At 44.7% G+C, this 57,671-nt stretch carries 48 protein-coding genes, 1 tRNA gene and 1 other annotated feature (1 of these 50 running past the window's edge); of the genes, 15 read left to right on the top strand and 34 right to left on the bottom strand.

Annotation, left to right across the window (positions count from 1 at the left end; translation table 11 throughout):
- Nucleotides 1-294, bottom strand: partial view of a sigma-54-dependent Fis family transcriptional regulator gene (locus tag Q4592_RS19820; RefSeq protein ID WP_303516414.1) — the start only. The gene continues 1,476 nt to the left of window position 1, outside the view; only the first 294 of its 1,770 coding nucleotides appear in the window; the start codon lies at nt 292-294; the stop codon falls past the left edge of the window.
- 251 nt (nt 295-545) lie between these two features.
- Between Q4592_RS19820 and Q4592_RS19815 the strand changes: the two genes are divergently transcribed.
- A complete protein-coding gene (locus Q4592_RS19815; protein WP_303516412.1) occupies nt 546-2,066 on the top strand; it encodes an aldehyde dehydrogenase family protein in 1,521 nt (506 codons plus the stop codon).
- A gap of 78 nt (nt 2,067-2,144) precedes the next feature.
- Here Q4592_RS19815 and Q4592_RS19810 read toward each other — a convergent pair whose 3' ends face one another.
- Nucleotides 2,145-2,867 carry an SDR family oxidoreductase gene (locus tag Q4592_RS19810; RefSeq protein WP_303516410.1) on the bottom strand — a complete coding sequence of 241 codons (723 nt, stop codon included), beginning with the start codon at nt 2,865-2,867 and terminating at the stop codon, nt 2,145-2,147.
- Nucleotides 2,868-3,003: 136 nt separating this feature from the next.
- On the opposite strand from Q4592_RS19810, the gene Q4592_RS19805 reads away from it, so the two are divergent.
- Nucleotides 3,004-3,846 (top strand): LysR family transcriptional regulator, encoded by an 843-nt coding sequence (locus Q4592_RS19805; RefSeq protein ID WP_303516409.1) that lies wholly within the window; start codon nt 3,004-3,006, stop codon nt 3,844-3,846.
- 7 nt (nt 3,847-3,853) lie between these two features.
- On the opposite strand, the gene Q4592_RS19800 is transcribed toward Q4592_RS19805, so the two are convergent.
- A complete protein-coding gene (locus tag Q4592_RS19800) occupies nt 3,854-6,268 on the bottom strand; it encodes a glycoside hydrolase family 2 protein (RefSeq protein WP_303516407.1) in 2,415 nt (804 codons plus the stop codon).
- A gap of 474 nt (nt 6,269-6,742) precedes the next feature.
- Here Q4592_RS19800 and Q4592_RS19795 point away from each other — a divergent pair, with 474 nt between their 5' ends.
- The 3 genes from Q4592_RS19795 (at nt 6,743) to Q4592_RS19785 (ending at nt 8,118) form a co-directional block, all read left to right on the top strand.
- A complete protein-coding gene (locus Q4592_RS19795) occupies nt 6,743-7,315 on the top strand; it encodes a hypothetical protein (RefSeq protein WP_303516405.1) in 573 nt (190 codons plus the stop codon).
- A 53-nt stretch (nt 7,316-7,368) separates the two neighbouring features.
- On the top strand, nt 7,369-7,665 hold the full coding sequence (locus tag Q4592_RS19790; protein WP_303516404.1) for a hypothetical protein: 297 nt from the start codon (nt 7,369-7,371) through the stop codon (nt 7,663-7,665).
- A 111-nt stretch (nt 7,666-7,776) separates the two neighbouring features.
- Nucleotides 7,777-8,118 (top strand): hypothetical protein, encoded by a 342-nt coding sequence (locus Q4592_RS19785; protein WP_303516402.1) that lies wholly within the window; start codon nt 7,777-7,779, stop codon nt 8,116-8,118.
- A gap of 65 nt (nt 8,119-8,183) precedes the next feature.
- On the opposite strand, the gene Q4592_RS19780 is transcribed toward Q4592_RS19785, so the two are convergent.
- The 6 genes from Q4592_RS19780 to Q4592_RS19755 all read right to left on the bottom strand — a co-directional run bounded on the left by Q4592_RS19780 (nt 8,184) and on the right by Q4592_RS19755 (nt 14,343).
- Nucleotides 8,184-8,711, bottom strand: a complete 528-nt coding sequence (locus Q4592_RS19780; RefSeq protein ID WP_303516400.1) for a histidine phosphatase family protein — start codon at nt 8,709-8,711, stop codon at nt 8,184-8,186.
- Nucleotides 8,712-8,778: 67 nt separating this feature from the next.
- Nucleotides 8,779-10,032: a glutamate-5-semialdehyde dehydrogenase gene (locus tag Q4592_RS19775; protein ID WP_303516398.1), complete on the bottom strand. Its 1,254-nt coding sequence runs from the start codon at nt 10,030-10,032 to the stop codon at nt 8,779-8,781.
- 9 nt (nt 10,033-10,041) lie between these two features.
- Entirely contained in the window at nt 10,042-11,151 is a 1,110-nt protein-coding gene (gene proB, locus Q4592_RS19770) for a glutamate 5-kinase (RefSeq protein ID WP_303516396.1), read from the bottom strand.
- A gap of 106 nt (nt 11,152-11,257) precedes the next feature.
- A complete protein-coding gene (crl, locus tag Q4592_RS19765) occupies nt 11,258-11,692 on the bottom strand; it encodes a sigma factor-binding protein Crl (protein WP_303516395.1) in 435 nt (144 codons plus the stop codon).
- Between the two features lie 34 nt (nt 11,693-11,726).
- Nucleotides 11,727-12,956: an alpha/beta hydrolase gene (locus tag Q4592_RS19760; RefSeq protein ID WP_303516393.1), complete on the bottom strand. Its 1,230-nt coding sequence runs from the start codon at nt 12,954-12,956 to the stop codon at nt 11,727-11,729.
- A gap of 97 nt (nt 12,957-13,053) precedes the next feature.
- Nucleotides 13,054-14,343 carry an NCS2 family permease gene (locus tag Q4592_RS19755; RefSeq protein ID WP_137671563.1) on the bottom strand — a complete coding sequence of 430 codons (1,290 nt, stop codon included), beginning with the start codon at nt 14,341-14,343 and terminating at the stop codon, nt 13,054-13,056.
- Between the two features lie 403 nt (nt 14,344-14,746).
- Between Q4592_RS19755 and Q4592_RS19750 the strand changes: the two genes are divergently transcribed.
- Complete coding sequence (locus tag Q4592_RS19750; RefSeq protein ID WP_303516391.1) at nt 14,747-16,210, top strand: aminoacyl-histidine dipeptidase; 1,464 nt, start codon at nt 14,747-14,749, stop codon at nt 16,208-16,210.
- Nucleotides 16,211-16,404: 194 nt separating this feature from the next.
- Nucleotides 16,405-17,796 (top strand): SPFH domain-containing protein, encoded by a 1,392-nt coding sequence (locus Q4592_RS19745; RefSeq protein ID WP_303516389.1) that lies wholly within the window; start codon nt 16,405-16,407, stop codon nt 17,794-17,796.
- Nucleotides 17,797-17,801: 5 nt separating this feature from the next.
- Here Q4592_RS19745 and dinB read toward each other — a convergent pair whose 3' ends face one another.
- Entirely contained in the window at nt 17,802-18,881 is a 1,080-nt protein-coding gene (gene dinB, locus Q4592_RS19740; RefSeq protein ID WP_303516388.1) for a DNA polymerase IV, read from the bottom strand.
- 164 nt (nt 18,882-19,045) lie between these two features.
- Between dinB and Q4592_RS19735 the strand changes: the two genes are divergently transcribed.
- From Q4592_RS19735 to Q4592_RS19725, 3 genes are all read left to right on the top strand, one after another.
- Nucleotides 19,046-20,923: a hybrid-cluster NAD(P)-dependent oxidoreductase gene (locus tag Q4592_RS19735; protein ID WP_303516387.1), complete on the top strand. Its 1,878-nt coding sequence runs from the start codon at nt 19,046-19,048 to the stop codon at nt 20,921-20,923.
- A gap of 57 nt (nt 20,924-20,980) precedes the next feature.
- A complete protein-coding gene (gloA, locus tag Q4592_RS19730) occupies nt 20,981-21,436 on the top strand; it encodes a lactoylglutathione lyase (RefSeq protein ID WP_303516385.1) in 456 nt (151 codons plus the stop codon).
- 159 nt (nt 21,437-21,595) lie between these two features.
- On the top strand, nt 21,596-22,555 hold the full coding sequence (locus Q4592_RS19725; RefSeq protein ID WP_303516383.1) for a sensor domain-containing diguanylate cyclase: 960 nt from the start codon (nt 21,596-21,598) through the stop codon (nt 22,553-22,555).
- On the opposite strand, the gene Q4592_RS19720 is transcribed toward Q4592_RS19725, so the two are convergent.
- The 6 genes from Q4592_RS19720 to Q4592_RS19695 all read right to left on the bottom strand — a co-directional run bounded on the left by Q4592_RS19720 (nt 22,556) and on the right by Q4592_RS19695 (nt 28,699).
- Complete coding sequence (locus tag Q4592_RS19720; protein ID WP_303516382.1) at nt 22,556-23,179, bottom strand: sulfite oxidase heme-binding subunit YedZ; 624 nt, start codon at nt 23,177-23,179, stop codon at nt 22,556-22,558. It abuts the gene before it with no gap.
- Nucleotides 23,180-23,190: 11 nt separating this feature from the next.
- Nucleotides 23,191-24,198, bottom strand: coding sequence for a protein-methionine-sulfoxide reductase catalytic subunit MsrP (gene msrP / locus Q4592_RS19715; RefSeq protein WP_303516381.1), 1,008 nt, complete (start codon nt 24,196-24,198; stop codon nt 23,191-23,193).
- A gap of 54 nt (nt 24,199-24,252) precedes the next feature.
- Nucleotides 24,253-25,524, bottom strand: coding sequence for a CinA family nicotinamide mononucleotide deamidase-related protein (locus tag Q4592_RS19710; protein WP_303516379.1), 1,272 nt, complete (start codon nt 25,522-25,524; stop codon nt 24,253-24,255).
- Between the two features lie 13 nt (nt 25,525-25,537).
- Entirely contained in the window at nt 25,538-26,551 is a 1,014-nt protein-coding gene (gene ltaE, locus Q4592_RS19705; RefSeq protein ID WP_303516377.1) for a low-specificity L-threonine aldolase, read from the bottom strand.
- Complete coding sequence (locus Q4592_RS19700; RefSeq protein ID WP_303516376.1) at nt 26,551-27,384, bottom strand: NAD(P)H-binding protein; 834 nt, start codon at nt 27,382-27,384, stop codon at nt 26,551-26,553. Before Q4592_RS19700 ends, ltaE begins: the two co-directional genes overlap by 1 nt.
- Before the next feature lie 295 nt (nt 27,385-27,679).
- Nucleotides 27,680-28,699, bottom strand: a complete 1,020-nt coding sequence (locus tag Q4592_RS19695) for a LacI family DNA-binding transcriptional regulator (protein ID WP_137671575.1) — start codon at nt 28,697-28,699, stop codon at nt 27,680-27,682.
- A gap of 197 nt (nt 28,700-28,896) precedes the next feature.
- Here Q4592_RS19695 and pdxH point away from each other — a divergent pair, with 197 nt between their 5' ends.
- Nucleotides 28,897-29,550, top strand: coding sequence for a pyridoxamine 5'-phosphate oxidase (pdxH, locus tag Q4592_RS19690; protein ID WP_137671576.1), 654 nt, complete (start codon nt 28,897-28,899; stop codon nt 29,548-29,550).
- A gap of 131 nt (nt 29,551-29,681) precedes the next feature.
- Here pdxH and Q4592_RS19685 read toward each other — a convergent pair whose 3' ends face one another.
- From Q4592_RS19685 to Q4592_RS19660, 6 genes are all read right to left on the bottom strand, one after another.
- Complete coding sequence (locus Q4592_RS19685; RefSeq protein ID WP_303516374.1) at nt 29,682-31,625, bottom strand: transglycosylase SLT domain-containing protein; 1,944 nt, start codon at nt 31,623-31,625, stop codon at nt 29,682-29,684.
- A 35-nt stretch (nt 31,626-31,660) separates the two neighbouring features.
- Nucleotides 31,661-33,232 (bottom strand): ABC transporter ATP-binding protein, encoded by a 1,572-nt coding sequence (locus Q4592_RS19680; protein ID WP_303516372.1) that lies wholly within the window; start codon nt 33,230-33,232, stop codon nt 31,661-31,663.
- Between the two features lie 9 nt (nt 33,233-33,241).
- Nucleotides 33,242-34,294 carry an ABC transporter permease gene (locus Q4592_RS19675; protein ID WP_303516370.1) on the bottom strand — a complete coding sequence of 351 codons (1,053 nt, stop codon included), beginning with the start codon at nt 34,292-34,294 and terminating at the stop codon, nt 33,242-33,244.
- A 1-nt stretch (nt 34,295) separates the two neighbouring features.
- On the bottom strand, nt 34,296-35,390 hold the full coding sequence (locus Q4592_RS19670) for a microcin C ABC transporter permease YejB (RefSeq protein WP_137671580.1): 1,095 nt from the start codon (nt 35,388-35,390) through the stop codon (nt 34,296-34,298).
- A 7-nt stretch (nt 35,391-35,397) separates the two neighbouring features.
- Nucleotides 35,398-37,170: an extracellular solute-binding protein gene (locus Q4592_RS19665; protein WP_303516369.1), complete on the bottom strand. Its 1,773-nt coding sequence runs from the start codon at nt 37,168-37,170 to the stop codon at nt 35,398-35,400.
- A gap of 91 nt (nt 37,171-37,261) precedes the next feature.
- Nucleotides 37,262-39,472 carry a bifunctional diguanylate cyclase/phosphodiesterase gene (locus Q4592_RS19660; protein ID WP_303516368.1) on the bottom strand — a complete coding sequence of 737 codons (2,211 nt, stop codon included), beginning with the start codon at nt 39,470-39,472 and terminating at the stop codon, nt 37,262-37,264.
- Between the two features lie 270 nt (nt 39,473-39,742).
- Between Q4592_RS19660 and raiA the strand changes: the two genes are divergently transcribed.
- On the top strand, nt 39,743-40,108 hold the full coding sequence (gene raiA, locus Q4592_RS19655; RefSeq protein ID WP_137671583.1) for a ribosome-associated translation inhibitor RaiA: 366 nt from the start codon (nt 39,743-39,745) through the stop codon (nt 40,106-40,108).
- Between the two features lie 86 nt (nt 40,109-40,194).
- Nucleotides 40,195-40,322 (top strand) — a sequence feature (Phe leader region).
- A gap of 16 nt (nt 40,323-40,338) precedes the next feature.
- The gene (gene aroF, locus Q4592_RS19650) at nt 40,339-42,342 is read left to right on the top strand and encodes a 3-deoxy-7-phosphoheptulonate synthase (RefSeq protein ID WP_303516367.1); all 2,004 of its coding nucleotides are present in this window, start codon (nt 40,339-40,341) and stop codon (nt 42,340-42,342) included.
- A gap of 59 nt (nt 42,343-42,401) precedes the next feature.
- Here the strand turns inward: aroF and Q4592_RS19645 are convergent, their stop codons facing one another.
- Entirely contained in the window at nt 42,402-42,818 is a 417-nt protein-coding gene (locus Q4592_RS19645) for a GNAT family N-acetyltransferase (RefSeq protein WP_303516365.1), read from the bottom strand.
- Between the two features lie 99 nt (nt 42,819-42,917).
- On the bottom strand, nt 42,918-44,309 hold the full coding sequence (gene ffh / locus Q4592_RS19640) for a signal recognition particle protein (RefSeq protein ID WP_303516364.1): 1,392 nt from the start codon (nt 44,307-44,309) through the stop codon (nt 42,918-42,920).
- A 142-nt stretch (nt 44,310-44,451) separates the two neighbouring features.
- Between ffh and Q4592_RS19635 the strand changes: the two genes are divergently transcribed.
- Together Q4592_RS19635 and Q4592_RS19630 are read left to right on the top strand one after the other, a co-directional pair.
- Entirely contained in the window at nt 44,452-45,243 is a 792-nt protein-coding gene (locus tag Q4592_RS19635) for an inner membrane protein YpjD (protein ID WP_303516362.1), read from the top strand.
- A 72-nt stretch (nt 45,244-45,315) separates the two neighbouring features.
- Entirely contained in the window at nt 45,316-46,602 is a 1,287-nt protein-coding gene (locus tag Q4592_RS19630; RefSeq protein ID WP_303516360.1) for an HlyC/CorC family transporter, read from the top strand.
- 73 nt (nt 46,603-46,675) lie between these two features.
- Here Q4592_RS19630 and luxS read toward each other — a convergent pair whose 3' ends face one another.
- The 10 genes from luxS to Q4592_RS19580 form a co-directional block, all read right to left on the bottom strand.
- Complete coding sequence (gene luxS, locus Q4592_RS19625; RefSeq protein WP_137671589.1) at nt 46,676-47,185, bottom strand: S-ribosylhomocysteine lyase; 510 nt, start codon at nt 47,183-47,185, stop codon at nt 46,676-46,678.
- A gap of 52 nt (nt 47,186-47,237) precedes the next feature.
- Nucleotides 47,238-47,882: a hypothetical protein gene (locus tag Q4592_RS19620; protein WP_174235914.1), complete on the bottom strand. Its 645-nt coding sequence runs from the start codon at nt 47,880-47,882 to the stop codon at nt 47,238-47,240.
- Nucleotides 47,869-49,446: a glutamate--cysteine ligase gene (gene gshA, locus Q4592_RS19615; protein ID WP_303516356.1), complete on the bottom strand. Its 1,578-nt coding sequence runs from the start codon at nt 49,444-49,446 to the stop codon at nt 47,869-47,871. Before gshA ends, Q4592_RS19620 begins: the two co-directional genes overlap by 14 nt.
- 84 nt (nt 49,447-49,530) lie before the next feature.
- A complete protein-coding gene (locus tag Q4592_RS19610) occupies nt 49,531-52,377 on the bottom strand; it encodes a pitrilysin family protein (RefSeq protein WP_303516354.1) in 2,847 nt (948 codons plus the stop codon).
- Between the two features lie 17 nt (nt 52,378-52,394).
- Nucleotides 52,395-52,826: a YqaA family protein gene (locus Q4592_RS19605; RefSeq protein ID WP_303516353.1), complete on the bottom strand. Its 432-nt coding sequence runs from the start codon at nt 52,824-52,826 to the stop codon at nt 52,395-52,397.
- A 9-nt stretch (nt 52,827-52,835) separates the two neighbouring features.
- Complete coding sequence (locus Q4592_RS19600) at nt 52,836-53,441, bottom strand: beta-phosphoglucomutase family hydrolase (RefSeq protein ID WP_303516351.1); 606 nt, start codon at nt 53,439-53,441, stop codon at nt 52,836-52,838.
- Between the two features lie 480 nt (nt 53,442-53,921).
- Nucleotides 53,922-55,055 carry a sodium ion-translocating decarboxylase subunit beta gene (locus Q4592_RS19595; protein WP_137671594.1) on the bottom strand — a complete coding sequence of 378 codons (1,134 nt, stop codon included), beginning with the start codon at nt 55,053-55,055 and terminating at the stop codon, nt 53,922-53,924.
- A 12-nt stretch (nt 55,056-55,067) separates the two neighbouring features.
- Nucleotides 55,068-56,846 (bottom strand): sodium-extruding oxaloacetate decarboxylase subunit alpha, encoded by a 1,779-nt coding sequence (oadA, locus tag Q4592_RS19590; protein ID WP_303516349.1) that lies wholly within the window; start codon nt 56,844-56,846, stop codon nt 55,068-55,070.
- A 19-nt stretch (nt 56,847-56,865) separates the two neighbouring features.
- Nucleotides 56,866-57,108: an OadG family transporter subunit gene (locus Q4592_RS19585; RefSeq protein WP_303516347.1), complete on the bottom strand. Its 243-nt coding sequence runs from the start codon at nt 57,106-57,108 to the stop codon at nt 56,866-56,868.
- A 354-nt stretch (nt 57,109-57,462) separates the two neighbouring features.
- A tRNA-Arg gene (locus tag Q4592_RS19580) sits at nt 57,463-57,539 on the bottom strand.
- Between the last annotated feature and the right edge of the window lie 132 nt (nt 57,540-57,671).

Here is a 57,671-nt window from a genome sequence, read left to right as displayed (position 1 = left end):
CGCAATGTTCGCCAACTTATCGCTGTAGCGCTCAATTCCCCAATACTGAATCACATAGCCATCCATGTCTGACAAAATCAAACGGCTCGATGTATGTGCCATAAGCTGTTCAAACAAAGGATAGGCGTAACGCTCTACCAAGGTAATGAGCTGTTGGTTTTGATAGTGGCGCTGCTGAAGATCACTGGACGATAAGCGTAACTCGGTAGGTGCAGCTTGCTCAGATAAACCCGCATGCTGGCTGCGAAGCCAAGAAGCATCAATAGAGCTAGGTAATTGCGGCTTGCTAATCATGGCGTTGTTCCAAAATGTAACACTTCCACTGTGTCAGATAATGACAGTGTGACACGCTAAGTCATTCCGCTGCTTTATAGCCCGTCACGCCCAAGAAACTTGTTTACCTTGTCAATCATAACTTTACATTTCATTAACAACAAGTTTCTACAACTTGGTGCAAGCCTTGCTCTATAGGGTTAGCACGCACCATAAGCGCGCCACAAAATGAAACACTTTAATAACAAATAGAATTATAAAAGGAATTGACGATGCTATATGCACAGCCTGGTACGAGCGGTTCATTAATTACATTTAAAGAGCACTACAACAATTTTATTGGTGGTGAATGGGTCGCCCCAGTAAATGGACAATATTTTGATAATCCTTCACCAGTAAATGGTGAAGTATATTGCCGAGTTGCTCGCTCAGATGCCCAAGACATTGGCCTCGCACTAGACGCAGCCCACGCAGCCAAAGAAAGCTGGGGCAATACTTCAGTCGCCGAGCGCTCAAATATGTTATTGCGTATTGCAGATAGAGTTGAGCAAAACCTTGAGTATTTGGCAGTGGCAGAAGCATGGGAGAACGGTAAAGCCATTCGCGAAACACTAAACGCCGATTTACCCTTGGTGGTTGATCATTTCCGTTATTTTGCTGGCTGTATTCGGGCTCAAGAAGGCGGTGCTGCCGATCTAGACGCCAATACAGTGAGTTATCACTTCCCAGAGCCATTAGGCGTAGTGGGTCAAATTATTCCTTGGAACTTCCCAATGTTAATGGCGGCTTGGAAGCTCGGTCCAGCCTTGGCTGCAGGTAACTGCGTGGTGCTAAAACCGGCAGAGCAAACTCCGGCATCCATTTTGGTATTAATGGAGCTAATTGAAGACATAGTGCCCAAAGGCGTCATTAACATTGTTAATGGCATGGGTGAAGAAGCTGGCCAAGCCTTAGCCATTAGCCCGCGTATTGCTAAATTAGCCTTTACTGGCTCCACCGAAATTGGCCAACACATTTTAAAATGTGCGGCTGAATCACTGATTCCCTCTACCGTTGAGCTTGGTGGTAAGTCACCCAATGTCATCTTTGCCGATGTCATGGATCACGAAGATGAGTACCTAGATAAAACCATTGAAGGTTTGCTGTTGGCGTTCTTCAACCAAGGTGAAGTATGTACCTGCCCGTCTCGCGCATTAATTCAAGAATCTATTTACGACAAATTTATGCAGCGAGTATTAGAGCGTGTCAAAACCATTAAACAAGGTGACCCTCTTGATACCGATACCCAAGTAGGCGCACAAGTCTCTAAAGGGCAGCTAGACAGAATTATGAGCTACCTCGAAATTGGCAAAAATGAAGGCGCTGAGCTTTTAACTGGGGGCGTTACCGCTAGCTTAGAGGGGGAGCACAACAACGGTTACTACGTTCGCCCTACCATACTAAAAGGCACCAACGACATGCGGGTATTCCAAGAGGAAATATTTGGCCCGGTAATTTCTGTCACCACCTTTAAAGATGAAGCCGAAGCACTAAAAATTGCGAACGATAGTGAATACGGATTGGGCGCCGGAGTGTGGACCAGAGACATGAATTTGGCTCAACGCATGGGACGAAAAATTGAAGCAGGCCGCGTATGGATAAATTGCTATCATGCCTACCCTGCTCACGCTGCCTTTGGCGGCTATAAACGCTCGGGAATTGGTCGCGAAACCCACCAAGTGGCGATATCGCACTACCAAAATACTAAAAACTTATTAGTAAGTTACGACGTAAACCCGCTCGGCTTTTTTTAGTTCTTAACAACAAACACTCAAAGCAATCCAAAAAGCAAAAAAGAGAGCCTAGGCTCTCTTTTCTTTCAACGGCCAATACTAAGCAGGTTGCCCAGTAGCCGCTAATACTACTTCACGAATACACACATTTTGCGGTTGTCCGTAAGCATAAGCTACAGCGTCAGCAATGTTTTGAGTATTCAGTACACCGCCCATTTCTTCTTTCCATACTTCGTAACCGTCTTTAATTTCTTGGCTAGTAGTATGGCTAAGCAGTTCGGTTTCTACCGCGCCAGGGGCAATAACGGTTACTCGAACATTGTCACCCGCTACTTCTTCACGAATGTTTTCACTTACCGCGTGAACAGCAAATTTAGTGCCGCAGTATGCCGCATGGCTTGGGAAGGTTTTACGACCAGCAATAGAGCTAACGTTAATAATGGTGCCTTGCTGGCGCTGCTTCATGCCCGCCAATACAAGATGAATACCGTTTAGTAAACCCATCACGTTCACGTCTAACATGGTTTTCCACTCGCTTGGTGCTTGCTCGTGAGCAGCTCCTAGCAACATTACACCCGCGTTGTTCAATAACATGTCTACTGGGCCATATTGTGCTTCGGCGTCTTTAATCGCCGCTTCAAAATCACCCAGTTCAGTTACGTCTACTTTCCGACAAAGGGTATTCGGTAGATTTAGGGCTTCTAGTTTCTCAATGCGTCGAGCGACTAACAATAAAGGATGTCCGGCTGCCGACAATGTTTTTGCGCAAGCTTCGCCAATACCAGAACTTGCACCCGTAATAACCACTAAAGGCTTAGACATAGTAACTCTCCAAATCTACATTTATAAAGGACTCAAACAGCTAAAAAATGTTGCTGCTCGGTAATGGCGCTAACTATAGTTCTGGTTTATATAGGTGTAAAATATCGTTTTCCTCTGGTTACCATAGGTTTTAATTATGGATGTGCGTTTACTTAAATGTTTTGTGGCGGTGTTTGAAGAACGCTCGATGACGGCAGCGGCCGAGCGCTGCTTTGTGTCGCAACCGTCACTGTCTTCGGCCATTAAGCAACTGGAAGCAGAGCTAGAGGTGCAACTGTTTGTGCGCCACAAACGCGGGGTAGATTTAACCGACCAAGCTCACCATTTATATCCTTTGGCAGTTCAAGCGCTGGGTCAATTGAACAAAATGTCTAGTTTGTTTGCCAACCTTCCCGCTAGCTTGCCGCTAAAGCTCGCTAACTTTCACGATATTAGCCCCAGCTTGTTTGCTAAGTTCATCGCTCACTGTAAGCAACAACAGCCCTTGTTTAAATTTGAATTATTGGACGATCAAGATACTCAAGCGCAAGCTCGGTTAAGCCTTGATGTATTGAAGCAAGAAGACGAATTATTTATTCCACTGTGGGATGAAGATTACGTATTGTGTGTGCCTCAGCAGCACGAACTTGCCAAGCAGCAGCAAGTAGAGATTGCCGCGCTAAACAACTACGACTTTATTGAATGCGTGGCCTGCGAAGCTCACCAGCAAACCTTAAGCTTGCTGGCCTCGCAAGGATTTGCAGTAAACCTAGTGGCCAAGGCCCAACATAAAACCCAAGTAAAACACCTGGTCAGCGCCGGTGTAGGCATATCATTCTTGCCTACTGGCGTATTAGAAACCGCCGCCGATTTACAACAAGTTAAGTTACTCGCGCCACGTATGTATCGCAGCATTGGCTTGTGCATAAAAGCCAGTGCCAGCGCAAAGCCAGAGCTAAGCGCGCTGCTAGACGCGGCTAAAACTTGGGAGCTTAACTAATCGGGCGCTAATAGCTATCTGCTAGGTGATACACCCTCAAGCTAGCCGCCATGCGCTCAAACTCATCACCCATATAGTTAAGGCTTATTGGTTGCTGTGGCAGCAAAGTAAAACTTGAATCAGAAAAACGGCCACTGGCGTCGCTTTCTAAATGAACAAAAAAAGCAGGTTTGTTAGTGCTTAAAGTAATGCTTTGCGTTGCCTCATCGAGCTGAACACTCACTTCAGCTTTGGCTATCGCTAAGCTTTTATAGGCTTCACCCACCCAAGTGTTTTGCAGTTTGTCTCCGTTTGAGCGCCATTGCACAATGTAAAAGCCTTGAGTACGCTGTTTCTCAAGCTCAGCCAAAGGCATCGTCCAAACCACATCGTTAGCATCGGCAGCTATATTAAGCTCTAGCGCCTTACTAAAACCTACCTCTCCTTGCCAGCTAACAAACTGCAATTGGCAATCTAATACACTAGCACTCGCGCTATCGTTAATAAGGCGCAACTCCAAAGCCTCATCGCTTTCTACAAAGCTTAGGTATTGCGGGGCGAAGAAGCGTTTTGCGTGGTAATGCAGTTGCTTCCAGCAGCCGCTATATTCAATGCTCGACCACGAACTGACTGGCCAATTATCGTTAAGCTGCCAATACAACATGCCTCGGCAAACTGGGCTATTAGCCCGCCAATAATCACAAGCGGTTTTAATCGCCAAGGCTTGTTGTACTTGGCTTAAATACAACATCTGTTCAAAAGAGGCAGGAAAGCGAAACAGCCGAGTAAACATCTCAGTAATAATGCTATTACCGCTTGGGTTCTTTTGGTGATTCTCAAAGGTGGGCGAAGTTACGTTCCAGTCTTCAGGCTCCACAAAGGTTTTTACCTCGGCCAAGGATGGCCAAGATTGATAACCAAACTCAGAACAAAAACGTGGTTTTATGGTTTGATAAGCCGCAAAGGATTTGCCCGAATGCCATACATCCCAAAAGTGCATATCACCTTGGCTATCATCATGCCACGCATCACCGTAATCTAATGCGCCATTACAAGGTGAGCTGGGCCAAAATACGCGGCTAGCATCGTGCTGCTCAACCACTTGTTGAACCGCACGGTTAAGCCGGTCGTAATTCACCACATAACGTTCACGGTTAGTTTTAGATTCGGGGTACCAATTAATTGCGCCAATCACTTCGTTGTCGCCACACCACAGCACAATACAGCTATGGTCGCGTAAGCGTTGAATTTGGTCGGCTAACTCAAGCTGCACATTGGCCACAAAGTCATCGGTAGAGGGATACAATGAACAGGCAAACATCATGTCTTGCCACACCATTAAGCCCAATTCGTCACACAGCTGATAAAAGTCATCGGCCTCATATTGGCCGCCGCCCCACACACGAATCATGTTCATGTTGGCGGCTTTAGCATCACTTAACAGCTGCCTATAGCGTTGGGGTGTTTGCCGCGATGGCATCGCATCCAGCGGGATCCAATTAGCGCCTTTGGCAGTTATGGGGCAACCGTTAATCACAAAGGTCATAGCAGAACCATGGCTATCGGCTCGCGTATCTAGCTCTAGCTTTCGCAAGCCAATTTTTTTCTCAATGCGCTGTTCAGCCAAACTCACTTGCAGCGTATACAGGGGCTGCTCGCCGTAACCTGCTGGCCACCACAGCTTTGGGTTGTCTAAATGAATGCGCGCCACGCTGGTCTGGCTATCTAGCTCTGGGATAACCTCTACATGTTGGTCGTCAAGGATAAGGTGAATAGGCTGCAAGCAATCAAGGTCATGCTTTATGGTAATCACCAACTCAACAGCTTGCCCTTGCCAGTGCTGCTCTATTTGGGTACTTAACAATCTCGCTTGATTGGCCAGCTTAATTTGCACTGGGTCATAAATACCGCTCACCATTAAACAAATGCCCCAATCCCAACCCGCGTGGCATTGGCTTTTACGCAAACTGTTCATATAGGGAATTTGGTTATTGCCCATGGACGAAGGCACAACAAAAGGCAGGCTGTCAGCGCGTTGCTTGGCGGCAACATCGGCGCGATGAAAATACACCCGAAGCTGATTAGACCCAGCTTTAACAAACGGCTTAATGTTAAAGCGCCATAAGCGAAACATGTTGTCGCAACTGGCCAGCAGTTGGTCATTTAAGTAAACGTCGGCCACCGTATCTACTCGGCTTAAAGCCAGTTCAATAAAATCATGATTTAGTTGTTCATCACTTAGCTCAAACTCAGTACTCAGTTGCCAATCAGCTTGCCCTACCCACTGCACATCTTGTTCGTTACATTTCGAGTAAGGATCTGGTATCAAGCCTGCGTTTAGCAAGGCTGAATGATTATCACCGGGGATCTGACAAGCTATTTCAATCTCAGGGTAATCGGGAGAAGTTAATAGCAAATTTTGGTTTACATTTAAGTGAGTCATTTAGCCTCTTATTAAGCCTTACAACATTGCTTTATTCTGCAGCCTACGCATAGCAAATAAGGGCGGCAACTTAGATTAAAATGCTTTGTGGGAAGCATCAAGAATTACTGGTGTTGATTGACTGAGTTTCAAGAGAAAAGAGACATATTTATAAACCAATGATACCGAGAAGATACTTATCTTAGCCCTAAGTTATACGCTCTCATTACTCATTCTCTTCTTACCTTTTTCTAGTTTCGCTGAGTAAAATCACTGCGTTTTACACACGTAAAAGGCAATTCATTTTCTTTACAAGATCTTGCACCCTTTTATGCTGATGCTTTTATCATTTTTTGAGCTAGTCAGCTGATGTAGCTTAGAAAAGGTGATAGTCTGACTTTTATCAAATGTATGATAAGAGTAATAACTCCTTGTTTAAACGATGATTTCTTCCTCTTAATAAGTTGTTATGCCTCAATAAAAGATGTGGACATCATGGAAAAATTTAAAGAATTTAGTGAGTTTACTGCGCACAGTCGCAATATTTCAGCTCTAATATCTATGTATAGGCTTATAGAAAATACTGATGTCGCATCAATTGAACTTACGCCAATCATAGTATTTCAAGCCTTCTCTATTGAGTCATTCTTAAACCACTTAGGTGGCAAGCACATAGATATTTGGGATCATATAGAAAGGTTGTCTTGGCGGAAAAAGGTTGAAGTCCTTCATACTCATGCTGAAAAGAAAACTGATTGGGGAAGCAAAGAGCTCCAGTTTGCAGCAAAAATATTTAAGATTAGAGATCGCTTAGCTCATGGAAAGCCAGAGTTTGTCGAAGGCTCGAGAGAGTACACTTCTCAAGCCGAACTTGAGGCAGAATGCAATAGAAAACCAATGTTAGAGCCTAAATGGTACAAGGAAATTACAAGGGAAAGTATCTTGTCGTCAAAAAATGATTTTATTTATTTAATTGAGTATTTTAGCTCACTAATGGGTGAGCACAAGTCGACTTATTTGAATACAGGAAGTGGTGGATTCATTACTATCTCAACAAAAGAGGCATAACTTGGCGTTATGCGCTGGTATTTATATTATGCATTACCTAAAACGAGGTGTTGATGAATTTTTTTAATATCAATATTACTGACATCGAATCATGCTCTTTAAAGCGTAATGTAACAATACCATTGTTTATAGTTGTAACAGCTGGAAAGCTTGTACCTGAATCTATAATAAAATTTTTATTGAGAGATACGGATGCAGGAGCCAAAAGTAGTAGAGAAATGAAGCAAATTTACGGAATCGTTGCAGAGGTCTTGCAAGAAGCTTCTAAAGATGAAAAATTGAAAAAGTATGCAGGTATTATTGCAACAATTGAAGAGAATGGTGACCGAATAGTTATTTCTATTAAATAACTCCTTTAGCAATAAGCATACAATGGGTAGTTTATTTCGTTATTTCAGTATCTTGCACATAACAAACCAACTCACGCGGACGGATTTCGTGGACTAGAGGAAGTAAGGAAAATGAAACACACTTTGCTTCCATTGTGGCTTCTTTTGGTATCATGCCAAGACGCAGAAAGCTTGAACATCCCCAGTGAAAACCTAAATCTAAGTATTCACAAAAATGGACGACAAACGGCAGAATGCCTAATTCAGTTAGGTAGCGGTGAATACAATCAACTCAAATCTTGGTTTTCCAGCAACGAGAGAACTTGGGACAAAGCACCTGCCACTTACCTCCCACAAAAAATACTTCGCTCAGAAAACTTTAAAGCTGCGTTGTATCCAGATTACATTGTTATAAATGACGTTTGGCGACAGCCCTTTGATATGGAGCTTTATCAAGCCTTCGATTGCACTTAGTAAACCCACTTAGTAAACCCACTTAGTAAACCCACTTGCACAAGCCGAATTCGGTACGCACAAACCTATAGCCTTTCGGCCAACTTCTTAGGTGTATCAAACAAGCGTAAACAGGCACTGTACTCGCTCCAATTTTGCCACTCTAAATCAGCTTCCATCACCGCTAGGCTTGCGGTAGGAAACTTGATTAAATCTTCCCCCGTGAGGTAATTAACCAAATCTTCAAAGGCAGGGTTGTGCCCTACCAAAGCAATCTTGTTTATTTGATTAGGTAAGGCTTGAATATGTACCAGTAAATCGGCCCAGCGAAAGGTATATAAGCTGTTTTCACAGCTTATTTGAAGGTCGACTTCTAGATCACTTCCTTTAAGGTATTGGCTGCGCTGTTCTAACCAATACTCGCAAGTTTGCTGGGCACGCAGTGCTGGTGAGTAATGCACTAATTCAAGTTGCGAGAACTGGCTAGCGTAATGACTCGCCATTAGCTGCGCGACCTTGTGGCCTCGCGGTGCCAGGAGGCGTTGCTTATCTGCCAAATGGGGTTCATCCCAACTGGATTTAGCATGGCGAATTAACCACAGCTGTCGCGACATTAAAACTCCTTAGTGCTAAAAACAAAAAAGCCTGCAAAGCAGGCTTTTAGTGTAAGGCAGATGCTGCTTACGGGCGAGCTAACATATCACCAATACCTACCCATTTGTAGCTGGTAAGTTCTTCTAAACCCATTGGGCCGCGAGCGTGCAGCTTTTGGGTGGATACTGCTACTTCGGCACCTAAACCAAACTGAGCACCATCAGTAAAGCGTGTAGAAGCATTTACATATACTGCGGCAGAACCCGCCGCATTAACAAAGCGCTCTACGGCATTTAGGTTGTTCGACAATATTGCATCTGAGTGGCTAGCGTTATGGGTACGCATGTGAGCAATCGCTTCTTCTACGTCTGCCACTACCTTCACCCCTAGGGTGTAACTTAGCCATTCGGTATCAAAGTCACCTTCGCCCGCTGCTTGTAAGTCTTTGGCATTGGCTAAACCCGCCATGGCGTTTTCGGTAGCCACTAATTTAACCGATGAATTGTTCATGCACTCGGCTAACATTGGCAATAACTCTGCGGCTACGTTTTGATCAACCAATAGGCTGTCTAGCGCATTACAGGCAGAAGGACGCTGAACTTTTGAATTCTCAATTACATTGAGTGCAGCAGCCAAATCTACCGAGTTATCTACGTAGATATGGCTAATGCCAAAGCCGCCAATAATCACCGGAATGGTGCTGTTCTCTTGACACATTTTGTGCAGGCCCGCGCCGCCACGAGGAATAATCATATCCACGTAGTCGTCTAAGCGCAGTAGTTCGCCTACCAGTTCGCGATCAGGTTTTTCAATGTATTGCACTGCTGCCGCTGGCAAACCTGTTTGCTCTAAGGCAGATTGAATTACCGACACAAGCGCCATGTTTGAATGGAAGGTTTCTTTACCGCCACGCAAAATACTGGCGTTGCCGGTTTTTAAACATAAAGCGGCAATATCAATAGTTACGTTAGGCCGCGCTTCGTAAATGACCCCTACTACACCTAATGGCACACGGCGGCGTGATAAACGCAGGCCGTTTTCTAATACGCGGCAATCCATCTCGCTGCCGATAGGGTCGTTAAGTGAAATAACGTTACGCACGTCGCCAGCAATGCCCGCTAAGCGTTCGCTGTTTAGCATTAAACGGTCCAGCAAAGCTTCAGATAATCCATTTTGGCGTGCTGCGTCTAAATCAATTTTATTGGCCGCAAGAATGCGCTCTTGTTGAGCTTCTAACTGATCGGCAATGGCCGCTAGCGCTGCATTTTTTTGGCTAGTACTTAAGGTTGCTAAATCAAAGCTAGCTTGTTTGGCTTGTTGCCCTAGTGTTTGTAAACTCATTTGGAATTCCTATTTCAATACTAAATCGTCACGGTGAACAGCAACAGGCCCGTAGCCATACCCCAGGGTTTCTTCAATTTTCTCTGAATGTAAGCCCTTTATTAAGTCCATCGCTTTGGCTTGGTAGCGACAAACACCGCGAGCAACTTCTAGACCTTTGCTATCGACAATACGCACTACATCTCCGCGACTAAACTTACCTCGAATAGCGGTGATGCCTTTTGGTAACAAGCTTGAACCACAGTCCATAATGGCCTTACAAGCACCATCATCCAATACCAACTCACCTTCTGGCGGAAAACCGGCCAAAATCCACTGTTTGCGATTTTCGAGGGAGGTATTGTCGGTAGGGAAACGTGTACCCACACTTTCCCCTTCAACTAAACGTGTAATCACATTTTCAGCATGGCCTGCAGCTATAATCACTTCAACCCCTGCTCTGCCAGCAACTTCGGCAGCTTGCAGCTTGGTCGCCATTCCACCGGTTCCTAATCCCCCCACACTGCCACCAGCCAAGGCAACAATAGACGCGCTAATTTCCGGTACGACTTCAATCAATTTAGCATCTGGGTTGTTGCGAGGATCAGCGGTATATAAACCGGGTTGGTCGGTTAACAGTAGTAGCTTGTTTGCTTCACCCAAAATAGCGACTAGCGCCGACAAGTTATCATTGTCGCCAACCTTTATTTCAGCCGTTGCCACTGCATCATTTTCATTAATGATTGGCACAATACCGTGTTTTAACAACGCTTTGAGTATATCTTTGGCGTTGAGAAAGCGTTCGTGATCTTCTAAATCTGCTCGTGTGAGTAGCATTTGCCCAACATGCATATCGTAGATGCCAAACAGGCTTTCCCAGGTTTGAATTAATCTACTCTGGCCTACCGCTGCCAACATTTGCTTGTTGGCAATAGTAGGCGCAATGTTATTGTGCGTGAGCGAAAGGTGTTCTCGCCCTGCCGCAATGGCACCTGAAGAGACCACAATCAGCTGATGACCGGCTTTGCGCAACAATGCACACTGTCGCACCAACTCAATCATATGGGCGCGATCAAGCTTAGAGGTGCCTCCAGTAAGCACACTGGTGCCTAACTTAACTACAATGGTTTGCTTCAACATGCTTGTTAATTATTCCAACTCGGCTAAAACGCAAAGCGAGTATTCTACCTGATATTAATAAGACGCACAGACTCTGTGCGCCATTTTTTTTGCGGAACTCTTCGGCTTAAGCTGCCGGGAGAGCCAAATTGGGGGATAACGAGGGAGCAGCGCTAACGCTAAGTTCTAACTTTTGTAGGGTATCTAGCAGCTTTTGGTAAAACACGTCTAAAGAGTCTTGAACTTCTTTTTGGTGTTTTGCTGGAATGGCGCCTTCTTGCCACTCGCCCTGCTTGTCGTATAGTCCGAACCAGTAATGGTATTCAAAATTGTCTTCGCTCACACGTAGCTCTAACCACCAGCCAAAAAACTCGCGTTCTTCTGCTGCTGGTTTGTCGCTAACACAAGAGGCTAGGCAATCAAAAAAGTACTGTTCTTTACTACTATGTTCCTTGCGAAAGTACGGCCCCATAGCGGTAAATCTCGAGGTCAACTTTCCATGGCTTGGCCAAGTCACTTCCATGCGCTTAATCTCTCCACAGTGATGGTTGTTCAACAACATTTGGTATCACCATAATGACCACAATTAACTGAAATCACAATTGCTTTTGTAGCCAATGCGTGACCTTTGTGAAGATTTGGTTGTAATTTTCTAGTGAATCCACCTCTTTTAGCATTTCAACTTCACAATGGGATGAAGCCATATTTAACAAAGAGATATCGGTTTGTGGGCTAATTGCATCATTCTTACGCCCTACCACAAACATAGGTAGCTTGGTACGTGGCCCACCTAAAATGCCTTGGGTTTTGAGGGACAAGGGTAAGCAACGATAAAACAAGCTTTCGGTATTGCCTGCGTTGCTCCCGCTGCGATTGGCTAAACAGTCTTGATACATTTGTGGCAAGTTTTGGAAACGCTGAATATCGGTAAACAATCGGTCTACAGGTGCACCCACTGTCACTACTGCGCGCAAACGTTGCGAGGCGATAAATGCCAAACGTGCTGCTACGTTGCCAGCAAATCGATAACCCAACATGGCAACACGGGCATGATCAACCCATGGCACTTCAGGGAGATGATCTAGCACGGCTAAATGGATCTTGCTGCTGTCTTGTTGCAATTTCCAGTGAGAGCAATGCCCTGCTCCTGGCAAATCGATACACAGCATGGCAATGCCGGCCGGTGCTAAGAATCGCTCAAAAAACGGATACAACTCGGTTTGAATGGTATCTAAGCCGCCGCTCACTAACACCACCGGTTTTACCGAATCGGTATCAGGTAAATGCAAATAACAAGGCACTTGTTTGCCTTCAATGGGCACATTAATAATTTTGCATTGATACTGGCTGTGCTCCATAGCAGACACAAAATTACTATGAGCAAGCGCATGTGCAGAAGTGGCTAAATCGTCCCCTTTAAAGTGCGGATAAGCCGCTACAGTGGCGCTGTAACTAGCTTGTAAAAACTCACTGTAGGCCTGCTGTTGTTCACCTTCTTCGGCGGCTTGTTTAGCCTTAACTTGATGCCCTACCGCACGCTGCATCCACTCATAATTCCAGTTACCTGGTTGGTAACCACCGATGGTGTCTAACAACTCGCTGGTACGTGGTTTGTCGCACATGGCGATACTGGCAAACAAACGCTCGGTTTCAATGGGGTCTAAGCCTAACCATGCCCAGTATTCTCGGCGTAACAAGCGATACCAGTTTCTGCCATCTTCTTGGCCTATAGCGGTTGATTGAGCCGCATTAGAGTTTGAAACAGTGGAGGTTTCTACCACATTAATACGTGGCTTAAACAATACTTCGGATAGATTTTCCTTCACAACAACTTACTCGCAGTCTTATTAATGAATAAAATATACCATAAAAAAAGGTCGCCACATTGTGACGACCTTGCTTGTTATGAGGTTTTAGTCAGCTTTAGAAAAATGCAAACTTAAGTACAAATACTACAGCCAGTACCCAAACGCTTAACGGTACTTCTTTATGGCGACCAGCTAACAGCTTAATCGCGGCGTAAGAGATAAAACCAATTGCGATACCGTCGGCAATAGAGAACGACAGCGGCATTAAAATAGCCACAATTGCAGCCGGAGCGGCTTCGGTTAAGTCGGTCCAGTCTACGTTAATAAGGCCCGATAGCATTAAAGTACATACGTAGAACAAGGCACCAGCGGTAGCGTAGGCAGGGATCATTCCAGCCAATGGCGAGAACAATAGCGCTAAGATAAATAGCACACCAACCACTACAGCGGTAAGGCCAGTGCGGCCACCCACTTCTACACCCGCGCCACTTTCAACGTAAGAAGTTGTGCTAGATGTACCCAGCATAGAGCCTGCAATAGTCGCGCTAGAGTCAGCTAACAGTGCTTTTCTAAGGTTTGGTAGATTGCCGTTTTCGTCCAGTAATTTACCGCGCTGAGCAACCGCAGTTAAGGTGCCTGCAGTGTCGAATAAATCAACAAACAAGAAAGCAAAAATAACACTGATCATGGTCACATCTAAAGCGCCCATAATATCTAGCTGCATAAAGGTAGGAGCAGGGTTAGGAGGCATAGAAACAATACCGCCATATTGGGTGTAACCCAATACAATCGACAATACCGTAATCGCCAAAATAGAAATAAGTACGCCACCTTTAACTTTGCGGTACTCAAGGCCAATAATCAGGAAGAAGCCTAATGCAGCTAGAATCATCTGATGTGGATTCTCGTGACCTAAGCTCACCAACGTAGCTGGGTTGTCTACCACAATGCCAGCATTTTTAAGGGCGATAAAACCAAGGAACAAACCAATACCGGCAGCAATACCTACACGTAATGTTTGCGGAATCGAGTTGATGATCCACTCACGAACTTTAAACAAGCTCAAGCAAATGAAAATAACACCCGATAAGAACACCGCACCTAAGGCCACTTGCCAGCTATGACCCATGCCAAGCACTACGCCATACGTGAAGAATGCGTTTAAGCCCATACCCGGCGCTTGAGCGATAGGATAGTTAGCATAAAGGCCCATAATGAAACAACCAACCGCTGCAGCTAAACAAGTCGCAACAAATACTGCGCCTTGATCCATCCCTGTGGCAGCTAGCATGCTAGGGTTTACAAAAATGATGTAGGCCATGGTCAAGAAGGTGGTTAAACCCGCAATGACTTCTGTGCGCACATCAGTGCCATGCGCTTTCAATTTAAATAGTTTCTCTAACATAGCAGTGTATGTTCCTTGGACAGACAGTGGTTTAGTTGGCCGTTGTTAGGCATTCCATTAAAGCTAACAGCGGAAATCGCGAGGCATTATATTCGTGGCCTAAGTAAGATGCTACCGGATGATGAAGCCAACCTGCGCTAGATCAGCAAAAAAACCTAAAATCACCAACTCACAGCGTTAATATCCGCTAGAACAGCACATTTATTTGGATTATCTGCCAGCGTTAGGACTTTCTTGATAGTGATTATCATGCTAACCATCAAGACGAATTCAATGCTCTACTGAATCAGAACTTGTTTATAAACAATTATTCCAGCTAAATAGCTTAATACAGGCTTATATTCATATAATTGAGCTGCTACAGTCTCATTCATTCTACAAATACAGATTTTAAGGTGACTTTGTGTCTACACTATCTTCGCTAAAACCACAGGCCTTGTGGCAGCATTTTGAAACCATGTGTTCTATTCCTCACCCTTCTAAGCATGAACAAGCCATGATCGATTGGGTGACAAGTTTAGCTAGCGAGCATCAGCTTGAACATTTTCAAGATGCTGTTGGCAATGTGATCATTAAAAAACCTGCTACCGCTGGCATGGAGAATCGCCAAGGTGTGATTCTACAAGCCCATTTAGATATGGTGCCGCAAGCGAACAACGATACCCAACACGACTTCACTAAAGATCCTATTCGCCCCTACATTGATGGCGACTGGGTTACCGCAGAAGGGACCACTTTAGGCGCTGACAACGGCATTGGCGGTTCGTCAATTTTAGCGGTACTTGCCAGCAACGACATTGAGCATGGCCCAATTGAAGCGCTATTTACCATTGATGAAGAAGCAGGCATGACCGGCGCCTTTGGCCTACAGGCGGGTGTATTAGAAGGCAAGCTGCTAATCAACACCGACTCTGAGCAAGAAGGCGAAGTGTACATGGGTTGTGCGGGTGGCGGCGATACCAGCATTAGCTTTGCTAGCGAATATCAAGCGACCAACACCCAACAACTAGCGATTGAGTTAAGTGTTAAAGGCTTAAAAGGTGGTCACTCTGGCTGTGATATCGATACCGGCCGAGCCAATGCTAATAAACTGCTAGTTCGTATTGTAGCTGCCATGCAACAGCAAGGTTTTGAACCTGTATTGTGCAATATTCAAGGCGGTAGTTTACGTAACGCTATTCCACGCGAAGCTAGCACTAAGCTGGTTTATAAAGCTGAACAACAGGCCGCTTTAGCGCAGTTTATTGCTAGCCAAATCGACGACATTGTCGGTGAATTTGGTGCGGTAGAAACTGACTTAGAGATCACCGCAGCCGCCATTGATACACCAAGCCAAAGCTTGACTGGCGAACTTTCTCAGCAAATTGTTGCCAGCTTAAATGCTTGTACCAACGGCGTTGTTAGCATGAGCCAAGCAGTTGAAGGCGTGGTAGAAACATCACTTAACCTTGGTGTAATTAGCCAAAGTGCAGACAGCATCGATATAAAAGTGTTGGTGCGCTCGCTAATTGACTCTAGCCGTTTACAAGTAGAAGCCAGCCTAGCCTCTTTGTTCAGCCTTACTTCAGCTACCGTTTCATTCTCTGGTGCTTATCCGGGTTGGAAGCCAGAAACTGACTCGGTAATGAAAACTCTCGTTCAAGATAGTTACCAAGAACTGTTTGGCAAGTGCCCGAATGTCATGGTGATTCACGCAGGACTAGAGTGTGGCTTATTTAAAAGTGCTTACCCTGAATGGGATATGGCGTCTTTTGGGCCAACCATCAAATTTCCACACAGCCCAGACGAAAAAGTAGAAATTGCCGCTGTAGTAAAGTACTGGCAATTATTGGTAGCCGTATTGAAAAACGTTCCCGTAAAAGCGTAAGCACTACTCACCAAGCTGGCGCCCTGCCAGCTTGGTATCTTAATCACTCGATACATTTTCAATTCAACCAGCCCCTCTTGTTTTCTTCTAAACTTTTTCTCTATTTTAATGATGTTTTAATCAAGCATTGATCAACTTGTGCTAGTATCCTGCGCCATTAAATATCGATATAAAACAATTAGAAGGATCTAGTAATGAGTGAAGACACCTTAGATAAAAAGCTAAGTTTGGATAAAATCAATAAGCTAAGCAATGGTTTCAAATTTAACGTTAAGTTTGTGGCTGGTTTAGTGATGATTGCGGGACTCATTTACACCTTAAGTAACTCATTCTTCTACGCTGAGCCAGGTTACATTTATCACGTAAGAACTGTAACCGGTAACGAAGCGGTAGTAACCGAGGTCGGCTACAAGTTTTACCCTTTTGGTCGATATAATTCGTGGAAAAGAGCCATGACAGTTCAGGCCTTATCGGGTTCATCTAGCAACTCAATTCGAGCCGAAAAAGATTCTGACAATTCTTCGGCTAGCTTGCCACCAATGAGCATCATGTTTTTGGATCAAGTTGATGCCCACGCAGAAGCGACGGTGCGGTTTTCAATCCCTTCAGATCATGAATCTTTTCTCCACCTAGCCCACGAGTTTAGATCACCAGAAAACTTGCTACGCACCGCTCTCATTCCTGCATTTAAAGAAACCTTGCAAGCCAACGCGTCTTTAATGGCCGCAGAGGAGTATTACGCAGGCGGACGCACCGAGTTCAACTCTGAATTTGAAAACCAAATGAACAGCGGTATTTTATTGGTTAAACGAGAAGAAATTATCATTCATTCTAAACAATCAACAGGCAGCGCTAATGCCGCTTTAGGTACCGACCAAGATGAATATGGCGATAATAGCAAAACCGTTTTTGTGGTAAATAAGGTGCTAGGAGAAGACGGACTACCTTTACGTAAATCACAACGGTTCACCGATTTTGGGGTAACCGTAGTATCTGCTCTCATCACCGATATGCGCCCTAATGCTAAATTTATCGAGCGTATGCAATTAAAACAAAAGGCATCAGCCGACCGAGCAATCGCCAGAGAGCAACGTGTTCAAGAAGAAGAGCAACGTTTATTAGCCATCGCTCGCGGTGAGCGTGAAGTTGCCGAACGTCAGGCAAAAGCGAAAGTAGAGCAAATACAAAAAACCACTGAAGCACAAACCGATAAGCAATTAGCGATAACCAACGCTGAAAAATTAAAAGCTCAAGCGAAAATTTCTAAAGAAACCGCTGAAATCAATTTAGAAAAAGCACGTATTGAAGCCGAAACCCAGCAAACACTGGCCGAAGCTGAAGCCTATCAAAAGCGAGTGATTTTAGAAGCCGATAACGCCTTGGCACAAAAACTGGAAGCGGAAGTGAAAATTCAAGCGCTTTGGGCTGATGCTTTTGCTAAACGTAATGTGCCCACCAACGTATTTGGTGCAGGAGGCAGTTCAAGCACACCATCAGGCAGCGATGCAGAAACTCGTGCCTTTATGCAAATGCTAACACTAGATGCCGCTAAGCGATTAAGTTACGACCGCGAGATAACTAAATAACTGAACTAAAACGGCAAAATCAGTTGTGGTGACTGGTTTTGCTGTTCTGGCGCTAGGCCAATATGTAAACCAATCAATCGTACGGCTTTGCCCTTACCTCTCGCTAGCGCTTCGTTAAACAGCTCCAATAAGGTTGTTTCATCAATTTGTTGGCATTGCTGCTCTTTGGTGGTTTGCTGAAAATCAGCGAATTTCACCTTTACGCCTAATTTATTCATTTTGGCTTGTTTAAGGTGCTTTTCACTACGGCGTTGTAACTCTGGCAGTAAAGCCATTAAACGTTCCACCAAAATACCTTGGTCGCCTTCGTCTTGCGCAAAGGTACGCTCCACCGCTACCGATTTACGTTGCCGGTCGTTACTGACCGCCCGCTCGTCCACGCCTTGGCAGCGCATCCATAACATCTCGCCAAACTTGCCAAAAATTTGTTTTAGTTTATCTCGCTCCGCACGACGAATATCTCCCCCCGTGTAAAGCCCTTGGTGATGCAGTTTTTCAATGCTCACTTTGCCTACACCAGAAATTTTTTCTAGGGCTAAGGTTTCAATAAATTCGCTCACCTGCTCCGGTTTAATCACAAATAAGCCATTGGGTTTGTTGAGGTCTGAGGCGATTTTGGCCAGAAACTTTACAGGAGCAACCCCCGCTGAGGCGGTTAAACCGGTTTTATCAAAGATATCTTGCCTAATTTGCTCGGCAATTAAGGTGGCTGAACCACGGCAGGCTTGGCTACTGGTTACGTCTAGGTAGGCTTCATCGAGAGATAATGGCTCAATTGCGTCAGCATAATCATGAAAAATTGCCTGCACTTGCTGGCTGGCATCTTGATAGGCGGCCATACGTGGTGGCACTAGCACTAAATCTGGGCAAAGTTGCATAGCTTTATGAGTTGGCATCGCCGAGCGAATACCATATTGGCGGGCAATGTAATTACAGGTAGTTAATACGCCTCGGCCGCTACGCATACCGCCAACCGCCAGTGGTACATTGGCTAATTCTGGCTGGTCACGCATTTCCACAGCCGCATAAAAACAATCCATGTCTACATGGATAATCTTACGCTGAATTGAAGCTGGAGTTGTCAATATGCTGCACTCATAACTGTATATACGAACAGTATAAAGCTGATGTGCGGAATTACCAAGTAACACTGAGCAGTTTTTAGCATGGTAACCAGCCAAATTCCTATGGCTTGAACGCAAGAGCTTGAGTAGTATTGAAAAACCAATTTGCTGAAGGAAGTAAAACTGTGAGTGATGCACGACTAAGCCAACTGAGTGTTTATCCCATTAAATCAACGGCCGGTATCCACCTTAATCATGCTTATGTTGAGGAACACGGTTTAGCTTTTGACCGCCGATTTGTTGTTTGCCAGCCAGACGGCATACAGATTACCGCGAGAACTCACCCTAAGTTGGCACAAATCCATAGCGCGCTAAATCGCGATGGTTTGCATTTGCGCGCACCTAATATGGCAGCGCTTGATATTAAATATAGCGAGTTCTCGGAGGATTACCGTGAGGTAATGATTTGGAAAGACAGCGTACAAGCGCAACATTGCCACGATTCTTACGATGCTTGGTTTAGTGAGTATTTAGGCGAACCTTGTCACTTGGTGTTTTTTGGTCAGCAATCTCAGCGCAAAGTAAAACAACGAGAGAGTCAGGTTTCTTTTGCCGACGGCTATCCATTACTGCTGATTTCTGAAGCGTCGCTTGAGGATCTCAATTTACGCTCTAGTGCTCGTCACAGCATGGAACAGTTTCGTCCTAATATTGTGGTAAAAAACACCGAGGCTTTTGCCGAAGATGGCTGGAAGCGCTTTAAAATTGGTGAAGTAGAATTTGAAGTACAAAACCCCTGTTCTCGCTGTGTATTTACAACCCTTGACCAAGCTAGTGGTCAATTTCATCCGAATAAAGAGCCGCTTGCTATCTTCGCTAAATATCGCCAAGGTGACGGCGGTAATGTGTATTTTGGGCAAAATGTTGTGGCTCTAAATAGTGGAAAAATCAGCTTATACGACAGCATTGAGGTACTAGAAACGCGCCAAGCAGAGGTGTATCCAGATACCTCTGAAAAACGCCAAGCGACCAGCACTCCCTCAGCTCAACAGTGGCAGCAAGGTGAGGCGGTTAAGCTAAGTTGCATTGCAGTTCAGCAAGATACCCACGATGTAAAAACCTTTGTCTTTGAGCCACCTAAACATATACAAGCTAATTACCTACCCGGCCAATACATGGGGCTTGAACTTGAGATCGACGGCAAGCCTGTTCATCGTAATTACACTTTATCAAGCTCGCCCAGTCGCCCTTATCGCTTAGCTATAACCGTAAAACGAGTAACCGACGGCCAAGCGTCTAACTGGCTGCACGATAACCTTAAACCGGGTATGCACTTAAACACTCACGCGCCAAGTGGCGACTTCCATCTAGGTAAAAGTAACAACCAAAAGCTGCTATTGCTGTCCGCTGGCAGTGGCATAACGCCTATGCTATCGATGCTTCGTTACTTAAGTGACATGAATATCGAAAAAGATATCGTGTTTTTACACAGCGCCCATAGCGAGCAGGACTTAATTGCCGAAGCGGAGTTAGCCCAGCTCAGCAATAACTTTAAACACTGCAATATTCGCTACACCCTTACTCAGAATGCCCCAGCCAATTGGCAAGGTTACCAAGGCCGCTTAAATCGCGGTATGTTAATGGACATTGCTGATTTAGATCAGCGAACAGTGTTTGTTTGTGGCCCACAAACCTTTATGCAAAGCGCCAAAGAGCAGCTACTGGCTCTTGGAGTGTACGAGTCAGATTACTATGAAGAAAGCTTTGGCCACCAGCTCACAGAGAAGGTGGAGACCAAACCCGTCAATATTCTGTTTGATAGCTGGGATACTTATGTACAAGGCAATAATCAGCAGAACTTATTAGAGCAAGCCGAACAGGCTGGATTAAACTTAAGCTATTCTTGCCGCGGCGGATTTTGTGGAAGCTGTAAAGTAAAACTGCAAAGTGGCGACGTTAAGGTATTGGAAGATAGCGGCTTAACCGACGATGAAAAACAACAGGGCTATATTCTTAGCTGCAGTTGTATTCCAACAAGCGATGTTTGTATTACTCAAGACTAATATGACATTCAGTAACTCATAAATTTATAAACGTTTACATACGATAGGAAGATAAAAATGAAGTTTCTTCACACCATGGTTCGAGTAAAAGACCTCGATGAATCACTTAACTTTTATTGCAACTTGTTAGGGATGACCGAAGCCCGTCGCTACGAAAGCGAACAAGGTCGCTTTTCTTTAATTTACTTAGCCGCAGATGAAGACTTAGCCCGCGTAAAAGCCGAAGACGCACCTTGCCTAGAGCTTACTTACAACTGGCCAGACGAAAATGGCAATCAAGAAAGCTACAGCGGCGGTCGTAACTTTGGTCATATTGCGGTATCGGTAGAAGATATTTACGGCTTATGCGACAAGCTACAAAATGCCGGCGTTACCATTAACCGTCCGCCTCGTGATGGCCACATGGCATTTATAGTATCGCCAGATGGGATTTCAGTAGAACTTTTACAACAAGGCGAGTCTTTACCTGCACAAGAACCTTGGTTGTCTATGCCTAGCACGGGTTCATGGTAATTTTTAACAGACACTAACACCATATGTAAACCAAGTGATACACCAAAAAAAAGTGAATCACTTGGTATATTTGACCGAGCAGTCAAAAGTTGTATGGGAATGACATACCGTTTTTTGATATGCTGCTTACAATTGTAAAACTATTGTAAAGTCGAATTTATGGATGAAAGCGACAAGATTATCGCTCAATTAAGAGAGAAAAATCGTCAACTGACCCACCAGTTACAAGACACCCAAAATCTTCTCAATATCACCTTAAATGACAGTGGTTTAGTACTATGGGAGCAACACATCCCTAGTGGCCGGCTGAGCCTTTACAATTCTGAATACGGAAAAATTTGTGGTATATCCGCCACAAAACAAGAAGCGCTATACGAAAACTGGAAGTCTAATCTTCACCCAGAAGATAAAGAGCTGGCGATAAAAGCCTTTGATTCGATGATTAATGGCCATAGCGATGAGTACAATATTGAATATAGGATGCTTCACCAAGACGGCAGTACTCGCTGGATAAAAGACCGCGGCACGGTTCAACAATATGATGACGATAACCATCCGCTAAGAGTAATTGGTACCCATATAGATGTTACCCAGTTGCGCTTGGATCAACATCGTTTATCGAAACTGGCTCATCAAGATAACTTAACCGGCTTACTAAACCGCCATGCCTTTGAAGCGCAGTTTAATGACTACTGCCAAAACATTGGGGATGACGGCGGCACCTTAATGTTTATTGATTTAGACAAATTTAAACCAATTAATGATCAACATGGCCATACCGCAGGAGATCATATTCTTAAGGCTTGCGCGGCACAGATTCAAAATAGCTGTCCAGCTCACGGGAAATGTGGGCGGATTGGTGGTGACGAATTCGCCCTGCTCGTCCCCTATAGTGAACCACAAAAGCTAGAACAGCTTTGCCAGCAATTGCTCAAAAGCTTTGACCAGCCCTTTAAATACAATCATATCGAAGTGGCCGTGAGCTTAAGCATTGGCGTATGTAGTTTTCACCGTCACAATGAAGACTTCAGCCAAATACTTCACCGTGCCGACCAAGCGATGTACCAAGTAAAACACAATGGAAAAAACAACTTTGCATTTTGGAATGCGAAAAGTTAACTATTTAGCAAAGCTGCTTAACCAGCGCTGAATTTGCACTTTACGCATAAAAAACAAAACGCCAATAATCGCTAAATATATCACCGGCTCCAGCCAACCAGATTTAAGTGACCACCAAAAGTGAATCACCACCAGTAAAGCAATTGGGTAGATAAAGCCGTGTAACTGCAACCAACGGCGTCCTAATCCCTGCTGTAGCTTTTTAAGCGAGGTAATACTCATTGCTAGTAACACCACAAAACCCAGCATGCCTAACCAAATATACGGACGCTTAATCGTTTCCTGCCAAAACAAGCCCCAGTCTAAGCCTAGATCTATGAGTAAGTAAGCGGCCAAGTGCAACAAGGCATAAGCAAACACATACAATCCAATAAGCCGTCTAAACGCTAACAAGCTCGGCAATTTAAAACGCCGTGACAAAGGCGCTAAACACAAGGTAATCAGCAGTATGTTTAGCGCGCTGTTAGCAAAATAATGAATAATAGCTTGCACAGGATCACCGCCCCACCACCCATTAAGAACAGCGGTTACGCAGTATGCAAAAGGGCTGAGTAGCAATACATGCAGAGCGAGCCGCGTTTGCCATTGATGCTTGGCTAAATACTGGTTAATGCGCTTATTCACATCGGTCCCCATTAATAATAACGACTCAAATCCATGTCTTTGTACATATGGGCTACCTGTTCGCTATAGCCGTTAAACATTTCAGTGTCGATACGTTTGCGCCCAAGCAAGCCAGCATCGTCAATGCGTCGCTCCGAGGCTTGGCTCCAACGAGGGTGGTCAACCTGAGGATTTACATTGGCGTAAAAGCCGTATTCACTGGGCCCTAAAAGATTCCAGGTTGTTGGTGGTTGCTTATCTAAAAAGCGAATTCTTACAATAGATTTAATACTTTTGAATCCATATTTCCAAGGCACAACTAAACGCAGCGGTGCTCCATTTTGCGCAGGTAGAGTTTTGCCATACATGCCCACCGCCATAAAGCTGAGTGGATTCATTGCTTCATCAAGGCGTAAACCTTCTACGTAAGGGTAATCTATACCGCCACCGACAAAGCGGCTTTTTTGCCCGGGCATTTGTTCTGGATCGTAAAGAGTCTCAAAGGCAACATACTTGGCCGAAGATAAGGGTTTAGCCATTTTCAATAAGTCGCTAAGCGAAAAGCCAACCCAAGGGATGACCATCGACCAGGCTTCAACACAGCGTAAGCGATAAATCCGTTGCTCTAAGGCCATTTTGGCCATCACATCGTCGAGATCTAAAGTGACTGGCTTTTCAACTAAGCCATCAATGGTGATAGACCAAGGTGTGGGGTTAAAGTTTCGGCTGTTCTTTGCTGGGTCGTCTTTAGCGGTACCAAACTCATAGAAGTTATTGTGGCTAATGGCTTTGGATTCTGGAGTGAGCGCATCATTGTGCAGCGGCGCAATATCGGTTTTCTGTAAGGCTCTACGCACAATGGCAGCCGGTTCATCGTCGTCACTACCAAACCACGAAGCCGCATGGCCAGTAACCGGCAGTAAACTGCTGGCACCGGCGACACCTAAGCCTTTGATAATATTGCGGCGTTGTTTAAACAACGCTTCGGGGGTTACGGAAGATTCAGACTCTTCCCAATCACGCTTAAATTTCAACCACATAGCATCTCCTTTTTATAACAGACCACGTATGTATTGAATAAATTTCGTGGTGGGTTAATTTCTGCTGGCTATCCGCTTTAGGTGTTGATAGTCACCTGCGACAGGTAAATCCGTAAGGTAACGGCGTAACATATCCATTGCCACGGCTGTAGCCATAATACGTACTACAGAGCGACTTCGATTACTTAATAGTAACTGTTGACTAATACAGCGGTCGCCTTCGGCTAAAGTAAAACACACCGTACCCACTGGTTTTTCCTCACTGCCACCCTCTGGGCCAGCAATACCAGTAATGGAGAGTGCGATATCGGCATGGCTATGTTGTAACGCCCCCAAAGCCATTGCCTGACTGGTTTCGATAGATACTGCTCCAAATTGCTCAATAGTTTCTTTAGCAACACCTATGCTCTGCTGCTTGGCTTCATTGCTGTAAGTAACAAAACCACGCTCTAAATACGCCGAACTCCCCGCCACGGCGATTAACTCCGCAGCTAGCATGCCGCCAGTACATGACTCGGCTAGCACCAGCTTTTTCCCTTGAGCAATCATCATTTGCTGTATGTGCAACGCCCAATTACCTTGGTCTTCGGTAAATACGTGCTCCGCTAGCTCGTGGCGAATATGCTGGCTAAGTTGAGTAAACTGCTCATCTTGGCAGGGGTAAAACAATTTTACTTCAATACTTGGTCTTGATGAGCGGTAACCTAAACGCGCCCCTTCCGGTAATACCAAATCATTAAAGCGATCGTTAAGAGAAGACTCCGACAAACCAAAAGTATAAAAGCGCTTAACTTCACCTTGAGTACTTGGCGCAGCCGCTTTAAGCATAGGAAACCACTGCTCTTTTAGCATACGTTTAAACTCACTTGGCACGCCTGGAGTAAACAATAACTTTGCTCCCGCATGCTCAACAATAAAACCACAGGCGGTACCAATGGGGTTATCAACCAGCTCTGCTCCAACGGGCAACATAGCTTGCTTAATGTTGCTCTCTGGCATAATGACATTTTGATCGGTATACCACTGCTGCAACTTATCTAACCAACGTTGGTTAAGGGTAAGCGCTTTGCCTACCAGTTTTGCTGCAGCATCAGCACTCAAATCGTCTGAAGTTGGGCCTAAACCACCATTTACTAATACCCAATCGCTACGTTCTGCGGCTTGATTTAAGGCATCAACAATATCGTCTAAGTTATCTGCGACCGTTTGGCGGCGGCTAAAGCTTAAACCAAGGTCATTTAACTCTTGGCCGCACCACGCGGCGTTGGTATCAGCAATATCGCCTTGCAGCACTTCATCGCCAGTACTCAGCATTTCAATCTTCATGGTTCGCCTTAATTTAGTGACTAACGTAAAACTGTTTTATGGCCGCAATGAGCGTTTGAATGTCTTGTTGATTCACATTTAAGTGGGTTACAAAACGCATCGGCGAGCCTGCCGTCATCAGTATGCCTTGTTTAGCCAATTCCTCCGCTAAAGGCCCTGATTGGTTCCTGCGGCAATTAGCGTAAACAATATTGGTTTGAACAGCGCTTGGGTCACACTCAAGTTCTTCTATAGTCGCCAACTGTTCAGCTAAATAAACAGCATTAGCATGGTCTTCAGCTAAGCGTTTCACATTATTATCTAAGGCATAGTGACCGGCGGCGGCAATAATCCCGGCTTGGCGCATACCGCCACCTAGCATTTTGCGAATACGAGTGGCTGTAGCGATTAACTCTTCACTACCCAGTAACAATGAACCGATTGGCGCACCTAAGCCTTTAGACAAACAAATTGTAAAGCTGTCGAAAGGAGCAACCAGTTTACGTTCATCTTGGCCACTTTTTATAATGGCGTTAAATACACGCGCACCATCTAAATGTAGTGCCAAATTGTGCTGATCAACAAAGGGACGCAAACTGTTTAGATAGTCCATGGGCAGTACTTTCCCACCAATGGTGTTTTCCAAAGATAACAAACGGCTTTTAGCAAAATGAAAGTCGTTTGATTTAATGGCTGCTTTAACTTTGCTTAAACACAAGCTGCCGTCACTGCTGTTCTCTACTGGCTGCGGTTGCACGCTGCCTAATACAGCGGCTCCACCGCCTTCGTATTTATAGTTATGCGCATTTTGACCACAAATATACTCATCGCCCCGCTGACAGTGAGCCATAATGGCCAACAAATTAGCTTGGGTGCCCGAGCTACAAAATAACGCAGCCTGTTTGCCCATTCGCTCTGCAGCGTAATCTTGTAGTTTATTTACCGTAGGATCATCACCATAAACATCATCTCCTACAGGCGCACGACTCATTAAATCCCGCATTGCTTTACTAGGCTGAGTCACTGTATCACTTCTAAAATCGCTCATTATTCTGCCTCTTGAATATTAGCCTGTAACCATTGCATGGGATCAGGGTAGTTAAATTGATAACCTAAGGTTGTTTTAATTTTTTGATTGGAAATAACTTTATTGGAGCTCGCCCCTTCAACAAAATGAGGAGGCGGAAGCGTTAGCTGCTCGGCGGCTAACTGGTAAAACGCTTGCTTGCTGGGGTGTTCACTAGCACTGGCATTAAAATCTTCTCCCCATTGGTCACGCTTGACCAGCTGAGTAATTAAGCCAATACAATCACTTCGATGAATAATGTTAATAGGGCTTAAAGGGCCGCTAACGGTTTTTCCCGACAAAAATCGGCCGGGCTTACGCTGCCCACCTACCAAGCCTGAAAAACGCAACACCGTTGCTTGGAAAGCAGAATGACTGAATATTTGATCTTCAATCTGTTTTAAAGCCCTACCTGAAGTGGTTTCTGCCAAGCGTTCGCTTAGCTCATCAACTACACCTTGTTGAGATCCATACACTGAAGTGGAGGATATAAAGAGAATTTTCTTAACCGCCTGCTGCTCGGCTGCACGTAACAGCGCGTTTATTTGTGCGATATGGAATTCAGCAGTATTAGTTTTTCTGCCAGGAGGAATATTAATGATCAACAAATCGCAGTTAAGTAAGCCCGCTATATCATTAGACTCCACCTGGGGATTTAGCTCTAATTGATAGGCCTTAATGCCCTGCGCCTGCAGCTCAGCGAGCTCGTGCAATTCACGTTTAGAGCCGTTCACTGAGTAACCATCTTTTATCAGGGACTTTGCTAGTGGCAAGCCTAACCAGCCACAACCAACAATACTAATTCGTTTAATCACTTACTTTCCCTTTTCACCTTACTTAGCACCATTATGCAGTGAAACGCAGGCAAAAAAAAACGACCTAATGAATTAGGTCGTAACAGCAAGTTTTTTAGAATTGTTGATACCTAGAAAAGCTAAGTAATTCAAACAACTCTATACAGCGGGAAAGTTTCAATTAAGTCATCTCAAACTCAATCTTCAAATGCGGCTAACAGTTTGCACTCGATATGAAAACGATACCAGAAAAGGGTTTCAAGACAAGTCATAAAAAAGGCTGCAAGCAGCCTTATTAATGTTTATTTGAATTAGATCACGATTTTTTAGCGGCTGAGTCGCGAACGATCAACTCTGGAAGGAATTTTAGATCCATAACATTTGGACCGATCTCTTGACCTTTAGTCTCTAAAATATCAATGGCTAACTGCGCAGCGCGTTTACCCATATCTTCAATTGGGTAACGAACCGTAGTCAGCTTAGGATGAACAAAACGCGCATAGTGATTGTCGTCGTAGCCTACTACCGAGATTTGACCAGGGATATCGTAACCCTTATCACGCAGAGCAGATAAAGCGCCAGCTACCATTGAGTCGTTGTAACCCACAATGGCACTAAACTCTACGCCACGTTCAAGTAGCTTCTCTACTGCTTGGCTACCACCTATTTCATCTGGGTAAGCGCGAGCAATTAACTCTTCGTTTAACGGACCAGACGATTCTTCCATGGCATGACGGTAACCCGACAAACGCTCTACACCATCGGAGAATGACAAATCATCAGTGGTAATAAAGGCAATGTCTTTATGCCCTTTTTCCAACAAGAACGATGTGGCTTTGTAACAACCTTCATGATTATCTAAATAAACACAACGATGCTCAAAACCTGGAATTAAGCGATTGATAAAAATAAACGGAGTATCGCAATCTGCAACCTCTCGTAATTCTTGGTCACTTAGTGCCATAGAGTGAACAATCACTGCATCACATTGACGCTGCAATAAAATGTCGATGGCATGGCGCTCTTTTTCTGCGCTATGGTGACCAGACATCACAATCGTGTACTTGTCAGACTCATCAACAATTTCTTCAATGCCTTTCATCATTTGCACGAAGAACGGACCACCGCCTAAATCACCAACAATAAGACCAATACAGTCGGAGCGTTTGCTCACTAAGGCTTGGGCAAAGCTATTTGGGCGATAATGCAGTTCTTCCATCGCTCTGAGTACGGCCTCTCGTTTCTCGGGTGCGACTTGAGCAGTATTGTTAATAACACGAGATACTGTTGATATCGAAACATTCGCCAACTGAGAAACATCTTTAATTGTGGCCAAATTACTTACCCTCTATTCGTCTGCAAAGCAGAATTAAACTTGAAATCCGAACCAGGCAAAACTATACCAAGCCAAAGCAAAACTTGATAGTTAAACTGTGTTTCTGAGTGTAAACTATGATCCAAAATCGGCTATTCACTTTTTATCTCTTCATGCAACATTTTGTTCGTTGCATCAACCAATTAAGCTAATTGATTATGTCACTGTTAAGTAAAATACGTTGTGCGTTAACCTTAGGCCAAGGCGTACTGTTGTCACCACCGGAGCCAACAGGAAACGAAGACCCATTTGAATTGTTTGGCGAGTGGCTACAGCAGGCAGAGAAGTCTGGCATTGTATTACCAGAATCGATGACGGTATCGTCAGTTGGGCCAGATGGCCGCCCCTCTGCCAGAGTGGTATTACTCAAAGAGTTTGATGAGCAAGGCTTTGTTTTTTATACTAATTATGGTAGTAGAAAAGGCCAAGAATTAGATCATCAACCACTAGCTTGTATCACTTTTCACTGGAACATCCTACAACGCCAAGTTCGAATTGAAGGTCGTGTAGAACGAGTGAGCCACCAGCAATCTGAAGCGTACTTTCACAGCCGTGGCCGTGGCAGCCAAATAGGTGCCTGGGCAAGCCACCAAAGCCAAGTCATTGCTGAGCGTGAAGTACTAGAACAACAAGTACAACACTACAAACAAGAGTTCGCTAACAAACCCATTCCTTTACCCGAGTTTTGGGGCGGCTATAGAGTGGTGCCAGACAGCATTGAATTTTGGCAGGGTAAAGCCGATCGTTTACACGACAGGTTTCGCTACACCAGTGATGCAAAAGGCTGGAAAGTCGACCGCCTTAGTCCCTAGGCCGCTTTAGAGCGTTAAACAAAAGGCGTAAGCTCTCGCATACGCCTTTAATAACTCTATTAACTCAACCATCCCATCACGGCTTCCATAGCGAAGCAAAACGCTTAAACCCAATGTTGAGTACTAATGACTTAGCTTTTCGGCTTGCCATAAGGGTAACCCAGTTCTTTTGGCGTTAGGAATGGCGTGATCTCTTGCTGGCGCCGATATTGATACACCACCTGATAAGCTAATACACTTTGCACGTAATGGCGGGTTTCCTTAAAAGGAATAGACTCTACCCATACATCGGCAGGAACATCTCCCCTATCGGCTAACCATCGGCTCACCCTATGTGGGCCTGCATTGTAAGCTGCGGCGGCCAAAATTCGATTGCCTTTATATCGATTAAGCAAACCATCTAAATACGCACTACCCAATCTAATATTGTCTTCAGGCGTAAATAGCTGCGTGCGTGAGCGGTATTTAAAGCCAATTTTACGCGCAGTTTCTTTAGCTGTTGCAGGCATCAACTGCATTAAGCCTCGAGCACCTACAGTGCTTTGAGCTAACGGATACATGGCACTTTCCTGTCGCGCGACTGCGAATAACAGGCTAGCTTCTACTTGGCGCTTATTAGCAAAGTACTCAAACTCTTTAGCAAAACTTAAAGGGAAGCGCATTTCTAACTGATCCCACTGCTTAGCAACAATAGAGGCTTGAACGGCAAAATCTTGCCAATTATGGCTTAAGGCTAATACCCCTAAATCTAACTGACGTAACAAGCTTGAGCGACGCAGCAAGGTATCCCACTCTGTGCGCGCCGAGTAATACTCCTCAAGTGCCAATAGCTCTTTCACTTTAAGTACCACTGGGTGCTGATTTAGCTGCATTAAAGTATCGTCAGAGGTTTGATGGAGTTGCTCCCCTAACTGATAATCTTGACCCAAGTACTGAGCGGCTAGAAATCCATGATAACTACGTTCTTCGGCCAATTTTTCTATGGTTGGGGTGGCGCGTTCTTTTTGGCCAAGTGCCACTAGCGAGCGAGCCTGCCAATAAATCCAACGTTCTTGCTGCTGTTTAGCCTCAGGCAAGCGCGCAATCCATAAACCAATTTGGTCCCATTGTTGCTGCGAAATGGCCAAGCGGATCCGCCGCTCTATTGTGCTGGTATGGGGTTGTAAACGTAGCTGGCGGTCGGCCCATTTGAGCAACTCAGGGCTGGGATCACTCATCACCCTACCAATTAAGTAACGCTCGGTACTATGGAATAAGGAGCTCGATTTGCTTAAGGGCTTCGACCAACGTTCAATATGTTCTACCGCAGCCACTAAATCTTTGCGCCCTAGGCGTTTTATGGCTAACAATGCAATTTCTTGATGGCGGCTAGATTGGTTTATTTTAAGTTTACCGGAGCTGATAACAGCCATCGGTTTGGAGTAGGCATCAATCAACAACTTGGCATCAGATTTTTTTGAATCTGATAAAGATTTAGAGAGGTATTTGAGTAAGCTAACTTGATTCGCCTGAAAACTCAGTAACATCCGCTGCCAACGTAACTTGTCGCTAATATTGCCAGCTTTTTGCCAACTATCGAATAAAGGGTCACAAGATTTAGGGCGAGAGCGTCCATGTAGCCACAAGCTTTCGGCACCTTGCCAAGCGTATTCAGCGTCGCCTACTTTTAAGTTGGCGTAATAGTGATAGCACTGTAAATCGGTGCTATTGGGTAGTTTAGGGTAAAAGTCGAGATAGCTTTGCCACTCTTTGCGCCGAGCCAATTCCACCATAAATCGCCGCTGGATGGCATGGCGAAGGTAAGACTGTGGGTTATCTTGCATAAATTGTTCTACCTGGTCTTGAGAGACCTTACGCATTTGGCCGCGTAACTGGTAATACTGAAGGTAATTATAAAGAGGATACTGGCTTAGCTTAGCGAGAGACTTCTCCGCTTTATCCCACTTTTGGCTGCGCTGCAGCTTTCTTACTTCATTATAAGCTTGCTGTTGCGGAGTCAAATCAACAGCCTGCGCTAAACTCAGGCTGCTTCCACAAATCATACAAACTACTACTTGCCACAACCGCTGAAGCATTGCTTATAGCACCCTATCACTGAGTCTACTGATATTTAGATTAACGCAGCATTGATTAATCGGCGAGTATATTCTTGCTTAGGTTGCGAAAAAAGTTGTTCGGTTTCGCCTTGCTCAACCAATTGCCCATGTTGCATCACCATCACGCGGTGACTTAAGGCGCGAATAACCGCTAAATCGTGGCTAATAAACAAGTAGCTAAGGTTATATTTTTGCTGAAGTTTTCGTAGTAACTCCAACAATTGCTTTTGTACCGTGCAATCTAATGCCGAGGTAGGTTCGTCGAGAATCAGCACTTCTGGCTTTAATACTAACGCGCGAGCCAAGGAAATACGTTGTCGCTGCCCACCCGAAAACTCGTGAGGGTAACGATGCATAGTATCGGGCTCTAGACCGACATCAATGAGCGCCTCTGATACCCGCTGCTTAAGTGCTTGTTCGTCTAAATCGAAATGAAGATTCAAACCTTCGCCGATAATTTGCAATACCGACATCCGCGGGCTCAAGCTAGAAAAAGGATCTTGAAAAACAATCTGCATGAAACGCCGTAATGGGCGCATTTGTTTAACGGAATGGTCTTGAATAAACTCCCGTTTAAAGGCAATGCTTCCTTCACTGTCGGTAAGCCTTAATACAGCTTGAGCTAAGGTGCTTTTGCCAGAGCCACTCTCGCCAACAATGCCTAGAGTTTCTCCACGCTTCAAATGAAAATCTATACCGTTGACCGCTTTAATGTGATCAACCGTGCGCTGTAAAAAACCGCGCTTTATTGGAAACCATACTTTGAGTTTGTTTACATCAAGCAACATCTCTTGCTTGGCCTCTGGCAAAAACTCTCGCACTGGCTCTGAATCGAGCAGCATTTTGGTATAAGGATGTTGCGGCTCTGCAAATAGCGCTTTGCAGTTATTCACTTCGACTAGCTCACCACATTTCATTACCGCGACACGGTCGGCATAACCGCGCACTACATTTAGGTCGTGAGTAATCAACAATATCGCCATACCCAGTTTTTGTTGTAGCTCTTGCAGTAACTCTAAAATTTGTTGCTGAATGGTAACGTCTAAGGCCGTGGTAGGTTCATCGGCGACCAGCAGTTTAGGCTCTGTCGCTAATGCCATGGCAATCATTACTCGCTGCCGTTGTCCACCAGATAGCTGATGAGGGAAACTCGATAAACGTTTCTCTGGTTCAACAATACCCACTAAATCAAGTAACTCTAGCACGCGCTCCCGCGCTTGCTGCTTATGCATGCCGCGGTGCACACACAATACTTCACTAATTTGTTTTTCAACACTATGTAGTGGGTTTAGCGACGTCAGTGGTTCTTGAAAGATCATCGCAATTTGATCGCCACGCAGAGCTTGCAACAATTTAACCGGTTGATTAAGCACCGATTGCTGGTTAAGCAAAATGTCGCCTGTCACTTCAGCATTTTCACCCAGTAAGGACAATATCGATAAAGCGCTTACCGATTTACCAGAGCCACTCTCGCCCACCAAGGCCAAAGTCTCCCCTTGAAATACATCAAAGCTCACTTTCTTAACTACTGGTTCAGGCAGGCCAAAGCACACCGATAGCTGTTTTACTTCTAATAACTTATTCATCGCAGCTACCTATACTCGTTTTCGCGGATCAAATGCATCTCGCGCCGCTTCGCCAATAAACACCAACAAAATTAAAATTATCGACATAGAGAAAAAAGCAGTAATACCCAACCACGGAGCCTGCAGATTATTCTTTCCTTGAGCCACCATTTCACCTAGTGAGGGAGAGCCAGGAGGCAAACCGAAGCCTAGGTAATCTAAGGCCGTTAATGCTGTTAAGCCGCCAATAAAGATAAACGGCATAAAGGTTAACGTAGCGATCATTGCATTGGGCAGAATGTGTCGAGCCATAATCGCCCTATCGCCCACGCCTAACGCCCGTGCGGCTTTTACATATTCTAAGTTTCGGCCGCGTAAAAACTCTGCTCTCACTACATCCACTAAGCTCATCCAGCTAAACAGCAGCAAAATACCTAATAGCCACCAAAAGCTAGGCTGTACCAAGCTAGACAGAATAATCAGCAAGAACATTTGTGGCATGCCCGACCAAATCTCAATAAAGCGCTGGCCTAACAAGTCCACTCGCCCACCAAAATACCCTTGCATGGCACCTACCGCTACGCCAATCACAGAGCTGCTTATTGCCAATACTAAAGCAAACAACACAGACAACCTGAAGCCATAAAGCAAGCGAGCAAATACATCTCTGCCTTGGTCGTCGGTGCCTAGCCAATTGATTAGCGTTGGTGGCGACGGAGAGGGTTCGGTGAGATTGTAATTAATCGTGTCATAAGAAAAGTGCACCGGAGGCCAGATCATCCAGCCGCCTTGCTCTTCAATCAGTTCTTGAATGTAAGGGTCTGAATAATCGGCTTCTATATCTAAATCACCACCAAACTCAAGCTCGGTATAGTGACTAACAATAGGCATCATCCATTGCTGTTGATAACGGATTAACACCGGTTTGTCGTTAGCAATAAACTCTGCAAACATACTTCCCACAAACAACAGCAAGAATAACCAAAAGCTCCAATATCCGCGTTTATTAGCCTTAAACTGTAACCATCTTCGCTGATTAAGCGGGCTAGCTTTAGCGCGTTTCCATTGTGCAACTACACCCATGTTACTGCCTCCCCTCAAAGTTGATTCGAGGGTCGATCATGGTGTAGGTAATATCACTAATAAGCTTCAAGATAAGACCAATTAAGGTAGACATATACAAGGTGCCAAATACCACCGGATAATCACGATTCACCACGGCCTCAAAGCCCAACAAGCCCAGACCATCAAGCGAAAAAATCACTTCAATCATGAATGAACCCGTTAAGAAAATGCTTATAAGAGTGGCTGGCAAACTGGAGATAACCAATAGCATAGCGTTACGGAATACATGACCGTAGAGCACGCGATTTTCGGTTAAACCTTTAGCACGGGCGGTCAGTACATATTGCTTGTTAATTTCATCTAAAAAGGAGTTTTTGGTTAACATGGTTAAGGTAGCAAAACTGCCAATTACCATGGCGGTAACAGGCAAGGCTAAATGCCAAAAATAATCGCCCACTTTACCCAGTAAACTGAGTTCTTCCCAATTAGTGGAGGTTAATCCACGCAGCGGGAACCAATCCCAGTAACTGCCTCCAGCAAATAACACAATCAACATAATTGCGAACAAGAAATTAGGAATGGCAAACCCGACGGTAACCAATGTCGAGCTCCAAACATCAAAGCGACTACCATGCTGCACCGCTTTGCGGATCCCTAAAGGAATAGAGATACCGTAAACCAATAGTGTGGTCCATAAGCCAAGTGAAATAGAGACCGGCATTTTCTCAAGGATGAGATCTACAACTGAGCTATCACGATAGAAACTGTCACCAAAATCAAAGCGCAGATAGTTGCCCAGCATATCAAAGTAGCGCTCGTGCACTGGCTTATCAAAACCATAAAGTTGCTCAAGTTCTTTGACTAACTCTGGCGGTAAACCTTGGGCTCCGCGATATTGGCTAGAGCCGCCACCGCCATTGTTAGTTTGAATAATCTCGGTGTCCACGCCTGAATCAACGCGGCGAGTTGCCGAGGTATCAATACCTTGAATTTTGGCTATGGCTTGTTCAACGGGCCCACCAGGGGCCGACTGAATAATCACAAAGTTAAGAGTCATAATCCCCAACAAGGTAGGGATCATCAATAAAAGGCGACGCAGAATGTAGCTAGTCATTGAGGTTTTATTCTACCCACCAGCTATCAAGACCTAAGGCGAATTTTGGATTACGCTCTGGGCGTTTAAGCTTATCCCAATAAGCCACCCGCCACGCATTTAAATGCCATTGTGGTACCACGTAATACGACCACAATAATACGCGATCTAAAGCGCGCGTAGCATCAACCAATGCTTGTCTATCATCAGCACCAATCACCGCTTCAATAAGTTTGTCTACTACCGGGCTATTTACCCCAATTATGTTACGAGAACCTACATGCTCTGCGGCTTTACTTCCCCAAAAATCGCGTTGTTCGTTACCCGGTGAAGATGATTGGCCAAAGCTGCCTACCACCATATCAAAATCAAACTTTTGCACTCGGTTAACGTATTGCGATACATCCACTACCCGTACTTCAGTACTAATACCGATTTTCTGCAAATTACGGGTATACGGCAGCACTATGCGCTCAAAGGTTTTTTGGTAAATTAAAAACTCAATGTGCATTTGCTTGCCGTTAGCATCAACTAATTGGCCTTTACTCAGGGTCCACCCTGCGCCTTTCAGCAGAGCCAAAGCCTCACGCATTTGCGGGCGAATATTACCGTCGCCGCGGGTTTTCTCTAGGCTAAATTCTTTAGTGAATACTTCTTCAGACAATTGGTCTTTAAAAGGTTCTAATAAGGCTAACTCACCACCTTGTGGTAAACCGGTAGCGGCTAACTCTGAAGCGGCAAAATAACTGTCGGTGCGTTTATAAGCACCATAAAAAAGCTGTTCGTTGGTCCACTCAAAATCAAACAACAAACCAATGGCTTTGCGTACTTCTGGTTGGTTGAATAAGGGGCGGCGAGTATTAAAAACAAAGCCCTGCATACCCTGCGGATTTTCGTTTAATAACGTGTCGGTGTGGATTTTCCCGCTATCAAACATTGGCCCTGTATAAGCTGTTGCCCAATCTTTAGCACTTGTTTCTATGCGGTAATCAATACGCCCTGCTTTAAATGCTTCAAGGGCAACTGAAGAGTCTCGGTAATACTCATAGTTGATGGTTGCGATATTATTACGGCCACGGTTAATGGGTAAGTCTTTAGCCCAGTAGTCTTTTACCAAGGCGTAACTCACTGAACGGCCAGTATCAAATTTGGCTATTTGATAGGGACCAGAACCCAGTGGCAAGGTAAGATCGGCTTTAGAAAAATCATGCTGTTGCCAGAAGTGTTTAGGCAAGATGGGTAATTGCCCCAAAATAAGCGGCAACTCACGGTTAGTACCGTCAACAAAATTGAAGCGCACGCTTTGTTTCGATTCGGCGACCACTTCCTTCACACTGCCATAATAAGCACGATAAAACGGCGCGCCTTTTTCTAGCAGTAAGTTGAAGGTAAATACCACATCGTCTGCTGTCACGGGCTCACCATCATGAAAGCGAGCTTCAGAGCGCAAGTTAAAGCGCACCCAAGAACGGTCTTCTGGCATATCAATGCTTTCAGCTAGCAAGCCATATTGGGCAAAGGCTTCATCATTATTAGCGGTGAGCAAGGTATCGTATATTTGGCCTACGCCAGCGGCGGGATTCCCTTTAACAATAAACGGGTTAAAGGTATCAAATGTACCTTGCGCTTCATGAGTCATGCTGCCTTGTTTGGGCGCATTCACATTTACATAGGGAAGCTGCGTGAAATCAGCAGGTAAGGCAGGCTCGCCGTGCATCACTAAAGCGTGAGAACGACTAAATTCCTCGGCATGAGCAAAACTAAAAACCAATATACAAAAAGCCGATAACAGCCGTTTCATGATGGGCGCTTCCTTATTGAGTGAGTTGAAACATCAACTTAACTAATATCTACACCTAGTTATACCCGACTCGAAAGCAAAAGATAAAGGGCTATTGGGAATAATTCCGCTGAAAACGTTGAATATATCGCTCCATCGCGTCTGCAGGGATTGCTTTGCTGGATAAATAGCCTTGGTAAAAGGTACATCCTTGTTGTTTAAGGAATTCCAATTGCTGGCGAGTTTCCACTCCTTCGGCGGTAACAGTAAAGCCTAAATGATTAGCCATGGCTAACACCGCATCAACAATGGCCATGTCTCGACTATCTCGTGGAATATCTCTAATGAAGGAGCGGTCAATCTTGAGCTCATCCACTGGCAAGCGTTTCAAATAACTTAAAGAGGAATACCCAGCACCAAAATCATCAATTGAAAAACGCAAACCAATATCTTTTAGCTGCTCCATTTTGCGAATGGTATCTTCAGCATGCCCCAGCACCACCGATTCGGTAATTTCCAAATTGAGCATCGCGCTATCCAATTGATAACGAGACATAAGCTCTTCAATTTTATCGACAAAATCAGGGTGGTGAAATTGTTTAGCACTCACATTTACTGATAACTCAGGTAGCAACAGGCCCATCTTCTGCCACTTAGCCATGTGTTTACAGCTTTGCTCCAATACCCACATTCCAATATCGATAATCAGGTCAGATTCTTCCGCCATAGGAATAAACTCGGTGGGCGAAACAATGCTTTTTCCCTCTGGCTGCCAACGAACTAAGGCCTCTGCACCCACTAATTCACCAGTGGACACCATATGTTGCGGCTGGAAATAAAGCAGCAGTTCTTGATTAGCCAAGGCGTTGCGTAAGGCATTGTTCATTTGCAAACGTTTATCGGCTTGGCGCTGCATGCCATCATCAAAGAACATTACAGTGCGTCGCCCGGCCGATTTAGCTTGATACATGGCTGTGTCAGCTTGCTTTAACAAATCTTCAGCGGTTTGGCCTTTACCTGGAAATAACGTAATTCCCACGCTGGCGCCTATGTGCAGCGATTGACCATCAAATGGATAAGGAGCAGAAATAGTTTGAATTAGTCGTTTTCCCACAATATTGGCTTGCTGCTCAGCATGAGGCGGGCTCTCGCCCAAGTCGGCCAGTAGCAAAACAAATTCATCTCCGCCTAAACGCGCTAAAACATCCCCTTCTCGAATCAAATCTTGTAAACGATTAGCCACTTGTTGCAATACCCAATCCCCTGCGGCGTGCCCCAACGAATCATTAATATTCTTAAAATGGTCAAGGTCGATAAATAGCAAAGCACCAATAGCATGCTGCTTTTTGGCACGACTAAAACATATCGATAACTCTTCATGCAGCTTACGCCGATTAGGTAAACCAGTGAGCTCATCATAAAAAGCTAAGTGCTGAATTTTTTGCTCTGATTCAATACTGGCAGAGATATCTTGAATACACACAACATAGTGGGTGACTGCCGAGCCTTTGTTATGCACCGCAGTTATGGTTTCCAATTGAGTATATTGCTGACCATTTTTGCGGGTTCGCTGCACTTCGCCTTTGCGCCGAACCGTGCCGTTAACTTCTTCAATAAAAACCGGATTAGGGCTGGCAAATATTGCGCTTAACTCACAACCTACTACTTCACTTGATGGGTAACCGGTAATTTGAGCGAAAGCCTTATTTACTTTTACAATACGATAATTGGCGTCAGTAATAATAAGGCCTTCATTACTTTCAAAAGCCACAGCCGACAGGCTCAATGCCTCATTCTGTTGATATTGCAAAAATTCCGCGTTTAAACGGGCGATAAATGGTTGGCACAAATGGCTTAGCCGTTCAGCGTCGAAGTCTTCATCAATAAAGCTAAACGCCATATAACCAACAACCCTATCTTGCTCAACAATTTGCTGCGCCCAAAAGCCATCTATGTTGACCGTAAGTTCGGGTTGAACACTGGCATAATCGGGATAACATGCAGAAAAATCACTAATGGTCAGCCTTGAATGTTGTCTAATTGCCGCCAACAACTTGGGAGTAGCAGGGCTCAGTTTGTTTTGAACAAACTGACCACTGCGCCAATAAGTAATACAGGGTAATTGAGGAGCACGAGAGTCAAAGCGGGCTATATAAGCTTCATAAGCATTACAGCGTTTGGCTAACTGGGAAAGTAGCTCATTAAAGAAACCCTCGCTAGGTTGAGCCGCTAAGGCCAGCGCGAGTTGGGAGAGGGAAGCAGTAAACTCAGAAGATGAAAAAGAGGAGTTCAGTACAGCTTTAATGGGCTTTTTACTGTCCATAGTGGTTAAAGATAAAGCTAGTTGTCCTTGGGTTTAAGAGAAATTCTAACTACCGACTAACATCAACCGCTTGTTATCTATTCCAATGTGCCGAATTAGCCATCAAGATTCAAGCGATTTTGAGGAATTTATAATACTTTTTGCTAGGCAGTCACATTGCTTTATCCGCTAAAGCTAACCCTTAAGAAATAGTGATCTAGATCTGGTTTTTTATTTCTTAAAATCGTATTCTGGAAGTGAAATAATTACTAGATAGTCTTTGGGAGGCTTATGATTATTGATATTACCAGTAAAACCATTTCTATTACCCCAACCATTCGCGAGCACATTGCCGCGCGCTTTGAAAAATTGGAAAAAAACCAAATCCCGCTCATTTCACCAAAAGTGACCATTACCACTGACAACAAAAAGGTAAAAATAGAAGCGAAGATTAACCTGCCAAACGGACAACTGTTTGCCAGTGATGCGCACCAAGATCTGAGTGTGGCCATTAACAACCTAGGGCAAAAGCTGGAACGCCAATTACACCGCTTCCAAGATAAGCCCAACGCTCACCGCGCTAGCCGCTCAGGGAAAGATTTCTTACGAGAGCCCGTTGAAGACGAGCTGAGTACCGAGGATGAACAAGCCGCATAAGGCTAAGTAATACAGGTAATGCCAAGTAACTAATCGCTTGGTATTACTTGACTTTACAGTGATTGCTTTTTAGTCTGACAGCATGAAATTATTAAACACCCGATTTTTGTTTGGTTTCTTTTTTACTCCACCCTTTTAGGGAGGCGGACGGAATTGGTGTAAAAAAGAAAACACACAGAATCCATAAAGCCTCCTACTAGGGGGCTTTTTTTTTAGACAGGGAATACAACATGGCTGACTTAGAGCAGATCCGAACAAAAATAACAGAGCTCGATCAATCGCTATTAAATTTACTCACCGAGCGTCGCCAACTTAGTGTAGAAGTAGCCAAAAGCAAAATAGAAAACCCAAAAGCGATCCGCGACCAAGAGCGCGAGCAACTGCTTTTAGTAAAGTTAATCAATAAAGGCCGCGAGCTGGGTTTAGACGCTCACTATGTGACTCAGCTTTATCACACAATCATTGAAGACTCGGTGCTCTCACAGCAAGCTTTTTTGCAAGGTATTACCAATCCAGACATTCACGCCCAAGCAGTTCGAGTCGCCTTTTTAGGCAATAAAGGTTCTTACAGCAACATTGCTACTCATCAGTATTTCTCTCGTTACAAAAAGCAAATTGTTGAGTTTGGCTGCAGTGGTTTTCAAGACATTGTTGATACTGTGGAATCTGGCCAAGCAGATTACGGTATGCTACCGATAGAAAACACCAGCTCAGGCAGCATCAACGAAGTGTACGATGTGATGCAGCACACCAGCTTGTCGATTGTAGGTGAACTGTCTATTGCCATCGATCACTGCATATTAGCCCACCCTGCCGCCAACCTAGAACAAATTACCACCTTATATGCACACCCACAGCCTTACGCACAATGTAATTTGTACTTACGTACTTTGGCCAGTACCCGCGTGGATTTTGTAGATAGCTCATCAAAAGCCATGGAGGTTGTTGCCAGTGGCGATGATCTCACAGTAGGTGCTATTGGCAGTAAAGTGGGTGGCGAAATGTATGGCCTACAAGCACTTAAAACCGACATTGCCAATCAACAGCAAAACTATACCCGCTTTATTGTGGTTTCTCGTAAACCGGTGGAGGTTGCTGAGCAAGTACCTGCGAGAACGACTTTTATTATGTCAACCGCGCAACATGCAGGCTCTTTGGTTGAAGCACTATTAGTACTTCGCGAACACGAGATAAACATGAGCAAGTTAGAGTCTCGCCCGGTTCAAGGTAATCCCTGGGAAGAGATGTTTTATGTGGATGTATCTGCCAACGTTAAGTCTGCACAAATGCAATCGGCCTTAGCCGAGCTCACTCGCCTAACCCGTTATATAAAAGTGCTTGGCTGCTACCCCAGTGAGAATGTTGACCCTACCCTAATTCCACTAGAAGCACTGGCTAACAAACGTGACCAAAACAAAGTGGCACCAAGCTTGATTAGCACTATCCAATCTGATGGCGCGCTATCAAGTCGCTCACATAAATCAACCAGCACCATAGTTCGAGTTGGCGATGTGAAAATTGGTGACGGCGGATTTGTGACCTTTGCTGGCCCAAGTGCGGTGGAATCAGAACAGCAGATTATTAACTGTGCAGGCGCAACCAAAGAAAGCGGCGCTGCGGTTTTAGCTGCCGGCTGCTTTAAACCACGTAGTTCACCGTATAGCTTCCAAGGTTTAGGCGAAGAAGGGTTAAATTACTTAAATGCTGCAGGTAAAAAATACAAGCTGCCTACCATGACCGAAGTAAGCGCTGTTGACCAAGTGGTCACTCTAGCTGCCAAAGCCGATATATTGCACGTGCGCTCTCGTCATATGAAAAACTTCAACCTGCTAAAAGAGCTCGGTAAATCTACTCGCCCTATACTGCTAGAACGCAACAATATGGCCTCTATTGATGAATGGTTACATGCCGCCGACTACATTCTGGCTCAAGGTAATCAACAAGTTATTTTGTGTGAAGCTGGCGTAAGAACCCTCGAAAGCAAAAACAAAGTCACTTTAGATTTAGGCGCCATTAGCTTGCTACGCGAACGCACCCATTTACCGATTGTAGTAAACCCTGGCGAAGCGGTAGAAGATTTAAGCTCGGTAGCTCCAATGGCCAAAGCCGCCAAGCTATTAGGCGCTGACGGCATTGTGTTATGCGCTCATCCATCACCGAGTGATGCCAGTGTAGATGCTGATAAGTCACTAGACTTTAGCCAACTACAACAATTAATGGCTGAACTTTACTAGGCCAGATAAAAACTAAAAAAAGCCCAACTAGATGTTGGGCTTTTTATTGGGAATAACCTTTACTTTAAGGCTTTTGTTAACACAAACATTGCCGTTGAAACGGGGTAATTATCTAGCGTCATTTGGCATTGGTAACCTTGTTTTTCGTAAAAGGGCTTAGCCTGAAAACTAAAGGTATCCACATGAGCATGGCCGCAACCTAAACCAACAGCATGTTGTTCTAGTTGCGAGATTAACTGAGTGGCTAAGTGTTGGCCTCGATGAGACTCCTTTACCCAGAGCAGCTTAATCAATAACCACTCGCCAAATATTTCTGCGGTTATTCCAGCGATTTTCTGCTCATGCTCATCGTAGCTAAAAAGAGCAAGAGATTCCTCTTTAACTCCCTTGAGGAAGGGCTGATTAAAGCTAATTAACTCAGTTCTAATCTCTTCTATCTCTTCTTTGCTAGCATGAGTTTTCAGTTCAAACCTCATTAGCCCGTCCCCTGCTTCCAGTAGTATCTAATACGGTAGTGTTATTACACAAAAAAGCCCAGCATCTAGCTGGGCTTTTATCATCTTATTGATAGCAACTTAGAATCGGCCGCGACCCCCGCCGCCCATGCCGCCCATTCCACCTGGAGGCATCATGCCTTTCATTTGGCTCATCATTTTACGCATTCCGCCTTTACCCGACATCTTCTTCATCATTTTTTGCATTTGGGTAAATTGTTTCAGCAGTTTGTTTACGTCTTGGATCTGAGTACCAGAACCTGCCGCGATACGGCGTTTACGTGAGCCTTTAATGATTTCAGGGCGCTTACGCTCACCCGGTGTCATTGAGTTAATAATGGCTTCCATTTGATTGGTGAGCTTATCATTCATTTGATCTTTAACATTGTCTGGCACTTGGCCCATGCCTGGCAATTTATCCATCATGCCCATCATGCCGCCCATGCTTTTCATTTGCACCAGCTGCTCGCGGAAGTCTTCTAAATCAAAGCCTTTGCCTTTTTGTACTTTCTTGGCCAATTTTTGCGCTTGATCTTTATCAACCTTACGCTCGACTTCTTCGATTAAAGACAGTACATCACCCATGCCTAAAATGCGTGACGCGATACGATCTGGGTGGAAAGGTTCTAAGGCGTCGGTTTTCTCACCCACACCCATAAATTTAATTGGCTTGCCAGTAATATGGCGAATCGACAATGCTGCACCGCCGCGCGCATCACCATCTGTTTTGGTAAGAATGACACCAGTGAGTGGTAGTGCTTCGTTAAAAGCTTGAGCGGTGTTGGCAGCATCTTGACCGGTCATGGCGTCTACCACAAACAGGGTTTCTACTGGCTCAACAGCTTGGTGGAGTGCTTTAATTTCGTCCATCATGTCTTCGTCAACATGTAAACGACCGGCAGTATCTACAAGCAATACGTCGGCAAATTGAGTTCTGGCTTCAGCAATCGCGCCATTCACAATATCAACCGGGTTTTGTTGCTCAGTACTTGGGAAGAAAATAGCGTCTACTTCAGCAGCCAGTGTTTCTAACTGTTTAATCGCGGCAGGACGATAAATATCGGCACTCACCACCATCACTTTTTTCTTTTCGCGCTCTTTTAAATATTTAGCAAGTTTGGCTACCGAAGTGGTTTTACCCGCACCTTGTAAACCAGCCATCATCACAACCGCTGGCGGCTGCGCAGCTAAATCTAGGCTTTCGTTAGATTCGCCCATGGCGGCTTCAAGTTCTTGTTGAACAATCTTAACAAAGACTTGACCAGGACTAAGGCTCTTGTTGACTTCTTGACCTAAGGCGCGTTCTTTTACTCGTTTGACAAACTCACGAACAACCGGCAGGGCTACGTCGGCTTCTAGCAAGGCCATACGCACTTCACGCAGCGTATCTTTAATATTGTCTTCAGTTAATCGGCCGCGGCCACTGATATTTTTTAGCGTTTTCGAGAGTCTATCAGATAAGTTTTCAAACATGCTTTTTCCTGTTGATCATATAGCGAGCATAGTTCAGCGCGCACATTATACCTTAGCAAGGATATTCTAAAAGCTAATTCTAGCCCTGACTGTATTGGGCGCGTATACTGAACCCAAACAATCAGTTAGTTAGCGTTAAATCATGAATGTATTGGTTCTTCCTACCACTGTGTTTTATCTGTTGGCCGCGTATGTCTGCATAACCGGTTTACTGAATAAACAAAGTGGCGCAAATAAGTGGCTTTGGCTAAGTGCCGGCTGCGCCATGCTGCTGCATGGTATTTGGGAATTCCAACATTTGTTTTTGGCGCAGGGCCAAGATTTAAGCATTTTTAATGTAGCGGGTTTAGTAAGTTTACTTATCACGATGACCGTAACAGCGTTAGCCAAGCCCTTTAAGTTGTGGTTTGTTCTGCCGGTTGTGTACCTATTTGCCATTGTAACGATGCTACTCGCGGTACTTATTCCCAGTGATTACATCATTCATTTGGAGCTTAAACCACAAGTTCTAATACACATTAGTGTAGCTCTTGCAGCCTTTACAGTGCTGATGATAGCGAGTTTATATGCCTTACAAATGGCCTATTTAGACTGGACCTTAAAGCGCCACAAACCTGGGGCCATTCACCCGGCTATGCCCTCATTGATGGGCATTGAGAAACAATTATTCACGCTAATTAGAGTTGGTTTGATATTGCTGAGTATTTCTTTGCTTAGCGGTTTTGTATTTCTCACCGACTTTTTTGCTAATGGCCGCGGCCATAAAGCTATCTTTAGTTTAATCGCTTGGTTTATCTATTCAGCATTACTTTGGGGCCACCATTATCGAGGTTGGCGGGGTAAATCGGTGGTGATCTTGACGGTAATTGGTTCAATCTTGCTGAGTTTAGCCTATTTTGGCTCACGCTTTGTTAAGGAAATCATCCTTAGCTAACAATCTAGCCTTGACAGCCCTTGAAGCCAGCATATAAATTAGGGCGGTTATATAAATCAAGGATTTTCCTGCTTGGACGACATATCTACGGGTAGCTTACTGATACTGCTCGTATTCCTCATTATTTGCTCTGCATTCTTTTCTAGCTCTGAAACTGGCATGATGTCGCTTAATCGCTATCGCCTGCGTCACTTGGTGAATACCAAACACAGCGCAGCGAGCCGCGTCGACAAATTACTGCAACGTCCAGACCGCTTAATTGGCTTAATCCTTATTGGTAATAACTTGGTGAATATTCTCGCCTCGGCAATTGCCACTATTATTGGATTACGCTTGTTTGGCGATGTGGGTGTCGCCATTGCCACCTTAGCGCTCACTTTTGTTATTTTAATTTTTGCAGAAGTCACGCCTAAAACCATGGCGGCGCTTTATCCAGAGCGCATTGCGTTTCCGGCTTCGCTTTTGTTGCGCCCGCTCATGAAGTTACTATTTCCAGTAATATGGGCCACTAATGGTGTCACTAATGGCCTACTTCGCTTATTGGGAGTAAATCCTAACAGCAAAGACGACGAAGCCCTTAACCCTGAAGAATTACGCACCGTGGTGGATGAAGCCGGTACGCTGATACCTAAGCGCCACCAAGACATGCTGTTAAGTATTCTTGACCTAGAAAAAGTTACCGTGGATGACATTATGATCCCACGTAACGAAATTGCCGCCATCGACATTAACGACGATTGGGACAGTATTCTTCGGCAACTAACTCAAAGTACCCATACTCGAATTTTATTGTTCCGCGATAGCATTGATGACTCAGTAGGTTTTGTGCATTCAAGAGATTCATTACGTTTGTTGTCTCGCGAACAGTTTGATAAAACGTCCATGCTGCGTGCCGCCAAAGAGATTTACTTTATTCCCGAAGGTACACCACTGAATGTTCAACTGTTGAAGTTTCAACGACGCAAAGAGCGAATTGGGCTGATTGTTGACGAGTATGGGGATATTCAAGGCTTAGTGACGCTAGAAGATATTCTAGAAGAGATTGTGGGTGACTTTACCACTAGCATCGCACCTGCGCCGAGTGAAGAGATCCACCCGCAAATCGACGGTAGCTACCTAATCGACGGAACGGTGAACATTAGAGATTTAAACAAAGAGATGAGCTGGAAGCTACCTACCGATGGTCCCAAAACACTCAATGGCTTGATTGTAGAGCATCTGGAAGATATTCCCGAGGCCAACTTATGCTTACGCTTAGCTGGATACCCTATCGAGATTGTAGAAATAGAAAATAATACCGTGAGCTTAGCGCGAGTGATGCCAGCCTTTTACGCTAAGCCAAAAGAGAAAACCAATTAGCCCACAATAATTGGATAAAATTATCTAACAAAAAAGCCAGCGTTAAGCTGGCTTTTTTAGTCGCAATTGTTAATTACAACTTGCCTAAAATCTCATCCGACAAACCTAGCTCGTCGTTCTTATTTACGCTAATGCCGCGGTCTATGATGTTCTTAGCAATACTTTTTGCTTCGTCTAACGAGTGCATAGAGTAAGTACCACACTGATATTCATTTAGCTCTGGAATGTCATTTTGCTGTTCTACCGCTAATACGTCATGCATAGACGCTAGCCACGCTTCAGCAACCTGAGATTCATTAGGGCTACCAATTAAGCTCATGTAAAAACCAGTACGACAGCCCATTGGTGAGATATCAATAATCTCTACATTGGCAGAATTTAAATGCTCACGCATAAAGCCAGCGTATAAGTGCTCTAAAGTATGAATGCCTTTTTCTGACAGAATTTCTTCATTTGGTACACAGTAACGAAGGTCAAACACAGTAATGGTGTCTTTGCTTGGCGTTGCCATGGTTTTTGCTACGCGAACTGCAGGAGCATGCATACGTGTATGGTCTACGGTAAAACTATCTAATAAAGGCATGATTATCTCTCTTCAAATCCTAGCTAAGCCAAGATGACTTAATGGGGTGTATTCAACCAAAAAACAGTCGCCATAGCCAGCTACTATCTAGATCTTCTTTACATTTATTATACTGTGCGGCGTAACGTTTAGAACGTTGGTCTACCGTACCGGCTACTTTTACTAACCATTGTTTCTGGTGATAAGTACCGCGTTTATAGCCACCCCAACCCTCGTGGTAGTTCAAGTATTGGTTGCGCGCGTCCCACTTAGATACACCGTTTATTTTATGGGTTTTATTGGTAAACCAGCCCATAAAATCAATAGCATCATCAAAGTTAGTGCGAGAAGACCAAGAGTTGCCTGTTTCCCGCACATAATCATCCCAAGTCATGGTTTTGGCTTGGCTATAACCGTAAGCGGTACTTGCTCGACCAACCGGAATAAAACCAAACCAGTATTGCATCGGTGGGCGAGCATTATGCTTAAAGCTAGACTCTTGATACATCATTGCCATAGGAACATGCACTGGGGTTCCCCACTTCTTGTTCATTTTCTTGGCTGATTTATACCAATCGCGCTTTTCTTCAAAAATACTGCACAAGTTTTCTGGGTCTTGCGGCGGCGCACTACTGCATCCCGCCAATACACTTAAACCTAGAATGACCACCAAAGCCTTGGCGAACTTAACTACAGGCACTTCCTTATTTATTGGCATTCTCAAAGTACTTCACTAAAAAGTCATCAAAATCGAGGTCATCACCAGCTTCTATTGCTTGTTGCTCAATAAAGCTTTGCTCAGCCATCGCGCTAAAGTCTTGATCTTGCCAGTTAATACTCGTATGACCAAGCATCTCTTCGCGATATTGTGCAGCCCATTGCAAGCCTAAGCCGCTGTTATCTTGAGCCTGAGCTTTAAGCAAACGTAAGAAACGAGATGAATAGGTATTGTCATTACTGATATCAGCAATCACCTCTTCTAGAGCATTCGAGAAATCAGGGGCTTCACGTTGAACATCTAGCAATTCAGCTGCTTTACTCATCTGCTCAAGCAGCTGCTCTATATGCTTAGGTAAGCCTTGAGTTTGCCCGGCAATGGTCATCTCTAGTGCCGGATTACGTCCCTGAATAGCCACTGTATTAAAGTTATCTCGGCTTTGCTGCAACTCGTTTTGGTCCATCTCTGGTGAGTCCATCAATACACACGCTAACAATAAACTATCAATCACTCTAACTTGTGACTCTGTTACGCCTACACCACTAAACGGGTTAACATCTAAAGCTCGAATTTCGATGTATTCAATGCCGTCTTCTGCCAAGGCTTGAGAAGGTGTTTGCCCAGGTTTAGCCACCCGCTTAGCGCGAATAGGTGCGTATAACTCATTTTCGATTTGCAAAATATTAGCGTTAAGCTGGCGGTATTCACCCTCAACTTTCACACCAATATTGGCAAACTCATCGGAGTGAGTGCTTACTGCTTTACGGACACTTTTAACGTATTCACTAACGCTGTTGTAGTTGATGTCTAATTGATGCTGAGCCGAGCTGGTATAGCCTAAATCACTTAAACGTAATGACGTAGCATAAGGCAAGTACAAGGTACCTTTACCCATGGTTTCAAATGCCAGTTCACTGTCGCCTGCATTCATAAACGAGCCACATAAAGCCGGTGAAGCACCATATAGGTAGGCAACCATCCACCCGTAACGATAAAAGTTACGAATTAAGCCCATGTAACGCTGAGAGATAAATTCAGCAATATCTTGCTGGTCACCCTCCACTTTTTGCAGATTCTGCCAAAAGCTCATCGGCAATGAGAAATTATAATGCACACCCGAGATCACTTGCATGGCACTGCCATAACGATGGCGCAATCCTTGGCGATAGGCGTGTTTCATTTTGCCAATATTAGACTGACCATAGTCAGCTAATACAATGTCTTCTTCATCACCAATATAACAAGGCATGCTCAACGGCCATAAACGCTGGCCGTCTAGCTGCTTCATCGTTTCGTGATGAATATCGGTAAGCCGCGACAACACCTGTTCTACGCTATCTGATACTGGCGTAATAAACTCCAGCAATGTCTCGGCGTAATCGGTAGTAATCAGAGGATGCGTTAAAGCAGCGCCTAGTGCTTTAGGGTGGCCATTTGGCGCCAACTTCCCTTGTTCACAAATACGTAATGCTTCACGTTCAATACCACGTTGTATGCCTAGCACACCGGTATCAGCCATTGCTGCGCTCAGTTGCGTCAGCCGAGTTGTAAACTGTTGAGTCAAGTTGAACTCACTATTTGTTGTAACGCGTAATGTGGCAAAGCATAGCGAGTTCACTCACCTTTTGCCACCGTCCGCGTAGGTCCTTTACAATGCAAGTTCTTGAACTGGCATACCTATTTTCTTTAATTCGGGTAACAGCTGTTCTTTGTCACCCACCACAACCACTATCATTTGCTCTGGTGAAAAGTACTTTGCAGCTAACTGCTGTAATTCACTTTGGCTAATAGTGGCGGTAATTTGGTTTTGCGTAGCCACAAACTCTGGAGTTAGATCGAAGGCCAGCATTTGCATCAAAAACGAGGCTTTTTGCGAAGGCGTGGCATAGGCCAACGCTTCTTGTTGCGATACGGCGCTGCGCATATAAGCCAGCTCTTGCTCACTAGGACCATGCTTTGAATAGGCGTCTAACTCTGTCAGCAGCTCTTTTATCGCTGGCGCCGTTGCGTCTTGGCGCACATCAGTAGAAATCACAAAGCTACCACCGTCTTTAAAGCCGCCAAAGCCACTGCTCACCCCGTAGGTGTAACCCTTGTCTTCACGTAGATTCATGTTGATACGACTATTGAAATTGCCGCCAAAGTTAAAGTTCATCAAATTGGCTTTAAAGTATTCGCCGGTCGCGTCGTAGGGCATCGCTGAACGGCCAATTCTTATGACAGACTGCACCGCACCGGGTTTATCAAGTAGATAAATGGTGTTGTTGCTGGCCGATTTCTTCGCTACTAAATGCGCGGCTTGGCTAGCTTTACCCTGCCACTGTTGCTGTAGAGGCGTAAGTGCTGTTTCAAGTTGTTGCTGGCTTAAGTTACTCACCGCAACCAATTGGCTTCCGTCAGGTTGGTAATGTTGTTGCCAAAACTGTTTCACATCTTCAAGGCTTAGCGAAGCAATACTCTCGCGACTGCCATAACTTGAGGTGGCTAAACGGCTACCTTCGCCAAAGAACAAGCCTTGGCTAGCGATGCTGGCTAACCAACTGGGCTGATTAAATTTTTGCTCAATGCTTTGCAGGTGGCGCGCTTTTTCTCGTTCAAACTCTTGGGGGTCAAAAGCAGGAGTTAATAAACGTTGTTCTAACACATTTAAGGCTTGAGGCAATGTTTCGGTCAATGATGTTAAATTGATATTCTGACTGTACAAGCCGCCACTAAAACTTACCGATGCACCTAACTCAACCAGTTCATCGGCTAAATCTGCGGCTAAGGTTTGTTGAGTACTTTGCATCAGCATTTGCGCAGTAAGTTTAGCTAAACCTTCTTTACCCGCAGGCTCCGATACACTGCCACCGGCTAAGCGAAACTGCAGAGTTACGGTAGGTGTAGCTTGTTCTGAGGTGCCTAGTACTTGCAAACCGTTACTCAATTTAGCTTGCCATAAGTCTGGTAGTTTTACAGCAACCGCTGGCCCAGAGGCTGGCTCAACACTTCTATCGAAGTTATCGGTGACCTCACGCAGCGCGAGTTGATTATCATCTAAATGCTGGTGTTTAGGCAGTTGGCGCGGCTCTGGTTGGTAGTTATCAGGCCCGGCGATCAGTTGTGTTTGCCCTTTAGGCACTACGCTCATCACCACCCGAGGTTTGTTTATAATGTATTGCTGATAAGCTTGCTGAACCTGCTTGTCATCAACATTTTTAAACTGTTCTAACACTTGGCTAATATACAAAGGCTGACCAAAGAAAATTTCACCAAAGGCGAGCTGAGTGACAACATCAGAAACACTTTCTAAGCTGTAAATGGTTGAAGCTTTTAATGAAGAACGTACTCGCTGCAAATCTTCGGCATTTACGCCCCGTTCAGCAAAATCATTAATTGCTTGGTCTACGTCTTGTTGTAGCTGCGCCAATGTTAAACCGGCTTGCGGATTGGCACGTACGTAAATTGATAAAGTACAGGCCATTTCACGGCAATAATGAGAACTACCCGCCGATAGCGCTTTACCACTTTCGACCAAAGACTGATGCAACAATGAGTTTTTGCCGCCACCTAGGATCTCAGAGAACATATCTAGCGCAACTTCGTCATCTGCACCTGCGTAAACCGTTGGGTAGCTAATGTATAACAACGGAATATGCACTCGGTCTTCCAAAGAGATATAGCGAGTTTTGCTAAGTTGAGCGGGAAGAGGTGTTATCTCTGGTACTTCGGGCCCGCTTGGAATACTGCCAAAGTACTGAGCAACCCAAGCTAATGTTTGCTGTTCATCAATGTCACCACCAATGCTAATGACCGCGTTATTTGGCCCATACCAGCGAAGGAAAAAAGCTTTTAGGTCGTTAACATCTACCCGATTTAGGTCTTCAATGTAGCCAATTGGCTGCCAGGAATAAGGGTGTTCACGAGGGTACAAGGCTTCATCAACACGTTCCGACAACAAACCATAAGGAGCGTTATCTACTCGCTGGGCCCGTTCGTTTTTAACGGTATCTCGTTGGATCTCGAATTTCTTTTGGCTAACCGCCTCAAGTAAAAAGCCCATTCTATCGGCTTCTAACCACAGTACTTTTTCTAACTGATTAGCCGGAACAGTTTGGTAGTAATTAGTACGATCTTTGGTAGTGGAACCATTCATGGTACCACCCGCCTCGTTGATGATACGAAAATGCTCTTGATCACCAACATGCTTTGAACCTTGAAACATCATGTGTTCAAAGAAATGTGCAAAACCAGATTTACCTGGTTCTTCGCGATTTGAGCCTACGTGATAGGTCACATCAACATGTGCCAGAGGTGCGTTATCATCTTGATACAGCAATACCGTTAAGCCGTTTTCCAAACGGTACTTTTTATAAGCGATTTTAATATCACTATTATTGGCCTGCGAAGCCTCTATTAATTGGATTCCCTTAGGCAGGGTATCGCCGGGCTTGGGATCTATCTGAGTACAAGCTGCTAACCACAAGATGCTAAATACACTTAACCATCTAAGCACTATAATTGTCCTCTCTCTTATAAATTAGCTACAGAACTACCCAGCCATATTAGCAAGGCGTAGCGAATGGTTTTACCAATCAGCATTGCAATAGTACTTTGCCATACCGAAAGCTTGGCGGCTCCCGCAACAAAACACAACGCATCTCCAATAACCGGTGCCCAACTCATTAACAAGCTCCAAGCACCGTATTTTGTTAACCAAGGTTTAGCTTTGGCCTGCTCACTTAAGTTAGGTAACCAAGTAAAATGTCGATTACCGTAATTAAAGGCGCCCCAGCCCATGGCAAAGGTGACTAATCCGCCAATGGTATTGCCAATACTGGCAACCACTAATAGGCTAATCCACTGCTCTGGCACCTGGCTCACTAAACCAAGCAATAACACCTCTGAGCTACCCGGTAGCAAAGTGGCGGAGACAAAGGCGCTAAAAAATAATAAGGCTAACAATAGAACGACTTAATCAACAAAATAGTTCGCCGGCCATAAATTTCTTACATCTACAACATCCATACCCGCGGCATTAGCGGCAGCGACGCCTGCATCGGCATCTTCAAATACCAAGCAACCTTGCGGCTGAACGTTCATTAACTCTGCGCATTTTAAAAAAGTATCTGGTGCTGGTTTATGCTCGGCAACGAGATCAGCCCCCACAATCGCTTCAAACTGCTTAGCAATACCCAGCTTAGCCAATATCAACTCAGCTTGCTGCTGACTAGCACCAGTGCCCACTGCCATTGGTTTTTTACCACGGTAGTACTCAAATACTTCAATCAATGGTGTCGCCAATACTTCACTGTTTACCAATTGGTGATAACGCTGTTCTTTTGCTTCAGCTACTGCAGCAACATCAATATTGCTTATATGGGCATCGGCAAGCAGCTTTTCAACCGATAAGCCCGTAGGCATACCGCTCATGGCCAGCATTTGTTCGGAGGTATAAGGGATATTGAACAGTTGTAAAGCAAACTCCCAAGCCTGTTGGTGTTGCTTCATTGAGTCGATGAGGGTTCCGTCCATATCAAAGATAAAGGCTTCATAATCTTGGTATTGTTGGATATTCATTGAGCACTCGTAAACTACTCGGACTGAACAGCAGCCGATTCATGCTGCATCATACCAATAAGCTTTAACAAAGGTGGACTAAATTCTAAGCAAGCAAACAGCAAAGGCCTCAGATACTGAATATCAAGCAAAGAGATAAACTAAAATGATTGTATGTGAAGCCAAACGAAGTTGTAGCGTAAAGCGCTTCTATTCAGCGTTAATGCAGGTAAACTAAAAGCTGTTCAAACACTTAAGCGAATGAATAGGTAAGCCTATGGTGCGTTTTTTCTTAATACCTTTGTTGTTGACGATATTGTGGACGCTATTTCTTTTTCATTTTGGCTTGAGCTTTAAACAAGGCCGAAAAGGCTACTATTGGATTATTGGTTTGAGTACTGCGCTGATCGGTTTCTTCTCGTTGATGATATGGATAACCCATTAATTAACCAATAAAAAAGCTTGCCGAGGCAAGCTTTTTTATTTCAGCTAATAGCGTGTTTAGCCACCAACAAGCGACAACAATACACCCGCCGCTACAGCACTACCGAGTACACCAGCAACGTTTGGCCCCATAGCATGCATAAGCAAGAAGTTATGAGGGTTAGACTCTAAACCAACCTTGTTAACCACACGGGCAGCCATAGGAACCGCTGATACTCCAGCCGCGCCGATAAGTGGGTTAATCTTACCACCGCTCAAGCGGCTCATGAGTTTAGCCATTAATACCCCAGAGGCAGTACCAATACCAAACGCCACGGCACCTAAGCCAAGAATACCCAAGGTTTCTACGGTTAAGAATTTGTCAGCAGACAGTTTAGAACCTACAGCTAAACCTAAGAAGATAGTCACAATGTTGATAAGTTCGTTTTGAGCAGTTTTGCTCAAACGATCCACCACGCCACTTTCTCGCATCAAGTTACCTAAACAGAACATACCCACAAGTGGTGTTGCTGCTGGTAAGAACAAGATAGTTAAGCCAAGCACTGCAATTGGGAATATGATCTTCTCACGCATGCTCACCGGGCGAAGCTGCTCCATTTGAATTTCGCGTTCTTCTTTTGTAGTTAGCGCTTTCATGATCGGTGGTTGAATAATCGGCACCAATGCCATGTAAGAGTATGCAGCTACCGCAATAGCGCCGAGCAGGTCTGGTGCTAGTTTAGATGCCAAGAAAATCGCTGTAGGGCCATCGGCACCACCAATAATGGCAATGGCCGATGCATCAGCAAGGCTAAAATCGAAGCCCGGAATGGCGTTTAGTAAAATAGCGCCAAACAAGGTAGCGAAAATACCAAACTGCGCCGCAGCACCCAATAACAACATTCTTGGGTTGGCGATAAGCGCACCAAAATCTGTCAGCGCGCCAACTCCCATAAAGATCAATAATGGGAATACCCCAGTTTCAATCCCGACATGGTAGATGTAGTAAAGCAAACCACCTTCATCATTGAATCCCGCGTTTGGAATATTTGCTAATACTGCGCCAAAACCAATTGGCAATAGCAGCAATGGTTCAAACTTACGCACGATAGCTAAATACAATAACAGTAAACCTACCGCCATCATGACTAGCTGACCAAACTCAAAGTTAGCTAGGCCTGTTTCAGACCATAGCTTAATTAATCCTTCCACTTTATGGCTCCCTTACGCGATGCTTAGCAGGACTTCGCCCACTGCAACCGCATCACCTTCTTTAACTAGAACCTCGTCAACAACCCCGGTTTTAGCGGAACGGATCTCAGTTTCCATTTTCATTGCTTCCATAATCAGCAATACGTCACCTTCTTGAACATTGGCTCCTGGCTTAGCCAGAACCTTGAAGATGTTACCCGCAAGTGGAGCTGGTAGCGCCTCACCATTGCCACTAGCGCTGCTCGCTACTGGCGCGGAGGCTGGTGCACTTTGAGCAACGGCTTTAACACCATCAATTGAGCCTTCAGGACCAACATCAACGCTGTACACTTGACCATCAACCCGCACTGAGTAAGTTTCTACTGCACCGGCTTTAGCAGGAGCGGCAACCTTTACGTCGTCAGCGCTTGGTACAGGTTCAAAGGCATCAGCATTGCCGCGATTCTCTAAGAACTTCAAACCAATTTGTGGGAATAAGGCATAAGTAAGCGCATCATCGATTACCGCATCAGCCAATTTAAAGCCTTTGTCTTTTGCGTGTTGAACAACCTCTGTTTCAAGACGCTCCATTTCTGCTTGCAGTAAATCAGCAGGGCGACAAGTAATTGCTTCGGCACCGTCTAATACGCGCGCTTGTAGCTCAGCGTTAATTTCGCCCGGCGCTTTACCATATTGACCACTAAGAATACCGGCTGTTTCTTTAGTAATCGTTTTGTAACGTTCACCAGTTAAAACGTTAAGTACGGCTTGGCTACCAACAATTTGTGAGGTTGGTGTAACCAGCGGAATGTAGCCCAAATCTTTACGTACTTTAGGGATCTCTAACAATACTTCGTCAAGCTTGTCGGCCGCGCCTTGCTCTTTTAACTGGCCTTCCATGTTGGTTAACATGCCGCCTGGTACTTGAGCGATAAGGATGCGTGAATCAACACCTTTTAAGCTACCTTCAAACTTCGCGTACTTCTTCCGCACTTCACGGAAATAAGCGGCAATAGACTCTAGCTTAGTAAGGTCTAAGCCAGTATCGCGCTCAGTGCCCTCTAGCATCGCTACAATGGTTTCTGTTGGACTGTGGCCGTAAGTACAGCTCATTGACGAGATAGCCGTATCAATAATGTCTACGCCCGCTTCAATGGCTTTAATATGCGTAGGTAAGCTCAAGCCGGTTGTTGCATGACAGTGCAGTGCAATTTCTACATCGGTTTCAGCTTTAAGACGTTTAATTAGCGTTTCGGCTTCGTAAGGCTTTAACAGGCCTGACATATCTTTAATTGCAACAGAGTGACAGCCAATATCTTCTAAACGCTTGGCTAAATCTACCCAGTTATCTAAGGTATGAATTGGGCTAGTCGTGTACGAAATCGTACCTTGGGCGTGTGCGCCACAATCTAACGCCGCTTTAACTGCTGTTTGAAAGTTACGGGGGTCGTTCATCGCATCGAAGATACGGAATACGTCCATGCCGTTTTTAACAGCACGTTCTACGAAACGTTCTACTACATCATCGGCATAATGACGGTAACCTAATAGGTTTTGTCCACGTAACAACATTTGTTGTTTAGTGTTAGGCATCGCCTTTTTAAGTTCGCGTAGGCGCTCCCAAGGATCTTCACCAAGGTAACGAATACAAGCATCAAAGGTAGCGCCGCCCCAAGTTTCTAAAGACCAATAACCAATTTGGTCAAGTTGCTCAGCAATAGGCAACATATCTTCGATACGAAGACGAGTTGCTAGCAATGATTGATGCGCGTCGCGCAATACAACATCGGTTAATGCAAGTGGTTTAGACATTGCGTTAAATCCTCTTTAGTTATTGGGCCTTCCGGTACAGTTGAACAGCAGCAGTAATTGCAGCGACAACAGTGGCATTATTGGCGGGTTGGGGAGACGTTGGCAAAGCTTGGCTAGGTTCGGGAATGTCAGCTAAAGGTGGTGCAAGTTTAGCTAAACCCATTACAGCCACAATTAATAGCGACAAAAACGAGAATACGGCGATCATCCCGACCCCCATTAACGTTGCTGCTTCTAAGAGCACCTCAGTCATATCCATCATATTATATAATCCACATCCTTTGAGATTGGCGTAAGAATTACATGTCAAACGACAAAAATCAAACTTGAATTTTGAATAATTATTCAAAACCTTGGTATTGTTAACTTTATTTTATCAATGACAAAATCCGCAATAATCCAAGACTTTAGCTCTTATACAGGGTAAACGCCCAAAGCTTAACAAATGATTAACATACCATTCACAGCAGCTTGACAGCGTATTACTGTTAGTAATTTAGCAGCTTAACTACTCCAAAAGTAGTAATCGCGATCACAAGAGTTGGAAATTTGAGGTGCATAAGTGGTGAATAGTGATCTAGGGGTATTAAGAGAATGGATAATAAAACAAAAAAGATGGCGCGCGTGGAAGGATTCGAACCTCCGACCGCCTGGTTCGTAGCCAGGTACTCTATCCAGCTGAGCTACACGCGCGTTGGGTATGAAACAAGCCTAGATGAGAATAAGCAAAGCTTCAAATTTAAAAGAAATGGCGCGCGTGGAAGGATTCGAACCTCCGACCGCCTGGTTCGTAGCCAGGTACTCTATCCAGCTGAGCTACACGCG

It is taken from the genome of Agarivorans sp. 1_MG-2023 (assembly GCF_030548385.1).
Lineage (GTDB): Bacteria > Pseudomonadota > Gammaproteobacteria > Enterobacterales > Celerinatantimonadaceae > Agarivorans.
This window is presented reverse-complemented; position numbering and strand designations above follow the sequence as displayed.

Coding starts and splice junctions, on each gene's coding strand:
- Q4592_RS19815 (WP_303516412.1), top strand. CDS start 546: ATGCTATATGCACAGCCTGGTACGAGCGGTTCATTAATTACATTTAAA.
- Q4592_RS19810 (WP_303516410.1), bottom strand. CDS start 2,867: ATGTCTAAGCCTTTAGTGGTTATTACGGGTGCAAGTTCTGGTATTGGC.
- Q4592_RS19805 (WP_303516409.1), top strand. CDS start 3,004: ATGGATGTGCGTTTACTTAAATGTTTTGTGGCGGTGTTTGAAGAACGC.
- Q4592_RS19800 (WP_303516407.1), bottom strand. CDS start 6,268: ATGACTCACTTAAATGTAAACCAAAATTTGCTATTAACTTCTCCCGAT.
- Q4592_RS19795 (WP_303516405.1), top strand. CDS start 6,743: ATGGAAAAATTTAAAGAATTTAGTGAGTTTACTGCGCACAGTCGCAAT.
- Q4592_RS19790 (WP_303516404.1), top strand. CDS start 7,369: ATGAATTTTTTTAATATCAATATTACTGACATCGAATCATGCTCTTTA.
- Q4592_RS19785 (WP_303516402.1), top strand. CDS start 7,777: ATGAAACACACTTTGCTTCCATTGTGGCTTCTTTTGGTATCATGCCAA.
- Q4592_RS19780 (WP_303516400.1), bottom strand. CDS start 8,711: ATGTCGCGACAGCTGTGGTTAATTCGCCATGCTAAATCCAGTTGGGAT.
- Q4592_RS19775 (WP_303516398.1), bottom strand. CDS start 10,032: ATGAGTTTACAAACACTAGGGCAACAAGCCAAACAAGCTAGCTTTGAT.
- proB (WP_303516396.1), bottom strand. CDS start 11,151: ATGTTGAAGCAAACCATTGTAGTTAAGTTAGGCACCAGTGTGCTTACT.
- crl (WP_303516395.1), bottom strand. CDS start 11,692: ATGTTGTTGAACAACCATCACTGTGGAGAGATTAAGCGCATGGAAGTG.
- Q4592_RS19755 (WP_137671563.1), bottom strand. CDS start 14,343: ATGTTAGAGAAACTATTTAAATTGAAAGCGCATGGCACTGATGTGCGC.
- Q4592_RS19745 (WP_303516389.1), top strand. CDS start 16,405: ATGAGTGAAGACACCTTAGATAAAAAGCTAAGTTTGGATAAAATCAAT.
- gloA (WP_303516385.1), top strand. CDS start 20,981: ATGAAGTTTCTTCACACCATGGTTCGAGTAAAAGACCTCGATGAATCA.
- Q4592_RS19725 (WP_303516383.1), top strand. CDS start 21,596: ATGGATGAAAGCGACAAGATTATCGCTCAATTAAGAGAGAAAAATCGT.
- msrP (WP_303516381.1), bottom strand. CDS start 24,198: ATGTGGTTGAAATTTAAGCGTGATTGGGAAGAGTCTGAATCTTCCGTA.
- Q4592_RS19710 (WP_303516379.1), bottom strand. CDS start 25,524: ATGAAGATTGAAATGCTGAGTACTGGCGATGAAGTGCTGCAAGGCGAT.
- ltaE (WP_303516377.1), bottom strand. CDS start 26,551: ATGAGCGATTTTAGAAGTGATACAGTGACTCAGCCTAGTAAAGCAATG.
- pdxH (WP_137671576.1), top strand. CDS start 28,897: ATGTCACTGTTAAGTAAAATACGTTGTGCGTTAACCTTAGGCCAAGGC.
- Q4592_RS19685 (WP_303516374.1), bottom strand. CDS start 31,625: ATGCTTCAGCGGTTGTGGCAAGTAGTAGTTTGTATGATTTGTGGAAGC.
- Q4592_RS19680 (WP_303516372.1), bottom strand. CDS start 33,232: ATGAATAAGTTATTAGAAGTAAAACAGCTATCGGTGTGCTTTGGCCTG.
- Q4592_RS19675 (WP_303516370.1), bottom strand. CDS start 34,294: ATGGGTGTAGTTGCACAATGGAAACGCGCTAAAGCTAGCCCGCTTAAT.
- Q4592_RS19670 (WP_137671580.1), bottom strand. CDS start 35,390: ATGACTAGCTACATTCTGCGTCGCCTTTTATTGATGATCCCTACCTTG.
- Q4592_RS19665 (WP_303516369.1), bottom strand. CDS start 37,170: ATGAAACGGCTGTTATCGGCTTTTTGTATATTGGTTTTTAGTTTTGCT.
- Q4592_RS19660 (WP_303516368.1), bottom strand. CDS start 39,472: ATGGACAGTAAAAAGCCCATTAAAGCTGTACTGAACTCCTCTTTTTCA.
- raiA (WP_137671583.1), top strand. CDS start 39,743: ATGATTATTGATATTACCAGTAAAACCATTTCTATTACCCCAACCATT.
- aroF (WP_303516367.1), top strand. CDS start 40,339: ATGGCTGACTTAGAGCAGATCCGAACAAAAATAACAGAGCTCGATCAA.
- Q4592_RS19645 (WP_303516365.1), bottom strand. CDS start 42,818: ATGAGGTTTGAACTGAAAACTCATGCTAGCAAAGAAGAGATAGAAGAG.
- ffh (WP_303516364.1), bottom strand. CDS start 44,309: ATGTTTGAAAACTTATCTGATAGACTCTCGAAAACGCTAAAAAATATC.
- Q4592_RS19635 (WP_303516362.1), top strand. CDS start 44,452: ATGAATGTATTGGTTCTTCCTACCACTGTGTTTTATCTGTTGGCCGCG.
- luxS (WP_137671589.1), bottom strand. CDS start 47,185: ATGCCTTTATTAGATAGTTTTACCGTAGACCATACACGTATGCATGCT.
- Q4592_RS19620 (WP_174235914.1), bottom strand. CDS start 47,882: ATGCCAATAAATAAGGAAGTGCCTGTAGTTAAGTTCGCCAAGGCTTTG.
- Q4592_RS19600 (WP_303516351.1), bottom strand. CDS start 53,441: ATGAATATCCAACAATACCAAGATTATGAAGCCTTTATCTTTGATATG.
- oadA (WP_303516349.1), bottom strand. CDS start 56,846: ATGTCTAAACCACTTGCATTAACCGATGTTGTATTGCGCGACGCGCAT.
- Q4592_RS19585 (WP_303516347.1), bottom strand. CDS start 57,108: ATGATGGATATGACTGAGGTGCTCTTAGAAGCAGCAACGTTAATGGGG.